Below are 56,166 nucleotides of genomic sequence, written 5' to 3'. Positions count from 1 at the left end.
CGACCCGGGCGGAAATGCGCGAGATCGAGGTCTCGTCCCGCCTCTACGAGGTCGACGGCGCCCGTTTCATGACCGCGACCGTCGTCTCCAAGGCCGACACGCCGCTGGCCGAGGCCGGCGCGATCACCTTCGTCATGGCCAATCACGTCCTCGTTTCGCTGCGCTATTCCGATCCGCTGGCCTTCACCATCTTCGCGGCGCGGGCGCTGAAACTGCCCGGCCAATGCGAAAGCGGCGAAACCGCCCTCGCCGGCCTGATCGAGGCAATCATCGACCGGGCGGCCGACGTTCTCGAGAATGTCGCGACCGAGATGGACACGCTGTCGCGCAATGTCTTCCGCTCCAAGATCAACGATGGTGACAGCGTCGACCTCGAGGAAGCCCTGCGCTCCCTCGGCCGTTTCGACGACCTGACCGGCAAGGTGCGGGAAAGCCTGGCCTCGATCGAGCGGGTGGTGAGTTTCCTCACCCAGGTGCTGGCGCCCGAGGTGAAGAAGGATTATCGCGCCCGGCTGAAGACCATGGCGCGCGACATCCGCTCCATCGCCGAACATGCCTCGGCCCTCGCCCAGAAGGTGAATTTCCTGCTCGACGCCACCCTCGGCATGATCAACATCGAACAGACGCGCGTGATCAAGATTCTCTCGGTCGGCGCCACGGTGTTCCTGCCGCCGACCCTGATGGCCTCGATCTACGGCATGAATTTCGAGGTCATGCCGGAATTGCACTGGGACTTCGGCTATCCCATGGCGATCGTGCTGATGATCGTCTCGGCGGTGCTGCCCTATTTCTATTTCAAGCGCAAAGGCTGGCTGTAACCGCCATGGATCTGTTCCTGCTGCTGTCCGTCGTCCTCATCGGCACGCTCGAGGGATTGACGGAATTCCTGCCCGTGTCCTCGACCGGGCATCTGATCGTGCTGAAGGAAGCCCTCGGGGTCGATCTGCCGCAGGCCTTCCTGATCGCGATCCAGCTGGGCGCCATTCTCGCCGTCTGCACCGTCTATCACCGGCGCATCACCTCGACCCTGCAGGGGCTGGTCGCGCGCGATCCCCGGGCGATCCGCTTCACGATCAATCTGCTGGTCGGCTTCCTGCCGGCCATGGTGGTCGGGCTGCTGGCCTACAAGGTGATCAAGGAGGTGCTGCTGGAAAGCCCGCTGACGGTCGCGATCGCGCTGATCGTCGGCGGCATCGCGATCCTCCTGCTCGAAAAGCGATTCAATCGCCCGCGCATCCATTCGGTCGATGACCTCGCGCCGGCCACCGCCTTCGGCATCGGCGTCGTCCAGTGTCTTGCCATGGTGCCCGGCGTCTCGCGTTCGGGCGCGACCATCATGGGCGGGCTCGGCTTCGGCCTGGGGCGCAAGGCGGCGGCGGAATTCTCGTTCTTCCTGGCGATTCCGACCATGGTCGCGGCGACGGCCTACGATCTTTACAAGACCGCCGGCACCCTGACCCATGAAGGCGCCGGGGCGATCGCCATCGGTTTCGGCATCGCCTTCGTCGTCGCCGCCCTCGTTGTCAAGGCCGCGGTCGGCTTCATCGAGCGCCACGGCTTCGCGCCCTTCGCCTTGTACCGGATCGGGGCCGGGGCGCTCGTCCTCGTCTGGCTCGCCCTGCGCTGACAGGGCTCGGCGCTAACCGGGGTTCAGCGCCGAAAAGGCTCCGGCCTTCGCCGGAGCGACGAATGTAAATTAAGGCGTCATCCCGGCGCAGGCCGGGATCTGGTGACGAGGGGGCGGCAGCCGCCTCAGCTGCGCTTGCCGGGGCTGCCGCCGAGGGCGAGGAAGGCGGCCATTTCGGCCGGGATCGGCCCCGCCTCCTCGAGCCGCGAGCCCATCTCGGTGCCCGAGAGGATGCGGGTCAGCTGGCTGCGGGCGCGCGAGACCCGGCTCTTGATCGTGCCGACGGCGACGCCGCAAATCTCCGCCGCTTCCTCGTAGGAAACGCCGCTGGCACCGACGAGGATCAGCACTTCGCGCTGTTCCTCGGTCAGACGCCAGAAGGCGCGGCGGAAATCGTCGAATTCGAGACCGGATTCCTGGGTCGGGCCCATGGAATGCTGCGCCTCGTTCATGTCGTCGAGACTGTCGGTCTTCATCCGCGCCTTGCGCCCCTCGTTGTAGAAGAGGTTGCGCAGGATGGTGAACATCCAGGCCTTGAAATTGGTGCCGGGCTGGAACTGATGGGCGGCGGTCAGGGCGCGCACCACGGCGTCCTGCACCAGATCGTCCGCGCGTTCGCGGTGTCCGGTCAGGAAGCGGGCGAAGGCGCGCAAATGGGGCAGGACCGCGATCACCTCGGCCCGGACGTCGAATTTCACCGTCTTGTCCGCGGCGGCGGCGGGAGTCTCGCCGCTCAACGCTTGCCCCCGTCAGGGGTATCGTCCGGCGTATCGCCGAGGTCGATGCTGTCGAGGAGGTCGAGCAGGTCCTTGGGCAGGGGTTCGGCGGCGACATCGTCATAGAGCTGGCGGAGCTGATTCTCCACCCAGCCTTCGGGCGATGCCTTGCCGCGGGCGCCCTTGGTCCCGCCTTTACGCCTGGTATTTCCGTCTTTGTCGGCCATGACCCGTCCCGGAAGTGCCGTTCCACGCTAACGGCCTTGGAACCAACGGGGAAGCCCCTGCATTGGTTCCTTGGGGCTTTTGTGGCACAACGAGCGGCGACACGCCCAAGGGGAATCCGTACCGATGACTGACCGGAAGCAGGCCATTGCCCGTCTCCTGCCGTTCCTGCGCCGCTATGCGCGGGCGCTGACCGGGTCGCAACCCGCGGGCGACGGCCTGATTCGCGAGGCCCTGCTGGCGCTGGGCGCCGGCACCGCCAGCCTCGATCCCGCGCGCGATCTGAAACCCCAGCTCTATGGCCTCATCCATGCCGCCGCCGACCGGGCCCCGGCCCCGGCGCCGTCCCCCGGCCCGGGCGAGGCGAAGCTGCAGGCGACCCTGTCGACCCTGCCGTCGGCGGCGCGGCGGGCGCTGCTGCTGACCAGCCTCGAAGGGCTGAACCGGGCCGAAGCCGCCGCCGCCCTCGGCATCGGGATCGACGCCATCGACGGCCTGCTGGCCAGCGCGCAGGAAGACCTGGCGCGTCAGGCGCCGGCCCGCGTCCTCGTCATCGAGGACGAGCCGGTGATCGCGCTCCACATCGCCGAGATCGTGCGCGAGGCGGGTCACGAGGTAATCGGCATCGCGACGCGGAAGAGCGAGGCGGTCGCTCTCGCCGCCGAACATCGTCCCGGCCTCGTCCTCGCCGATATCCAGCTCGACGACGGCTCGACCGGGATCGAGGCGGCGCAGGAGATTCTGCAGTCGCTCGACGTGCCGGTGATCTTCGTCACCGCCTTCCCCGAGCGCCTGCTGACCGGCGAGCGGATGGAGCCGACCTATCTCGTCTCCAAGCCGTTCGAGCCGCAGACCCTGGTCGTCACCATCGCCCAGGCCCTGTTCCACCACCCGGGTAGCTGACACGCGTGCGCTGGCTGGCCCGCCTGCTCGACCCTTTAAGGGTCCGCCTCAGCGTGTTGATGCTGCTCGTGCTGGCGGCGCCGGTGGCGGGCGGCGTCCTCATCGCGGTCCAGTCCTATGACGAACAGACCCAGCGCGCCGAGGCCCAGGTCCACCAGCTCGCCACCCTCGCCGCCTCGCACGAGCGGGATTTCTTCTTCGACACCTGGCGCCTGCTGGTCGGCCTCGCCGCCGACCTGCGCCTGCCCGAGCCGGGCGGCCGCTGTCCGCGCCTGTTCGGCGCCTTTCTCGACATCTATCCCGAATACGGCAGCCTCGCCCTGATCGACCCCGAAGGCTTGCAGGTCTGCTCGACCGACCGCGGCAACAAGGGGCCGGTCAAGTTCGGCGGCGAGGACTGGTATCGTCGCCTGATCGCCAGCCGCGATTTCACCCTGTCGGACCTCGTCCCCCTCGGCGCCGCGGGGGCGAATCCCAGCCTCGTCGCCGCCATGCCGATCATCGGCGAGGGCGATTCGCTGGTCGGCGTGATCGCGGTCTGGATCAAGCTCGACCGCATGGAACAGGTGGCGCGCGATTCGGGCCTGCCCGACGACGGCGTCGTCTATGTCCTCGACCGGCGGGGCGATGTGCTGACCCGGCGCACGGGGGCCGTCGTCGGCGATGCCGGCCTGCCCCAGCCCGACCTGGTCGCCCAGGTGGTGGCGGACGAGGTGCTGGAATTCCGCGCCGCCGGCCTCGACAGCAAGGAAAGGGCCTATTCGACCGTGGTGCTGCAGGGCGGGGCGATCCATGTCCTGTTCGGCCTGCCCGTGGCATCGACCTTTACCTGGATCGAGCGGGATCTCGCTTCGCGCCTCGCCGTCATCGGCATCACCCTCGCCGCCGCCCTTGCCGCCGCGCTGGTGGGCGGCCATCTCCTCGTCATCCGCTGGGTGCGGGCGCTGCGCCGTCTGGTCGCCGATTATACCGCCGGCAAGCTGGACGAGCGGGCCGACCTCGCCGGGGCGCCGGCCGAACTGCGCGAGCTGGGCGACGGTTTCGCCGTCATGGCCCGGCGCATTGCCCTGCGCGAAGCCGACCTGAAGCGGAACATCGGCGAGAAGGATGTGCTGATCCGGGAAATCCATCACCGGGTGAAGAACAATCTGCAGACCGTGCTGTCCATGCTGTCGCTGCGCCTGCGCGGCCAGCGCGACACCGCGGCGCGCGCCGCCCTGGCCGAGGCCGAGGTGCGGGTGCGCGCCCTTGCCCTTGTCCAGCGCCACCTCTATCTCGACGATGCGACCAGCCTCGTCGACATGACGACGCTGCTCTCGGAACTCGCCGCCAGCATCGTCGCCGCCGCCAACGCCGATGGCCATGTCGCGCTCGAGGTCGAGCTGCCGCCCCTCGCGCTCGAACAGGACCGGGCGACGCCGCTTGCCCTCCTGGTGACCGAGCTGATCACCAATGCCATCGTCCATGGTCTGCACGGGCGGCGCGGCACCATCCGCCTCGCCGGCCGGCGCGAGGGCGAGATGGTCACCATCACCCTGATCGACGACGGCGCCGGCTTCGATCCCCGCGCCAGCGGCGGCCTCGGCCTCGCCCTGGTGCCCGGTCTCGTCAAGCAGATGGGGGGCGAAAGCCGGCTGGAAAGCGCGCCCGGCAGCGGCACGCGCTGGACCCTCACCTTGCGGGCCGTCGCTCCCCCGCCGGCATGATCATGTCCAGCCGCCGGTGCTGCAGGCGGAACTGCAGCGGCGGCACCATGTGGGTCAGCTCCCCGTCGATCGCGAGACGCAGGCGCCGCCGCTTGGTCGCGACGGTGAGGGAGCGGCAGGCGGCGAAATGAATGCCGGGCGCCGTCTCCCAATGGCCGGCGGCGACGGCGAAGGCGAGGCGCAGCAGCGACAGCGGCCCCCTGGTCTCGGCGACATAGACCGCGAGTTCGCCGTCGGCGAGGCTGGCCCGGCTCGGCACCGGCCCGGCGCCGTCGATGAAGCGGTTGTTGGCGACGACGAGCAGCGGCGTCGTGATGCGCGCGGTCTCGCCCGTGTCGGTGTCGAGCAGGACTTCGACTTCGAGTTCATGGCGGCGGAACAGGGCGCGCCAGCCGGCCCGGATCATCGCCGGCCATTTGGCGAGCCCCTTGCGTCGGCGCGCGCGTTCCCGGTCCAGCACCATCCAGGGATAGAAACCGAGCACGGCGGCGTGCAGGAAGCGGAGGTCGCCCACGGTGGCGACGTCGATGGCGGCGATGTCGCCCCGGGCCAGCGCCTTGGCCGCGTCCACCGGATCGGGCGGCAGGCCGAGGTCGCGCGCGGTCAGATTCATCGTGCCGAGCGGCAGCACGCCGAGGGCGACCGGCGCGCGGCCCATCAGATTGAGCGCCGCGTTCAGCGTGCCGTCGCCGCCGCCGACCACCACCGCGTCGGGCGGGGTGGTGAAGACGCGGCGCAGGGCGCCCATCATGGTCTGCGGTTTGGTCAATACGATATTGACCGTGTGGCCGGCATGGGCGAAGGCGGTCCGCACGCCGTTGGCGACGGCGCCCGCGTCGGACCCGGCGAGGGTGCCCGCCTTCTCGTTCATGACGACGGTGATACGCATCGGCTATCCTTCGGCACAGGCCACGATGGTCGGCAAGGGAACGCGCCATGGCAAGCTGGGATCCGGGACAATACGCCAAATTCGCCGGCCCGCGCCTGCGACCTGCCGCCGACCTGGTCGCCCGTCTGCCGGACCGGGCCTACCGCGCCGGCATCGACCTCGGTTGCGGCGGCGGACAGGTCACCGCCCTGCTGCGCAGCCGCTTCCCGGGCCTTGCTCTCGCCGGGATCGACAATTCGCCCGACATGCTGGCGGTCGCCGGCAAGGCCCTGCCCGATGTCGATTTCCGCCTCGGCGATATCGGCGACCCGGGTCTCGCCGCCGGACATGACCTGATCGTCTCCAATGCCGCCTTCCACTGGCTGGCCGATCACCGGAAGGTGCTCTCCGCCCTGATGGCGGGTCTGCCGCCGGGCGGCGTTCTCGCCGTGCAGATGCCGCGCAACCATGGCGCCCCCTCGCACCGCCTGCTGGCCGAGGTGGCGGCGCGGCCCCGCTGGGCATCGGCGTTTTCGGGCGTCGCCGGCATCCGCCCGGTCGACGAGCCGGCGGATTACGCCCGCCTGCTGACGGCGGCGGGTGCGTCCGAGGTCGATGCCTGGGCGACCGATTATGTCCATGCCCTGCCCCCCGCCCCGGAAAGCCACCCGGTGCTGGAATGGGTCAAGGGCACCGCCCTTCGCCCCTATCTCGATGTGCTGGACGAGGCGGCCGCGGCGGCATTCCTTGCCGCCTATCGCGCGGCGCTGACCGAAGCCTATCCGGCGGAAGCGGACGGAAGGGTGCTGTTCCCCTTCCGCCGGGTGTTCTTCGTCGCCTGCCGCTAGCTCACTCCGCGGCGGCGCGGCGTATCATGCCGGGCAGGCGGGCGATCACGGCCTCGGCTTCGGCGACCGTGCGGCGCACGATCTCGGCGGCCGGCAGGATGTCGTGGATCGCCCCCGACCCCTGCCCGGCGGCGAGGCAGGCGCGCTTCGCGTCGATGCCTTCGGTCACGCCCATCAGGGTCAGATTGGCGCCCGCCTGGGCGGAAATCATCGCCTGCAGCGGGAAGGGCTGGATCTGCTCCGGCTTGCCGTCCCATTCCGCCGTGTAATCGTTGCGGATCGCGCGCAGGGTCTTGCCGGTGAAGCAGCGGGTGATCACCGTGTCCTCGTCCCGCGCGGCGATGATCGCCTGCTTGTAACCCATGGCGGCATTGGCTTCCTCCGAGGCGATGAAGCGCGTGCCCATCCAAACGCCGACGGCGCCGAAGGACAGCGCGGCGGCAAGGCCCCTGCCGTCGACGATGGAACCCGCCGCGACCACCGGAATATCCAGCGCGTCGACCATCTGGGGGATCAGCGCCATGCCCGCGACCTTGCCGGTATGGCCGCCGCCCTCGGTGCCTTGCGCGATCACCGCGTCGCAGCCGGCATCCTGCGCCTTGCGGCCGTGGTTCACCGTGCCGCAGACCGCCATCACCTTGAGGCCGGCATCCTTCAGCTTCTTCATGATCGGCGCCGGCACGCCGAGGCCGGCGACGAAGGCGCTGGCGCCTTCCTCGATGATGATGTCGACGGCGGCGGTCAGGGTCTCGGGCAGGGCGGTCAGCAGGTCGACGGCGAAGGGCCGCGCGGTCAGCCCGCGCACTTTCCGCATTTCCTCGCGGATGCGGTCGGCGGGCAGCGCCGCCATGCCGAGGCAGCCGTAACCGCCCGCATTCGAGACGGCGGCGCAGACCTCGGCGAAGGCGACGCCGCCCATGCCCGCCAGCATCACCGGATGTTCGATACCGAGAAGATCACACAGGGGCGTGTGCAGGGTCATGCTCTCGTCCTCCCGTCACTCGCCGGTCCATTCGGGCTTGCGCTTCTCGGCGAAGGCGCGGGGGCCTTCGCGGAAGTTCTTCGACATGAACATCTTGCCGACTTCCCGGTAATTGCCCAGCATCGCGGCCTCCAGCCCCGGCTGATCGAGGCCGCACATCGCGCTTTCCTTGGTCGCGCGGATGGACGAGGGGGCGCATTCCATGATGAGGCCGGCCCAGCGCCGCGCCGCCGCCATCAACTCGGCCGCCGGCACCACCTCGTTGACGAAGCCGAGCTCCTTGCCTTCGGTGGCCGGCACCCGGCGCCCGGTCAGCAACATGCCCATGGCGGCTTTCAGGCCGATCTGGCGCGGCAGGCGGTGCAGGCCGCCGGCAAGGGCGGCGAGGCCGACGCGCGGCTCCGGCAGGGCGAAGACGGCATTGTCGGCGGCGATGATCAGATCGCAGGCCAGCGCAATCTCGAAACCGCCGCCCATGGCATAGCCATTGACCGCGGCGATCACCGGCTTCGTCAGGTCGAAACGGCTGGTCAGCCCGCCGAAGCCCGTCGGCGGCACTTCGATGGCGCCGCCCCTGGCCTGAAACACCAGGTCGTTGCCGGTGCAGAAGGCGCGGTCACCGGCGCCGGTGATGATGGCGACCCACAGGTCGGGATCGGCGGCGAAGGCGTCGAAAGCGGCGGCCAGCTCGAAATTGGCCGCCGGATGGACCGCGTTCATCACCTCCGGCCGATTGATGGTGACGATCAGCAGATGACCTTCGCGCGTGACCTGGCTGAATTCGCCCATGGCATTCCCCTCCGTCTTATTGGTTGAGGGCAAGGATGCATGGTTGACGCGCACGTCACAACAGGCCCGCGCGCGGGCCTGTCGGACGCGACGTCAGATATGGATGCGGCCCTCGAGATAGAGCCGGCACTGGCCGGAAATCGCCACCCGGCTGCCCTGCGACTCGACGGACAGGAAGCCGCCCCGGCTCGACAACTGGCGGGCCTCCAGCCGGTCGCGCCCCAGCCGCGCCGCCCAGAAGGGGGCGAGGCTGCAATGGGCGGAGCCGGTCACCGGGTCTTCGTCGATGCCCTGGGCCGGGGCGAACATGCGCGAGACGAAGTCGGCGCCCATGTCCGCCGTGCCCTTGGCGGTGGCGATCACGGCGATGGGGGTCGCGGCCTTCAGCGCCTTGAAGTCGGGCGCGAGGGCGAGGATGTCGGCCGGCGTCTCGAACACCGCCATGAAATAGCCGCCCGAGCGGTGGAATTCGCGCGGCGCCGCGCCCAGCGCCCCGGCGAAGCCGGCGGGCAGGGCGGCGGGTTCGGCGCCATAGGACGGGAAGTCCAGGGTCAGGACATTGCCCGCCTTTGTCACCGCCAGCAGGCCGGACAGCGTGTCGAATGTCACCGCCGGCAGATGGGGCTGCAGGATTGTCATGATGACAAAGGCGGCCGCCAGCGTGGCATGGCCGCACAGCGGCACCTCGACCGTCGGGGTGAACCAGCGCAAGGCATAGTGTCCCTCACGGCCATTGGGCACGATGAAGGCGGTTTCCGCCAGATTATTGGCGGCGGCGATGGCGGCCAGCGTCTCGTCCGGCGGGAACTGGTCGAGGGGCACCACGGCGGCCGGGTTGCCCCTGAAGGGCAAACCGGCACCGAAGGCTTCGACCTCGAAGATATCGAGGCTTTTCATGGTTTTGCTCACGGCCTCCAGAACGGCTTCGCGGCTTCCGACTCGATATCGGCGCGGGACAGGCCGATATCGCGCAGCAGGCGATCATCCATGCGCCGCATGTGATGTCGCTCCATGGCCCGGCGTTGCCAGACAAGGAGGGCGGTCACGGCACGGGCAGCGAGAGTCCACACGGTCACGCGGCCGGTGGTCTCTTTCCGGGTCTCGACGGGCGACAGGGCGGGGCTTTTTGTCTCGATGCAATTGGTCATGACGCCTCTCCTTTCAAGGCATTGTCTCTATATCTTGACAAAACAATCGTGACAAGATAAATATTGTCCTCATGACAATGACCGCCGCCACCATCGCCCGCCTGTCGCCGCCCGCTCGCCGGGGGGCTGACGCCTGGAATCCCAATCTCGACGGTCATGACGGGCCGCTTTATCTGGCGATTGCGGATTCGCTGGCGACGGCGATATCCGACGGCACCCTGCCCGCGGGCACGCGCCTGCCCACGCATCGCGATCTCGCCGTGCGCCTTGGCGTCACCATCGGCACGGTCACCCGCGCCTATGCCGAGGCGGCGCGCCGGGGCCTGACCGACGGCACGGTGGGGCGCGGCACTTTCGTGCGCGGGCGCGATCCGGTGCTGCCGGGGGCGGGCGGTCTCGTCGGCATAGATCACGAGAAACCGACGGGCGGCAGCACGGTCATCAATCTGTCGGTGAACCGCCCGGCCATGGGGCCGCAGCTGGAGGCGATGCAGGCGAGCCTGGCCCATCTGGCCCATTCGTCCGAATTGTCATCGGTCATGGGCTATCAGTTTCCGGCCGGCGCGCCCGCCCATCGGGCGGCGGGCGCGGCCTGGCTGCGCCGTTCGGGGGTCGAGGTGACGCCGGACCGCGTGCTGGTCACCGCCGGCTGCCAGAATGCCCAGACCATCGCCCTGATGACCGTGGCCCGGCCGGGCGACATATTGCTGACCGAAGCCCTCGCCTATCCCGGCCTGACGTCGCTGGCCCGGCGGCTCGGCCTGACGCTGGAGCCGGTGGCGATCGACGGCGACGGGATGCGCGCCGACGCGCTCGATGCCGCCTGCCGGGGTGGTGGCCGGCGCTTCGTCTATCTGACGCCGACGATCCAGAATCCGACCGGCGTCGTCATGTCGGGAGAGCGGCGCCGGGCCATCGCCGCCGTCGCCGAGCGCAACGACGCCTTCCTGATCGAGGATGACGTCCACGGCTTCCTCGCCCCGAAGCAGATCCCCATCGCCATGCTGGCGCCCGAGCGGACGATCTTCGTCACCTCGGTGTCCAAGGCGCTGATGCCGGGCCTGCGCGTCGGCTACATGGCGCTGCCGCGCCGGCTGGTCGATGCCGCGACCGAGACCATGCGGGCGACCACCCTGATGGCGCCGCCCCTGATGGCGGAAATCGTGGCGCGCTGGATCGGCGACGGCACCGCCGAGCGCCTGACCCAGTGGCAGGTGGGCGAGAGCGCGCGGCGCAACGAGATCGCCGAGCGGCTGCTTGGCCTGGCCACCCCGGCGGAAGGCCGGGTGCGTTCCTTCCATCTGTGGCTGCCGGTCGAGAACGGTCGCCGGGCCGCCGACGTGGTCGATGCCGCCCGGGCGCTGGGCGTCCATGTCGCCGCCGCCGCCGCCTTTCAGGTCGGTCGGGGCGCGGCGCCGGAGGCCCTGCGCGTCAGCCTGTCGGCGGCCGGCGACATGGCCGAACTCGGCGACGGCCTCGCCCGCCTCGCCGAGGCCCTGCGCTTCTGCCCGGACGAGCCGGCGCTGATCTGATCCCGGGTTCCGCGCCGGTCAGACGTAGAACAGGAAGGAATCGGCGGTCAGCGCCGCCATGTTCACATTCTCGAGCGTGATCGAATCGCGGGTGCTGTAGGTGATGACGACGTCGTTCCCGACCTGGGCGCTGTGGGCCAGGACATCGGTGAAATCGTCGAACAGGCCTTCGCTGAAGGCGATGATGTCATAGGCGGCATTGCTGTCGGCGACGAAATCGGTGATGCGATCGTGGCCGAAGCCGAAGTCGGCGCCGAAGACAAAAGTATCCGAACTGCCGCCATTGACCCCACCGCCGATCAGCGTGTCGTTGCCGGCTCCGCCGATCAACAGGTCGGCGCCGGTGCCGCCGTCCAGCGTGTCGTCGCCACGGCCGCCGATCAGGAAATCGGAGCCGCCCATGCCGCGCAGCACATTGTCGCCGGCCCCGCCGACCATGATGTTGGACGCGCCGTTGCCCGTGCCGTCGATGTCGGCCGAGACGGTCATGACGAGATCTTCGAGACCGGAGCCGAGGGTGAAGCTCGCGCTGGTGAGAACCGTGTCGCGCCCGCCGCCATGGGCTTCGCTGACGACGTCCTGACTGGAATCGACGACATAGAGGTCGTCGCCCAGGCCGCCGTAGAGGCGGTCGTCGCCGCTGCCGCCGTCGAGCAGGTCGCCGCCGTCGCCACCTTCCAGCTTGTCGTTGCCGGCCTTGCCGAACAGCGCGTCGCTGCCGCCGAGGCCCTGCAGGATGTTGTTGCCGGCATTGCCGGTCAGGATGTTGTCCTGTTCGTTGCCGGTGCCGTTGATCCGGGCACTGCCGCGCAGCAGCAGGTTCTCGATCTCGGCGCCGAGGCTGTAGGACAGGGTGCTCTGCACCGTGTCGATGCCGCCGTCCGCCGCCTCTTCCACGATGTCACCCGCGTCGTCGACGATATAGGTATCGTCGCCGCCGAGGCCGCGCATCAGGTCGGCGCCGCGCCCGCCGTTCAGGACATCGTCGCCCGCGCCGCCGGTGATCGTGTTGGCGAGCGTGTTGCCCACGCCATTGAAGTCGCCCACGCCGATAAAGGTCAGATCCTCGACGCGCGCGCCGAGCCGGTAGGTGCTGGAAAGGGCCAGCACCGTGTCATGGCCGTCATCGCGCCCCTCGACGACGGTGTCGCCCGCGCTGTCGACGACATAGGTGTCGTCGCCGCCGCGACCGCGCAGGATGTCGTCACCGGCGCCGCCATCCAGACGGTTGGCGCCTTCATCGCCCGCGATATCGTCGGCACCGGCGGTGCCGATCACATTCTCGATGTCGATCAGCGTATCGTTGCCAAGGCCCGTGCCGGTCGCCGTGCCGGCGGCGAGATCGACCGCGACCCCGGCCGACGAGCCGGCGAAGCTGGCGGTATCGGTGCCCGCGCCGCCGTCGAGGATGTCGCTGCCCGAGCCGCCGATCAGCACGTCGTCGCCGAGCGCGCCCTTCAGATGATCGTTGCCGCGCGCGCCGTTCAGGATGTCGTCATCGCCGCTGCCGACATGGAAATCGTCGGCGGAGGTGCCGACCCAGTGCTGCGCCGCGCCGGCATGGCCGAGGATGACATGGGTGATGCCAGCGGCATTGCCGAAGCCATAGTCGGCGTAATAGGGCCGCGGATCGTCGGCGAGGGGCGTGCCCACGGCGATGTCGTCGAAGCCGTCGCCGTTGAAATCGCCGGCCTTGTAGATGGCGAGGCTGCGGGCATCGAAGCCGGCGCCGCTGATCAGGAAGCCGTTGGCGCCGTTGACCGCGCCGATGGCGACGCTGGCGCCCGCGTTGCCGGTGCGGCCGAACAGGACTCCGGTGGCGCCGACGATGATGTCGGCGAGGCCGTCGCCGTTCACGTCACCCGCGGCCTTGGCCGAGAAGCCGCCGCCGGTGATGGCGAAACCGTTGCTGCCGTCGATGGCGGAAAGGTCGATATCGGTTTGCGTCGCGCCGGCCCGGCCGAAGACGATGTAAACCTTGTTCTCGCCCGCGGCGCCGACGATGAGATCGTCGATACGGTCGCCGTTCACGTCGCCCGCGCCGCCGACGAAGGCGGCGGTGCCGCTGCCCGCCGCGCCGGTGATGCGATAGCCGTTGCTGCCGTCGACGGCGGTGACATCGACCGTGGCGGCAAAGCCGCCGGCCTTGCCGAACAGGACATAGCCGGCGGTATCGGCATCGCCGAAGATCAGGTCATCATAGCCATCGCTGTTCACATCGCCGGCCGCCGCCATGCGGCTGAAGGCGCCGGTCGGGGTGAAGCCGTTGCTGCCGTCGACGACGGCGGGATCGAGTTCGGCGGGCAGGCCGGCGGCGCTGCCGAAGACGATGGTATTGCCGGCGAAGATATCGTCGAAACCGTCGCCGTTCACATCGCCGGCAGCTGCCAGAAGCGGCTGGTAGGTGCCCACCTGGGCATAGCCGTTCGCCGAGCCGTATATGATGTAGCTAAGGGGGGCGGGGCCGAGGGTGCTGGCGCCGCCGCCATAGTAGAAATCGTCAAAGCCGTCGCCGTTGACGTCGCCGAGGCCGCCGAGGCGGCTTCCCAAATATTGATATTCACCGCCCGTGCCGAAGAAGACCGGGCCGGACAGACTGCCGTCGGCGGCGAAAGGCCCGGCCGAGCCTTCGACCAGGGTGGCCATCCCGTCGTAAGTGAAACCATTCCAGGGGGAGCCGACCACGAGGTCGTCGAAACCGTCGCCGTTGACGTCGCCGACACCGGCGACCGCGCTGGCGCTGAGTTCCGAGTCCCAGCCGATCAGGCGAAAGCCGTTGGTGCCGTCGAGAGTCGCGAGCGCGACCGTTGCCGGAAAGTCAGCCATCTGAGCCCCCATGTGTTCGCGCCGGTCGTTCCCCCCGCCGACGCCTTTGGTTGCCGACTTTACAGCGAACGGGGGCTGGCCATCAACTTTCGGTCTGATCGCTCCGCGCGATCACGCCTTCGCGCGAGCGTTGTCGAAAGGGGCAATACCGGGCGGTGGTGCTGCCTCAGCCGCGCCGCATGTTGGAAACGACGAGTTCCAGACCGTCCCCCTTGCGGCGCAACTGCTTGGTCGCGAGCGCCGGGAGGGGAATGCTGCGGTTGATGCAGTAGAACACCAGCGCCGCCGCGAGAGTGGTGCTGTTCAGCACGAAATTGGCGGGCGTATCCGCGCCGTCGGCGAGAATCTGGAACGTGCCCTCGATATCGGGGGGCGGAGAAAACTCCAGGCCGACGACCTTGCCCTTGGGGATCGGCAGCTTGCGACGGACATGGAAATCGGCCACGGCCGTGACGATTTCTTGCGGCGAGAAGGCGATGCTGCGGGATTCGGTCGGCATCAGCCGCGTCCTCCGTCAAGAGGGCTCATGGGGGTCGGCCCACGACACCAGACAAGCGTTAATTTTCAGCTAAGGCCGCGGCTTCGCCGGCCTCCCCCAAAGGTCGAGGTCCCGCAGAAGGGTGACCCGTTCCCCCAGCGCCGCCTCGAGGTCGGCATGGGCGGCGCGCCAGAGCGGCAGCGCGGCGGCGAGCCGGCCGAGGCCCTCCGCCGTCAGCACCAGACGGCGACGGCGGCGATCCTCCGGCGCGCGTTCGACGACGACAAGGCCAAGGCGCTCCAGCGGTTTCAGCGCGGCGGTCAGGGTGGTGCGGTCCATGGCCAGAAGCTCGGCGACGGGGCCGGGCGGCGGCGGCTCCGGCCGGTTCAGGGCCATCAGCAGCGAGAACTGGCCGTTGGTCAGGCCCGCCGGACGCAGCACCTCGTCGAAATGGCGGGCCATGGTCCGGGCCGCCCGCTGAAGCCGCAGGCACAGGCAGCGGTCCCGGACCTCGATCGTCGTGGCGAAGGGGACGGACTTTGACATGGGTCTATTATGTTGATATCAACATTATAAGACAAGTCTGGCATGGCAGGGGCGGGACATGGCCAATATCGTCGGCGATTTCATCTGGTACGAACTGACCTGTCCCGACCCGGTGGCGGCGGCCGATCTCTATGGCGCCGTGCTCGGCTGGCGCCAGCGCGACGCCGGCAATCCGGCCATGCCCTATCACCTGTTTTCGATGGACGGGGTCGATGTCGGTGGTGCCATGACCCTGACGCCCGAGATGGCGGCCTGCGGCGCCCGGCCCGGCTGGATGGCCTATGTCGCCGTGGCCGACGTCGATGCCGCCGCGGCGGCGATCGTCGGCGACGGCGGGGGCCAGATCGTGCCGCCGACCGACATTCCCGGCGTCGGGCGCTTTGCCCTGCTGACCGATCCGCAGGGCGCGCCCTTCTATGTCATGCGCGGCTTTTCCGACGGCGTCAGCGACGCCTTCGCCCAGAGTCGCGCCGGCCATTGCCACTGGAACGAGCTGTCGAGCAGCGATCCGGTCGCCGGCTTCGATTTCTACGGCCGCCACTTCGGCTGGACGAAGGGCGATGCCATGCCCATGGGGCCTGCCGGCGAATACCGCTTCATCAACCATGCGGGGGGCACCATCGGCGCGATGATGCCGCAGATGGTGACAGGCGCGCCGTCGGCCTGGCTGTTCTATTTCGGCGTCGCCGACATCGACGCGGCGGCGGCCGTGCTGAAGGCCAGGGGCGCGACCATCCTGCACGGGCCGCAGGAAGTGCCGGGCAACATCTTCATCATCGTCGCCCTCGACCTGCAGGGTGCCGCCGTCGGCTTCGTCGGTCCGCGCAAGGCGGCGTTGTAACCTGACGGCTACCAGTTGCCGTTGGCGATATCGACGCCGATGCGCGCCAGCACGGCGACGGTGAACAGGACGATCATGACCAGCCGCAGGCGCCGCAGGTCGAGGCGGCGGGGTGGGGGCTGGTCGGGCTTGCGCTGGGGTCGGGGCATGGCGTTTCCGTCCTGTCGTCCGTTTTTGGTTCGTCGTCTCCGGGGCGGCAACGACTCTGGGGCGGCAATCGCCGCCGCCCCATCCCCTACACCAGCTTTCAGCGCGCGACCACCCGCCTGTAGAGGTGCCAGCTGGCGTGGCCGAGCACGGGCAACACCACGATCAGGCCGGTGAACAGCGGCAATGTGCCGAGAAGCAGGCCGCCCGCCACGATCACGCCCCAGGCCGCCATCACCCCCGGATTGGTGGCGACGACGCGGACCGAGGTGGCGATGGCGATGTCGACCCGGACATGACGGTCCAGCATCATCGGGAAGGACACGACGCTGATCGCCAGCACGGCGACGGCGAAGAGGAAGCCGACGGCAAGCCCCGCCAGCGTCATCGCGAGGCCCGCGCTGGTCATGAAGACATCGTGCAGGAAGGCGGCGAGCGAAGCGGGCGGCTGCGGGCCGAGGGTGGCGTCGTAAATCGTCTGCGCCGCATATTGCCAGCCAAAGAAGAGGGCGACCAGCAACAGGCCGAGGACGAGAATGCCCGGCAACCCGGGGGAGCGCAGGACGCCGAAGGCCTGCAGCCAGCCGACGGACTCGCCACGCTCGCGCCGCCGGCTGATTTCGTAGAGGCCAAGGCCAGCCAGTGGCCCGATCAGGGCAAAGCCCGACGCCAGGGGAAAGACGAGGGGCAGCAATCCGCCGTCCATCGCCGCCCGCCCGAGCACCAGTCCGATCAGCGGATAGACGAGGCACAGAAACACGACGTCGCTGCGACAGGCGGCGAAATCGTCGATGCCCCGGCGCAGCGCGACGCCGAGATCGGCCAGCTCGATCCGCCGGATCGCGGGCAGCCGCCCCCCGGTTTCGAGGTCTTCGCGGTAGATGTCGTGGCCGGCGGCATTGAGGGCGCGGGCCGTGCCGGCCAGCAGGTCGGCACTCCATTCAACGGGATTCCGGATGGTCATGAGGTTTCCTCCCGAAAATCTGCCGGCCGGCCCTGTTGGGGCACGGCCTGATTCGGGGACACCGGGCACCGCGGCATCACGCCTCACCCACCAGCAGCCACGGCGCGGCCGTGACCCGTGGCGCCATTCTACGCCCGGAGGAGGCGTTTTGTCCCGCCCGCCGCGCGCCGCATGATCTGGCGCAAGGCGGGCCATGGCGTTCGGTGAAACGATGTGCAAAGCGGTATCGCCGGTGATCGGCCGGGCTGATCGCCCGATCGCGCGAAGCTGCTCGGCAACCTCTTGAATAATTCTAATCTAGGTGCCAAGTTAGGCGCGCAGTCAGGCGGTTAGGTATAACACTTTCCCGCTGGCGGCAGGCAGGCTCAAGCCTTTCGCCAGACCTCAACCCGAGAAGGAAACGTTCTCATGTCGCTCATCAATACCACTGTGAAGCCGTTCAAGGCCCAGGCCTACCATCAGGGCAAGTTCGTCGAAGTGACCGACGAGTCCCTGAAGGGCAAGTGGTCGGTCTTCGTGTTCTATCCGGCCGACTTCACCTTCGTCTGCCCGACCGAGCTGGGCGACCTCGCCGACAATTACGCCGAATTCCAGAAGCTGGGCGTCGAGATCTATTCCGTCTCGACCGACACCCACTTCACCCACAAGGCCTGGCACGACACCTCGGACACGATCGCCAAGATCAACTATCCGATGGTGGCCGACCCGACCCTGGCGATCTCGCGCGCTTTCGAAGTGCTGATCGAAGAAGAAGGCCTCGCCTATCGCGGCACCTTCGTGATCAACCCCGAAGGCCAGATCAAGATCATCGAAGTGCACGACAATGGCATCGGCCGCGACGCCAAGGAGCTGCTGCGCAAGGTGAAGGCGGCCCAGTATGTCGCCTCGCATCCGGGCGAAGTCTGTCCCGCCAAGTGGACCCCGGGCGAAGCGACCCTGAAGCCGTCGCTCGACCTCGTCGGCAAGATCTGACCTGCCGACCCTCTGTCGGCAAGATCTGACCTGCCGCCCCTCTGTCGGCAGGGATTGACCCGCCGACCCTCTGTCGGCAGGGATTGACCCGCCGGCTTTGACTCAGGTGCCCGGGGAATTCGCCCCGGGCGCCACCCTCCCGAGGGTGATGCGCGCCGCTCGCGCTCCCCGCAGAAAGAAAGTGTGTTGTCATGTTGGACGCCAATCTCAAGGCCCAGTTGAAGGGCTACATGGAACGGGCCACGTCGCCGATCGAGATCGTGGCCTCCCTTGACGACAGCGAAGCCGCCGGCCAGATGCGCTCGCTGCTCGCCGATATCAAGGACGTCTCGTCCCTGGTCACGGTGCGCGAGGATAACGCCGCCGACGTGCGCAAACCCTCGTTCAGCCTGAACCGGCCGGACGGCTCGGTCGGCATCCGCTTCTCCGGCCTGCCGATGGGCCATGAATTCACCTCGCTCGTCCTCGCGCTGCTGCAGGTCGGCGGCTATCCGCCCAAGGTGGATGCCGACACCATCGCGCAGATCAAGGCGCTGGACGGCGATTTCACCTTCCGCACCTATATCTCCCTGACCTGTCAGAACTGCCCGGAAGTCGTGCAGGCGCTGAACCTGATGGCCGTGCTCAATCCCCGCATCAGGCACGAGATGATCGACGGCGCCCTGTTCCAGGACGAGGTGACGGCGCTTCAGATCATGGCCGTGCCGACCGTCTATCTGAATGACGCGGTCTTCGGTCAGGGCCGCATGGAAGTGGGCGAGATTCTGGCCAAGATCGACACCGGCGCGGTGAAGCGCGCGGCGGCCAAGCTCGACGCCAAGGCGCCCTTCGACGTGCTCGTCGTCGGCGGCGGCCCGGCCGGTGCCGCGGCGGCGATCTATGCCGCGCGCAAGGGCATCCGCACCGGCGTGGTCGCCGAGCGTTTCGGCGGCCAGGTGCTCGATACCCTCGGCATCGAGAATTTCATCTCGGTCAAGGAAACCGAGGGGCCGCGCCTCGCCGCCGGGCTCGAGGAACATGTGAAGTCCTATGACGTGGACATCATGAACCTCCAGCGCGCGAGCAAGCTCAACCTTGGCGATCTGATCGAGATCGAACTGGAATCCGGCGCCACCCTGCGCTCCAAGGCCGTCATCCTGGCGACCGGCGCGCGCTGGCGCGACATGGGTGTGCCCGGCGAGAAGGAATATCGGACCAAGGGCGTGGCCTATTGCCCGCATTGCGACGGCCCCCTGTTCAAGGGCAAGCGCGTCGCGGTGATCGGCGGCGGCAACTCCGGTGTCGAGGCGGCGATCGACCTCGCCGGCATCGTCGCCCATGTCACCCTGTTCGAATTCATGGACGTGCTGCGCGCCGATGCCGTGCTGGTCAACAAGCTGAAGAGCCTGCCCAATGTCACCATCGTGATGGAGGCGCAGACGACCGAGGTGATCGGCGACGGCAAAAAGGTCACGGGCCTTGCCTACAAGGACCGCAAGAGCGGCGAGGCGCATACGCTCGAGCTCGAAGGCATCTTCGTCCAGATCGGCCTGGTGCCCAATACCGAATGGCTGAAGGGCGGCCCGGTGGACCTGACCCCGCGCGGCGAGATCATCGTCGACGCCAAGGGCCAGACCTCGGTCCCCGGTGTCTTCGGCGCGGGCGACGTGACCACGGTGCCCTACAAGCAGATCATCATCGCCATGGGCGAAGGGGCCAAGGCCTCGCTCGGTGCCTTCGACCATCTGATCCGCACCTCGGTGCCGGTGGCCAAGGCCGCCGAGTAACCGGACAAGCCCCCCCGACGCCTCCCTCCCCCCATCGGGAGGTGTCCCCGAACGGCCGCCGGGCAACCGGTGGCCGTTCCTGTTTCGCCCATAAATAACACTAAAAATAAGTATTCTGTCGGTTTGACTCATTTGGAAATGTATATCTTCATATATTCACGTGATTTGAAGTTTATTACGCATCGGAGCTGGAAAATGTCGTCTCGTCTGACCCGCCGCGGCCTTCTGGGCGCGGCATCCGCCCTGTCCCTTGGCCTGGTCGCCGGTCTTCGGCCGCGTGACGCCCGGGCCGAGGGCAAGGTGCTGCGCATCGGCGTGCAGAAATACGGCTCGCTGGTTCTCCTCAAGGGCAAGGGCTCCCTCGACGCCGCGCTGGCGCCCCTCGGCTTTACCGTGACCTGGACCGAATTCCCCGCCGGGCCGCAGCTGCTCGAGGCGCTGAATGTCGGCGCGGTCGACTTCGGCACGACCGGCGAGGCACCACCGATTTTCGCCCAGGCGGCGGGCGCGCCCCTGCTTTATGTCGGGCATGAGCCGCCGGCGCCGCAGGGTGAGGCGATCATCGTGCCGAAGGACAGCGCCATCGCCACGGTCGCCGACCTGAAGGGCAAGCGCGTCGCCCTCAACAAGGGCTCCAACGTCCATTATCTCCTGGTGAAGGCGCTGGCCGCCGCCGGGGTCGACTACAAGGAGATCACCCCGGTGTTCCTGCCGCCGGCCGACGCCCGCGCCGCCTTCGAGAAGGGCGCGGTCGATGCCTGGGCGATCTGGGATCCGTTCCTCGCCGCCGCGCAGGCCGCGACCGGCGCCCGCACGCTGGTCGATGGCACCGGCCTCGTTGCCAATCACCAGTTCTATCTGGCCGAACAGAAGTTCGCCGAGGCCAATCCGCAGGTGGTCGACATCGTGCTGAAGGGCCTCTACGACATCGGCGAAGAGGTGAAGGCCGATCCCGCCGCCGCCGCCAGGCAGCTGACCGCCAGCGTCGGCATTCCGGCGCCGATCCTGACCACCGCGATTTCGCGCCAGGCCTTCGGCGTCAAGGCGCTGTCGCCGGAAGTGATCGCCGAACAGCAGAGCATCGCCGACACTTTCTTCGGCCTCGGCCTCATTCCCAAGGCGATCTCCATCGCCGAGGTCGTGCGCAAGGCCGCATCGTGAGCGGCGGGCGGCGATCGCGCGGGGGCGAAGCCCTGCGCCGGCTGGGCGGCGTGGCCGCCGCCTGGACCCTGCCCGTCGTCCTCCTGATCCTGTGGGAGGCGGCGGCCCGCACCGGTCTCATCGAGGCCCGCACCCTGCCGGCGCCGAGCGCGGTCGCCGTCGCCTTTCTCGCCAGCATCGAGGACGGCAGCCTGCTGACCCACGCCCTGATCAGCACCCAGCGCGCGCTGAAGGGGCTCGCCATCGGCGGCGGCATCGGGCTCTTTCTCGGCGTGCTGACCGGGGCCTTCCCGATCGCCGAGAAGTTCCTCGATTCCTCGGTGCAGATGCTGCGGAACGTGCCGCATCTCGCGATCATCCCGATGGTCATCCTGTGGTTCGGCATCGACGAGGAGGCGAAAATCTTCCTCGTCGCCATCGGCGTGATGTTTCCGATCTATCTCAACACCTTCCATGGCATCCGCACCGTCGACCGCGGCCTGGTCGAGATGGGGCGGGTCTATGGTCTCTCGCCGGTCGAGCTTTACCTGCGCATCGTCCTGCCCGGGGCGCTGCCCTCGATCCTGGTCGGCCTGCGTTACGCCCTCGGTATCATGTGGCTGACCCTGATCGTGGCCGAGACCATCTCCGCCTCGTCCGGTATCGGTTACATGACGATGAATGCCCGCGAGTTCCTGCAGACCGATGTCGTGATCCTTGGCGTCATCGTCTATGCCCTGCTGGGCAAGCTCGCCGATGTCGCCACCCGGCTGGTCGAACATTGGGCCCTGGCCTGGCATCCGGCCTATGCGCTGAAGGAGAACCCGCGATGACCACGTTCCTGAACCGTCTCGAGCGCAGCGTGATCGACGATATTCCACCGCGCCCGGTAACCCGGCCAGTTCCGGCTCCGGCCCCGGCGACCGCGCCCGCGCGCGGTCTCGACATATCCCTGTCCGGGGTCGCCAAGTCGTTCGGCGAACAGCGGGTGCTGGCCGGCCTCGATCTTCATATCCCCGCCGGCCAGTTCGTCGCCGTCGTCGGCCGCTCGGGCGGGGGCAAGACCACGCTGATGCGCCTGATCGCGGGGCTGGAGGCGCCGAGCGCCGGCCATCTTCGCCTCGCCGAGCGCGAGGTGGCGGGGTTGCAGCCCGATGTCCGCCTGATGTTCCAGGATGCCCGCCTGCTGCCGTGGAAACGGGTGGTCGACAATGTCGGGATCTCGCGCGGTCTTGGCTGGCGCGGCAAGGCGGAGGCGGCCCTGGCCGACGTTGGCCTCGCCACCCGGTCGCGGGACTGGCCGGCCGTGCTGTCGGGCGGGCAGCGCCAGCGCGTCGCCCTCGCCCGGGCCCTGGTCTCCCACCCCGGCGTTCTGCTGCTGGACGAGCCCTTCGGCGCCCTCGACGCCCTGACCCGGGCCGAGATGCACACGCTGCTGCTGCGCATCTGGCAGGCCCGGGGCTTCACCGCCGTGCTCATCACCCATGACGTGGGCGAGGCCATCGCCCTCGCCGACCGGGTGCTGGTACTGCGCGAAGGGGCGCTGGCGCTCGATGTCGACGTGCCCCGCCAGCGGCCGCGCGGCCATGGCGATGCCCAGCTGGCGCAGCTCGAAGCGCGGATTCTCGCGGCGGTCTGAAGCCGCCGTCCCCCGTTTTCCTCCCCCGTTTCCTCCCTGACTTTCGCCGGTCCGCCTTCGGGTGCGGCCGGCCTTTTTTTGTCCGCAGCACGGGTGCTTGACATTCTAATCCGAGTAAATACTCTGTTTAGAGTAATTACTCGAAACAACGGCGGCGCCCGCGACCGCCCGGGAGAGGGGACAAGACCCATGTTGCGCTACAGCCAGTTCTTCCTGTGCTATCCGGTGCTGGCGGCCGCCACCGCCGGCCTGTTTCTCGGCGGGCCCTATGTCTGGGCCGGCCTTGCCCTGACGCTGCTGCTGGGCGGCGCGGCCGACTATCTGTTCGGCGCCGACACCAGCGAGCCGGAATACCGCCAGACCTGGGTGCTCGACATCCTGCTCTATGGCGTGCTGCCCATGATCGGGTTGATGCTGGTCGGTCTCGCCTGGTTCGTGGCCGGGCCTGAGACCGATCTCCTCGGTCTCGGCGCGCTGTTCGGCGGGCTGACGGGTTACGATGTCCTCGCGGCGCGGGCCGACGCCGGCCCGGTGACCTATGCCGGCGCGGTGATTTCCGTTGGCACCATGCTGGGCGTCGCCGGCATCAACGTCGGCCACGAACTGACCCACCGCACCTGGGATCCGGTGTCGATGGTCTTCGGCCGCTGGATGCTGGCCGCGGCCTATGACGCCAGCTTCGGCATCGAGCATGTCTACGGCCACCACAAGAATATCGCGACCTATGACGATCCCGCGACCTCGCGCCGGGGCGAGACGCTCTATACCTTCGTCTTCCGCTCCGCCTGGGGCCAGTATCGCAACGAATTCCTGCTGGAGCGCGAGCGCCTGTCGCGCCGGGGCCTGCCCTGGCTGCACCCGGCCAACCGCTTCCTGCGTGGCATCGCCATGCAGGCGGGCATCACGGCCGCCTTCCTGCTGGCGACGGGCCCCATCGGTGCCGGCGCCTATGCGGTGGCTGCCTTCATCGGCAAGAGCTGGCTCGAATATGTGAATTATATCGAGCATTACGGCATCGTCCGCGTGCCCGGCACCCTGGTCCGGCCGGACCATTCGTGGAATTCCAACCACGCGGTCTCGTCCAAGATCCTGTTCAACCTGACCCGCCATTCCGACCATCACGCCCATGGCGACAAGCCGTTCTGGGAACTGAAGCCCTATCTGGATGCCCCGACCATGCCCTTCGGCTATGTCGTGATGATCCTGATCGCCTTTGTGCCGCCCCTGTGGTTCCGGGTGATGGAGCCGAAGCTGCGCGACTGGGAAAGCCGCCACGCGACCCCGGCCGAGCGCGCGCTGCTGGCCGGCCCGCGTCGCCGCGAAACCCTGGCCGCGGCCGAGTAAGCGGATAGAGGAGGCGCCGCCATGCTGTCCCGCCTGTTCGGTCGCAAGGCGGCCGCCACCGTCACCATCCCCGTCGCCGGCCGTTGCCTCGAGGCGGAAAGCGGTGCCACCATTCTCGCCACGGCGCTGAAGGCCGGCATCGCCTATCCGTCAAACTGCCGGGTCGGCAGTTGCGGCGAGTGCCGCAGCACGCTGGTCGAGGGCAAGGTGAAGGCGCTGACCGACTTCTCCTACACGCTCTCGGCCGAAGACCTCGCCGCGGGCTGCATTCTCGCCTGTCAGGCGGTGCCGAAGGGGCCGGTGACGGTCGAGCCGGTACTGCCGCTGCGCGATCTTCCCGGCGACGGGCGGGCCGCCGCCGGCCTGCCCGCCCGTATCCTCGAAGTCGTGCCCCTGACCGCCGACATCCGCCGCGTGGTGCTGGAGCTGGACGCGCCGCTGCCCTTCGCCCCCGGGCAATATGCGTCCTGGACCGTGCCCGGCATCGCCGCCGGACGGGCCTATTCCTTCGCCGCCGCGCCCCACCCGGGCGAGACCCGCATCCCCTTCACCATCCGCCATGTCCCGGGCGGCGCCCTGACCGACTGGCTGTTCGCCGCCGACCGCCGGGGCGAGACCGTGCTGCTCGACGGGCCCTTCGGCCAGTTCGGGCTGAAGCCCGGGGCGGGGCCCGCGCTGCTGATCGCTGGTGGCTCGGGCCTCGGTCCGGTGCTGTCCCTGCTCGAAGCCCTGGCGGCGGCGGGGGAGCGGCGGCGCCTGACGGTGCTGTTCGGCGCGCGAACGGCGGCCGATCTCTACGACCTCGACCGGCTGGCGGCGCTGGGCGACCGGCTCGATCTCGCCGTCCGCCCGATCCTCTCGGCCGAGCCGGCGGACAGCGGCTGGCGCGGCGAGCGCGGCCTCGTCACCGAGCCGCTGGCCGCGATCGACCTGCCCGAGACCGCGGCCCTGTGCGGCCCGCCCGCGATGATCGACGCCGCCGTCGCCGTGCTGACAGCGCGCGGCCTGCCCCCGTCGGCGATCAGCTTCGACAAATTCGCCGATGCCCGCGATGGGCTCGAGCGCAGCGCCGCCTGACGAGCCCGCGCGGTTTTCGGCAAAATTGAAGACCGGGCGCCGATTGCCGATTCAAGGAATCGGCAATCGGCTCTAGGGTCGGGGGAAACGCCCTTGAGGATTCGCAGCATGACCTCGGTTCGCGGACCGTCGCGACCCCGCCAGCGCCGTTCGGACGTCACCCGCGACCGGGTGGCCAATGTCGCCCTCGACCTGTTCAACGACCTCGGCTACACGCCGGTCACCACCAATGCCATCGCGGAAGCCTGCGGGATTTCCACGGGCAGTCTCTACTACCACTTTCGCCATCGCGAAGACGTGCTGTGGTATCTGTTCCAGCGGGTCGAGGCGCGGGTGCGGGCGCTGTTCATCGAACCGCCCTTCGCTGAAACGGGCCTTGCCCTGATGCGTCGGCAGCTGGCCGCCATCGCCGAGCTGCTGGGCGAATATCGCTTCTTCTTTCCCGATCAGACCGCGATCCTGCGCCGGGACGAGCGGGTGGCCGAAGCCTTCACCGGGCTGCAGGCCGATGTCGTCGCCGCCATCGCCCGCCAGCTGGACGATTTCCTGCGGCCGGCGCTGCAGGGCGGCCGGCGGGTGGCGCCGGACAGCGCGGAATTGTCCCGCGCGATCTGGCTGATGGTCACGAGCTGGATCACCTATCTCCTGTCCCGGGGCGAGACAGTCGATGCCGCGGCCATCGCCGGGGTGGTGCCGCTGGTGGTCGCCGTGCTCGATCCCTTCATCCCGGCATGACGGCCATGTCCTCTTGACGGAGGCTGGGACGATTCAGCGTTGAGCCGGGACGAATGAGTCTTTAAAGAAGGGCGCAAGCTTGGCGGCGGGCGGTATCGCGACGTGCCCGCCCCTCCACCGGAGTGCACTTTCGATGTTTTCGAAGATGCTCGGCGTTCTGTCCGCCGACATGGCTATTGATCTTGGTACCGCCAACACGCTTGTCTATGTGAAGGGCCGGGGCATCGTCCTCAACGAGCCGTCCGTGGTCGCCATGGTCAACAATCGCGGCAAGAAGCAGGTCCTCGCCGTCGGCGACGAAGCCAAGATGATGCTGGGCCGCACCCCGGGCAACATCGAGGCGATCCGGCCCTTGCGCGATGGCGTCATCGCCGACTTCGAAGTCGCGGAAGAAATGATCAAGCATTTCATCCGCAAGGTTCACAACCGCCGCTCCTTCGCTTCGCCCCAGATCGTCGTCTGCGTGCCCTCGGGCTCGACCGCGGTCGAGCGCCGGGCGATCCAGGAATCGGCGGAAAGCGCAGGCGCCCGCCGCGTCTTCCTGATCGAGGAGCCGATGGCGGCGGCGATCGGCGCCAATCTGCCGGTGACCGAGCCGACGGGCAGCATGGTCGTCGACATCGGCGGCGGCACCACGGAAGTCGCCGTCCTGTCGCTGGGCGGCATCGTCTATTCCCGCTCGGTCCGCGTCGGCGGCGACAAGATGGACGAGGCGATCATCGCCTATATCCGCCGCAACCATAACCTCCTGGTCGGCGAGGCTTCGGCCGAGCGGATCAAGAAGGAAATCGGTTCCGCCTGCCCGCCGGAAGACGGCCACGGCATGACCATGGAAATCAAGGGCCGCGACCTGATGAACGGCGTGCCCAAGGAACTGATCATCAGCCAGCGCCAGATCGCCGAAAGCCTGGCCGAGCCGGTCTCGGCCATCGTCGAGGCGGTGAAGGTCGCGCTTGAGCACACGGCGCCCGAACTCGCCGCGGATATCGTCGACAAGGGCATCGTGCTGACCGGCGGCGGCGCTCTGCTCGGCAATCTCGATCTCGTGCTGCGTCATGCGACCGGCCTGCCGGTCTCGATCGCCGACGATCCGCTGACCTGTGTCGCCAAGGGCACGGGCCGGGCGCTGGAAGAGATGAAGACCTTGCGCCATGTGCTGACGCAGGCTTACTAATTCAGAACGATCCACAGGCTTCTGGGGGGCGACTCGACGCCCCCGGGAAGGGATTTGAGCCGTGCGCCAGCCGCAACTCCGGGTGAACAGCTTCACGGCACCTGCCAAGGTGCTGATGCAGCGATTCGCCTTTCTGGCGCTGCTGCTGCTGTCGGTCGGGCTGGTCATCCTCGGCAAGGTCGATTCCGTGTTGATCGAACGCGGCCGCGCGGTCGTCATCGACGCCATGGCGCCCGTGCTCGAACTCGCGGCGCGGCCGCTGCTGACCGCCAAGGACGGTATCGCCGCCGTCGACAGCTGGTTCAATCTCTATGAAGAGAACCGCGCCCTGCACGAGGAGAACGAGCGCCTGCGCGCCTGGGCCTCGACCGCGCGGCGCCTCGCCATCGAGAACGCGACCTACCGTGAATTGCTGCATGTCCGGCCCGAGCCGCAGGTGCGCTTCGTCACCGCGCGCATCATCGCCGAAGGGGGCGGGCCATTCGTGCGCACCGTCGTCGTCGATGCCGGCACCAATGCCGGGGTCGAGGCCGGACAGGTCGGCATCTCGGGCACCGGCGTCGTCGGCCGGGTGCTGGCGGCGGGCGAGGAATCGTCGCGCCTTTTGCTGCTCACCGACCTGAACAGCCGGGTTCCCGTCGCCCTCGAGGGGGCGCAGGCGCGCGGCGTGCTCGAAGGCGACAATTCGGCCCTGCCGCGGCTGTCCTATCTCGCGGCCGGCATCAAGGTTCATCCGGGCGACCGGGTGGTGACCTCGGGCATCGGCGGCATGTTCCCGCCGGGTCTGCCCGTCGGCGCGGTCGAGACGGTTGCCAATGGCGTCGTCCGGGTGCGGCCGTGGGTGCGTTTCGACAAGCTCGATTTCATCAAGATCGTCGAATACAAGGGCGAGCCGGGGCCGATCCCCGATCCGGCGCCGCCCAGCGGCGCGCCCCTGCCCGCGCTGAACACCCCCGGCGCCGCGGAAGCCCGGCCGGCCGAACTGGCCCCGCCGCCTGCACCACCACCCATCGTCACCTCCACCCCGAAGCCGACCCTGCTGGCGCCGGCCGACGATCGCTAGGCCGCTGCCATGACCGAACCCTGGTCGCGCCGCGCCTTCGCCAGTCTCGTCATGCTGGTGCCGCCCCTCGTCGGCCTCGTCTGCGTGCTGATCGGCGTCGCGCCGTCGGGCATTTCCGGTCTCGACGCCGCCGGGCCGGCGCTCACCCTGATGCTGGTCTATTTCTGGACCATCTTTCAGCCTGCCCTGCTGCCGCCGGCCGCGGTCTTCCTGGTCGGCTTGTTGCAGGATACGTTGTCGGGCGCGCCGATCGGCCTCGGCACGCTGATCCTGCTCGGCGTGCAGCAGTTCGTCGGTCACGAGCGACGGGTGTTCACCGCGCGCACCTTCGGCATCGCCTGGTTCGGCTTCGGCATGGTTGCCTTCCTCGCGACGGCGGCCGGCTGGCTGCTCGGCTCGCTTCACGCCGGGCGCGGCATCGAGTTGCAGCCCTTCGTCATGCAGATGCTGTTTTCCATCACCCTCTATCCGCTGGTCAGCTGGCTGTTCGGGCAGATCGTCCGCGTCCTGAAATCCCTGGAGGAGGCGCGGTGAGCAACGAGAAGAACGACAACCTTCGGGCCAAGATGCTGACCCGGCGTGCCCTGTTCCTGGCCGGCGGGCAGCTCGCCATGCTGGGCGTGCTGGCCGGCCGCATGTACCAGCTGCAGGTGGTCGACGGCGACCGCTACCAGATGCTGGCGGAAGACAACCGCATCAACCTGCGCCTGATCGCGCCGCTGCGCGGCCGCATTCTGGACCGCTTCGGCAACGAACTGGCGACGGGGCGGCAGAATTTCCGCGTCGTGCTGATCCGCGAGCAGTCGGACGATGTCGACGAGACCCTGACCGGGCTGAACGCCATCGTGCCGATCCCCGAGCACCAGCTGCGCCGTGTCCGGCGCGAGATGGGCCGGGTGCGCGCCTTCATGCCGGTCACCGTGCTCGAAAACCTGAGCTGGGAAGAATTCGCCGCGATCAACGTGCACAGCCCGGAATTGCCGGGTATCCAGCCCGACGTGGGTGAAACCCGCTACTACCCCTATGGGCCTGAACTTGCCCATGTCATCGGCTATGTCTCGTCGGTCAGCGACAAGGATCTGGCGGAAGACGCCAACCCGGTGCTGCAGCTGCCCGGCTTCAAGATCGGCAAGAATGGCGTCGAGAAGATTTTCGACGAGAATCTGCGCGGCAAGGCCGGCGCCTCGCAGGTCGAGGTCAATGCCTATGGCCGCATGATCCGCGAGCTGTCGCGCGATGAGGGGCAGGCGGGTGAGGATGTCACCCTCGCGCTCGATCTCGCCCTGCAGCGCTTCGCCTATCAGGCCCTGGGCGAGGAAAGCGGCGCCGCCGTGGTCATGGACGTGCACACGGGCGAAGTGCTCGTGCTGGCCTCGACCCCCGGCTACGACCCGACACCCTTCAACGTCGGCCTGTCCAAGACGGAATGGAACGCGCTGCGCAACAATGTGCGCAATCCGCTGATCAACAAGCCGATCGCCGGCCAGTATCCGCCCGGCTCGACCTTCAAGATGGTGGTCGGCCTCGCCGCGCTCGAGGCCGGGGTGGTCGGCCCCGGTTATACCGTGTTCTGCCCGGGCTCGATGCAGCTCGGCACCCATACTTTCTATTGCTGGAAGAAGGGCGGTCACGGCACGGTCGACGTCCAGGCCGCGCTCGAACAGTCCTGCGACTGTTTCTTCTACGATGTCGCGCGCAAGGTCGGCATCGACCGCCTGTCCGACTTCACCCGCAAGTTCGGCCTTGGCGAGAAGCTGGGCATCGAGCTGCCGGGCGAGAAGCCGGGCCTCATCCCCAACACGGCCTGGAAGGAAAGGGCGCTGAAGAAGCCCTGGCTGCAGGGCGAGACGGTGATCGCCGGCATCGGGCAGGGCTATGTCCTGGCGACACCGCTGCAGCTCGCGACCATGACCGCGCGGCTCGTCAATGGCGGCCGGGCGGTCTCGCCCCGCCTCGCCAAGGCACCGCCCGGCGCGGCCGAGGCAGCCCCGGCGATCGACGTCGACCGGCGCTGGCTGGATCTCATGCTGAAGGGCATGAACCGGGTGATGAACAGTCCGTCCGGCACCGCCTTCCGCTCGCGCATCACCGAACCCGGGATGCAGATCGGCGGCAAGACCGGCACCAGCCAGGTCGTTCGCATCAGCCGGGCCGAACGCCTGTCGGGCGTGCGTCGGCGCGAGCAGGACAAGCCGTGGAACGAGCGTCACCATGCGCTCTTCGTCGGCTATGGTCCGGTCGACAATCCCCGCTATGCCTGCGCCGTGATCATCGAGCATGGCGGCGGCGGCTCGTCGGCCGCGGCGCCCGTCGCCTCCTCGATCCTGCGCGAGGCCATGCGTCTCGATCCGCTGGCGCGCACGGCGCAAGCGCCCGCGGAGCCGGTGTCCGGCACCGCCGCGCCGGGCCGCAAGGAGCCGGGCTGAATTTTTTTTTGCAATGAACCCTCGACAAGGGCGCGGATGCTTAGTATAAGGCCGGCCTCGCGTCGATGACGTCGGGGCCGTTAGCTCAGTTGGTAGAGCGGGTGACTCTTAATCACTAGGTCAAAGGTTCGAATCCTTTACGGCCCACCAGGTTTACCCAGCCCTGCGAGTTCTTGGATTTCGGGAGATTCCATGAACTCGCGGGGCTTTCTCTTTTTTCCGGGCATGAAGCGGGACATTGATCCCGCACGGGAATTCGTATTCCATGGCGGGCGGAGTGGGCTCGATGACTGTCGGTGCACTCGGGTGCGGTCATGTCCCCGGGCGCGGGGCATCGTGTGAGTCGGACGTTCGATGAATTCTTCCTGGAGCCGCGCGCAGGTGGAAGACCTGCTGCAAACGGAACCCTTCGGTTATCAGCGCATCGAACTGCCTTTCGGTCTTGCCACGCCGGGCGACGACCGGCGCCCGACGGCGGATCGCATCTTTCCAGCCGACATGACGGGCAAGAGCGTGCTCGATCTCGGCTGCAACTCCGGTTACTTCTGCTTCGAGGCGCTGCGGCGGGGCGCGGTCCGCGTCGTCGGCGTCGACCACAGCGCGACGGCGATCAGGGGCGCGCGCAAGCTGGCGGAATGCCTGGGGGTCGAGGCGGATTTTCAGGTCCGTGACTGGAACAGCGATCCGCTGACCGAGCGGTTCGATTATGTGCTCTGCCTCAATGTGCTGCACCATCTCGACAATCCGCTGCTCGTCCTCGACCAGCTGATCGCGGCGACTCGGGAAAAGCTGGTGATGGAGATGGCCGGCCTCGGCTTTCATACCGTGCGCCGGCGCCTGTCCATGCTGCCGCTGTTCACCGTGCTGTTCTCGCGCAGTCCCGTCATTTACGTCGGGCGGGAGAAGAAGCCGGTGGCGGGCCGCGACCGGCCGAAGGTGAAATATTACATCACCGAAGCGGCCATGAAGAATCTGCTGCTGCGCCGGCAGGACGATTTCGCCCGGATCGAGCACGGCAAATCCCAGTTCAAGGGCCGCTATCTGGTGATCGGCCACCGCGGCTGAGGCCGACTTCGACCTTCAGCCGCGACGCGAATCGTCGTTTCAGCTCGGCTCGCCGATCTGGGTCTGCAGGAAATTCTGCAGGCCGACCTTCTCGATCAGCTCGATCTGGGTTTCGAGATAGTCGATGTGTTCCTCGGTATCGTCGAGGATTTCGCGCAAGAGGGTGCGCGAGACATAGTCCTGCGCCGCTTCGCAGGCTTCGATGCCCTTCAGCAGCACCGCGTGGCCCCGCTTCTCCACGACGAGGTCGGCGGCGAGACCCTCGGGCACGGTCTCGCCGATGCCCAGCTTGTGCAGGTCTTGCAGGTTGGGCAGGCCCTCGAGCAGCAGGACGCGCTTGATCAGCTTGTCCGCGTGCTTCATCTCTTCGATGGATTCCTTGTATTCGTGCTTGGCCAGCCGCTCGAAGCCCCAGTTTTCGTAAATGCGGGCGTGCAGGAAATACTGGTTCACCGCCGTCAGTTCGTTGGTCAGAACTTCATTCAGGAATTTTATGACGTTCCGGTCGCCCTTCATGATCTCTCTCCTTGGTTTATTGCGACCGCTTCGCACAATCTCATGCAAATGCGCCGCTCCATGGCGAAAGTATTACATCGCCAGTGAGCCGCTTCAATAAAGTCTGAAGCAGAGAGAGGGCGCGGGCCTATTCCGCGGCGAGCAGGTAGTGCGCCGGGGCGGCGTGAACGTGATCGTGGCAGGGCGCGGGGCCCTTGGCGTCCAGGTGGCGGCAGGCGGTGATCAGGCCGCGCATTTCCCCGACGCATTTGCCGCACTGGGCCTTGCAGTCCAACTCCCGGAAGATGGCGCCAGGCGAACGGGCGCCGTCGGCGATGGCCTGATCCACAGCGCGGCGGTTGAGTCCGTTGCAGTTGCAGACATACATGATCGGGCGCCCGTTCGAATCCTGTCCAAAAGACGATTGCCAAGCCGAGAGATCAGTGCCGCGCCGCAGTTGAGAAGCGCTTGCACTTGCATATAGCGTGAGTTCGGCGCATTGTCGAGGAATATGCGATTGGTTCTCAATCGCGACGGTCGAATATCTCGCCGCCGAGCGGGGCGGGGAAGGCGACCGGCGACTCGGGGATGTGGTGACATGTTCATTTGGCAATCCGGTTCGACTCTTGGTTCTCTCTCTGCCTTGTTGCGGCAGGTCGAACGCCTGATGGGGGGCGAGGGCGCGGGTGATTCGGCGCCCGGTCGCAAGCGGGAAGCCGAACGGCGGTCGCGGCTGGGGGGACTTGAGGTCGTTATAAAACAGGACAAATAGTGTAATTAAATTCTATTCTCGACATTTGGCCCGAGAAATGAAAATATCCCTGTAGATATTTGGTTATCTACAGGTTGAATTGTGCAAAATAGTCAGGCCATCGCGGCCGCCCGTCTGGAAAATCTGGCCGGCCTTCTTGCCTTCACCGGGGCCAGTGCCTTCGTGCTGATGCTGGTCTTCGGTCTCTATTGACCGCAGGCGCGCCGCTGCCTTAGGTGGCGGTCATGATTTCGCAAAAGGCCAAATACGCCTTCAAGGCCCTGCTGATCCTCGCTGCCCGGAGCGGCGAGACCGTGGCGATCGAAGATGTCGCCGCAGACAGTGGTGTGCCCCGCAAATTCCTGGAACATATCCTGCTGGACCTGAAGGGCGCCGGCTTCATCGCCAGCCGGCGCGGCCGCGCCGGCGGCTACATCATGGCCCGGGCCGCCGACAGTGTGACCATCGGCGCCGTGCTGCGGGTCATCGACGGGCCGGTGGCGCCCCTGCCCTGTCTGTCCCAGCATCACTACCGTCCTTGCGACGATTGCGGCGACGAAGCCGCCTGCGGCGTCCGGCGCCTGTTCGCCCGCGCCTATGGCGCCATGGTTCAGGTGCTCGACGAAACCACGCTGGCGGATGCCGGGGAGGGGGAGGCGCTGCGCGCCCTCATTTAATCATTATTGTAGTGTAGTATAAATAATTCTCCACAAACTGTGTTTGACAAACACGATGAAATCAGTCGTGATTTGTGCATTGATATGGCACAACAGTCCCCGCGAGGGGTGGAGGGCATCATGGTCGATACGCATCAGGGGAACCGGCACCCGCAAGGCCGGTCGCTGGCCGGGGCGATCCGCCGCCTCGCATCGGTGCTCACGCTCGGGGCCGCCGTGGCGACGGCGCCCCTGCTGGCGGCACGGGCGGATACGACGCTGCTCAACGTCTCCTATGACCCGACGCGCGAACTCTACAAGGAATTCAACGAAGCCTTCGTCGCCCATTACAAGGCGGAAACCGGCGAGACCCTGACCATTCAGGCCTCGCATGGCGGCTCGGGCAAGCAGGCCCGCTCGGTCATCGACGGTCTCGAGGCCGATGTGGTGACCCTCGCCCTCGCCAGCGACATCGACGCCATCGCCGACAAGGGCCTGATCGCGCCCGACTGGCAGAAGCGCCTCGCCGACAACAGCTCGCCCTATACCTCGACCATCGTCTTCCTGGTGCGGAAGGGCAATCCGAAGGGCATCAAGGACTGGAGTGACCTGGTCGCCGACGGCGTCGAGGTGATCACGCCCAACCCGAAGACCTCGGGCGGCGCGCGCTGGAACTATCTGGCGGCCTGGGCCTATGCCCTGAAGCACAATGGCGGTGACGAGGCCAAGGCGAAGGAGTTCGTCGGCCAGCTCTATACCCATGTCCCGGTGCTCGACACCGGCGCGCGCGGCTCGACCACGACCTTCGTCCAGCGCGGTATCGGCGATGTCCTGCTGGCCTGGGAAAACGAGGCCTTCCTCGCCCTGAAGGAACTCGGCCCCGGCGAATTCGAGATCGTCGTGCCCTCGCTCTCGATCCTGGCCGAGCCGCCGGTGACCGTGGTCGACAAGGTGGTCGACAAGCGCGGCACCCGCAAGCAGGCGGAAGCCTATCTGAACTACCTCTATTCCAAGGAAGGTCAGGAGCTGGCGGCCAAGTGGTTCTATCGCCCGCGTGACCCCGAGGTCGCGGCCAAGTATAAGGATGTCTTCCCGAAGGTCGAACTGGTGACCATCGACGATGCGGCCTTCGGCGGCTGGCGCAAGGCGCAGGCCACGCATTTCGGCGACGGCGGCATCTTCGACCAGATCTACAAGCCGAAGTAAGGACAGGGCGTGCCGATGATCCGCAACCGCGAGCCTACTGCATGAGCTGGTCCACGGCCCGGTTGCGGCAGCCGAGCGTCATTCCGGGTTTCCGGCTGACGCTCGGCTTCTCGCTTGCCTATCTGTTCCTGATCGTCCTCATTCCGCTTGGCGCCCTCCTGCTGAAGGCGGGCGAACTCGGCATCGGCGGCATTCTCGACATCGCCGTCGACCGCCGGGTGCTGGCGGCGTTGAAACTGTCCTTCGGCGCTTCCCTGGTCGCGGCGCTGATCAACGGCGTCTTCGGCCTGATGCTGGCGTGGGTGCTGGTGCGTTACCGCTTTCCCGGCAAGAAGATCGTCGATGCCATCGTCGACCTGCCCTTCGCCCTGCCGACGGCGGTCGCCGGCATCACGCTCGCCACGCTCTATGCCAAGAACGGCTGGGTCGGGTCGCTGTTCGGGCCGCAGACCTGGGTCGGCTCGCTGTTCGGCCCCAAGGGCCTGATGATCGCCTATACGCCGCTCGGCGTCATCATGGCGCTGACCTTCGTCGGCCTGCCCTTCGTCGTCCGCACCGTGCAGCCGGTGCTGGCCGATTTCGATGCCGAGACCGAGGAGGCGGCGGCCAGCCTCGGCGCCTCGCGCCTCTCGACCTTCATCCGGGTGATCTTTCCCGCCCTGCTGCCGGCGCTGACCACCGGCTTCGCCCTCGCCTTCGCGCGGGCGGTCGGGGAATATGGCTCGGTGATCTTCATCGCCGGCAATATCCCGATGGTTTCGGAAATCGCGCCGCTGCTCATCGTCACCAAGCTCGAGGAATATAATTACGCCGGCGCGGCGGCCATCGCGGTCGTGATGCTGGCGATTTCCTTCGTGCTGCTGCTCGTCATCAACCTGCTCCAGCGCTGGAACCAGGCGCGGATGCGGGCCTGACCCGGAAAGACCCCATGGACGGCGCCCCCCGCAGCAATGACGCGACCACCGAAGGCCCTTTCCTGCGCTTCGGCCTGTCGGGCATCGCCCTGCTCTATCTCGCCCTGTTCCTCGTCCTGCCGCTGGTCGCGGTCTTCGTCGAGGCCTTCGCCAAGGGCTTCGGCCCCTTCCTCGCCGCGATTACCGAGCCCGACGCCCTCTCTGCCGTGAAGCTCACCCTGATCGTCGCGGCGATCTCGGTGCCGATGAATCTCGTCTTCGGCGTCGCCGCCGCCTGGGCCATCGCGAAATATGAATTCTGGGGCAAGAGCTTCCTGATCACCCTGATCGACCTGCCGTTCTCGGTCTCGCCGGTGATCTCGGGCCTTGTCTATGTCCTGCTGTTCGGGGCGCAGGGGCTGCTCGGACCCTGGCTGCAGGAGCACGACATCAAGATCATCTTCGCCGTGCCGGGCATCGTGCTCGCCACCATCTTCGTCACCTTCCCCTTCATCGCGCGCGAGCTGATCCCGCTGATGCAGGAACAGGGCACGTCGGAGGAGGAGGCGGCGCTGTCGCTCGGCGCGTCGGGCTGGCAGACCTTCTGGCGCGTCACCCTGCCCAACATCCGCTGGGGCCTGCTTTACGGCGTCCTCCTGTGCAATGCCCGGGCGATGGGGGAATTCGGCGCGGTCTCGGTCGTCTCCGGCCATGTGCGCGGCCTGACCAACACCATGCCGCTGCATGTCGAGATCCTCTACAACGAGTATAATTTCACCGCGTCCTTCGCGGTCGCGTCCCTGCTCGCGCTGCTCGCGCTCGTCACGCTCGTCCTCAAGAGCGTGCTCGAATGGCGTTACGGCGACGAGATCGCGGCTTCGGCGCGCCACTGATCGGCAGGCTTCATGGGTATCGACATCAAATCGGTGAACAAGCGCTTCGGCGGGTTCGAGGCGCTGCGCGACGTCAATCTCTCGGTCGCGCCCGGGGAATTCCTCGCCCTGCTCGGCCCCTCGGGTTCGGGCAAGACGACCTTGCTGCGCATCATCGCCGGCCTCGAATTCGCCGACGAGGGGCAGGTGCTGTTCGATGGCCATGACGTCTCGGAGCGCTCGGTGCGCGACCGTCACGTCGGCTTCGTGTTCCAGCACTATGCCCTGTTCAAGCATATCACCGTCGCCAAGAACATCGCCTTCGGCCTCGAGGTCCGGCCCCGGGCGAGCCGCCCGTCGCGCCAGGACATCGACGAGCGGGTGCAGCGCCTGCTGCAGCTGGTGCAGCTGCCTGGCCTTGGCGGGCGCTATCCGTCGCAGCTTTCGGGCGGGCAGCGCCAGCGCGTCGCGCTCGCCCGGGCGCTTGCCATCGAGCCCAAGGTGCTGCTGCTCGACGAGCCCTTCGGCGCGCTCGACGCCAAGGTGCGCAAGGAATTGCGCCGCTGGCTGCGCAAGCTGCACGACGAGATGGGCATCACCACCGTCTTCGTCACCCACGATCAGGAAGAGGCGCTGGAAATCGCCGACCGCGTCGTCGTCATGAGCAAGGGCGTGATCGAACAGGTCGGCCCGGCGCAGGAAGTCTACGACCAGCCGGCGACGCCCTTTGTCTACGACTTCCTCGGCAATACCAACCGGTTGCCCGCCTCGGTGCGGGGCGGCGTCGCCAATGTCGCCGGGCTGCTGGTGCCGGCGGCGGAAGTGCCCGACGGCCCGGGCATCGCCTTCGTCCGGCCCCATGAATTCGATCTTCGGCCTTCCGGCACCTATGGCGGGATCGAGGGGACGATCGCCCATGTCTTCGCCAATGGTCCCATCCTGCGCATCGAGGTGAATGTGCCGGCGGTCCATGTCGCCGTCGACCTGCAGGTCGAGGTCGAGGCCATGCGCCAGGGGGTGGACGGATTGTCGCTGACCCGGGGGGCGAGGGTTGCGCTGGCGCCCCGAAATATACGAGTGTTTCCCGATCGTTGAGCGCGGCGCGCCGGAGGTTGCGGCGGCCGCCTGCGGGAGTGCTGCGTCGTGATCCCCTATGTGCCCTTTTCTGCCGGCCCCTATCGCATCCAGATGGGGCTCTCCAATCTCGACCTCGCCGAATGGATCCAGATCGACGATCGCCATGACGTCGAGATGGCGGAAAAATACCGTTTGCTGTCCGGCAATCACGCCGCCGTCTTCGGCGCCCAGCCGGGGACGGAGCGCATGGGGGCCGAGGTTCTCGCCCTGCTCGTCGAACATCTGCCCCGCCGTTATCCCGAGCGTTTCGCGGTCGAGGGGGACGACGAGGTGCTGGTCGACCGTATCGCCGGCCTCCGCCACGACCTGCGCGACGCCGCGCTGCATCCGCTCGACCGGGCGGGGCGCCTCGTGCAGGAAGACCTCGCGCTGATGGCCTCGGCCGGCGAGGGCGAGCCTTATCGCCTCGTCGGGGCCTCGCTGTGCTTTCCCTCGCGCTGGGCGCTCGCCGACAAGCTGGGCCAGCCGCTCGAGGGCATCCACGGCCCGGTGCCTTTCTACAAGGACAAGCTGGCGGCGCCGATGGATCGCTTCTTTCCCCTGCTGAAGGAAGACCGGCCGGTGGTGCGCACCAACTGGTCGCTGCATGACGATCCCGCCCTGTTCCAGCCCGCGGGCCATGGCGACCGGCCGGCGGTGCCGCCGATCACCGCCGCCGATGTCGGCCAGCGCCTGCACCTGCGCTCGGAACGGCAGACCCTGCGCCGGCTGCCGGTGACGCAGGCCATCCTGTTCACCATAAGGACCTATCAGTGCCCGGTGGCCGAGGTCGCGGCCGAGCCGGCGAATGCCGCCCTGCTGGCCGACGCCCTCGCCGCCATGCCGCCGGAAACCCTGGCCTACAAGGGCATGACCCATCACGCCGCGACCCTGATCGCCTATCTGAAAGCGGCCGCGGCGGCGGCCTGAGCCTGTGGTTCGCCGGCCACATCGGCGGGTGCATGGGCGGTCTGTGACCGCCGTTACTTGCATTGTTCGATGGATGTTCCAGAATGGGCCCGCGCCAGGGGGATGGCGCGGGAACAGGTGTAGTCCATGCGATCCGTCGGTGAATTTTCCACTCTTGCCCTCTGCCTCGGCCTCGCGGTCGCCGCGCCGCTGGCCGCCGCACGGGCGCAGGAAGGCACGACCGGCCCGCTGATCCTGACGCCGTCGCCGGCGGTCACCGCCGCCATCACGCCCCCTGTCCCCGCCGCCCCGGCCGCCGATCCGGCCACCACGGTGGCGCCGCCGGCCGCCGACACGGACGAACCGCGCACCACCGGCATCGACGACGATCCGGTGCCGCCCGCGCCCGTCGCGGCGCCGGTCGTGGCTGCCCCGGTGCTGCCCGCCGGCACCTCGCTCGAGACCGCTTTCGGTTTCGATGCCGCCCGCCTTGGCCCGACCGCCATCGCCCGCGTCGATGTGGAGCGGTTCTATGCCGCTGCCGGCCTGTCGCCGCTGTGGACCGCCAACGGCCGTCTGGCCGCCCAGGTGCCCGCGCTGACCGCGATCATCGCCGATGCCGGGGCCGAGGGGCTGGACGTCGCCGCCTTCCCGCTGGCGACGCTCGCCGCGCTGCAGGCCGAAGGCGCGGCCGGCACCTTCGAGGTGCTGTTCACCGATACGCTGATCCGCTATGCCGCCGAGAGGGCGGGTGCCCGCCTCGCTTCCGTGCGCCTGCCGGTCGACATGCGCGAATTGGGGGCGCCGGTCGATGGTCCCGCGCTCGCCGCCGCCATCGTCGCCTCGGCCGATCCGGTCGCCGCCCTGCAGGCCGTGGGGCCGCAGGACGCGGGCTATCTCGCGCTCAAGAAACTCCTCGCCGATTACCGCGCCATCGCCGCCGCCGGGGGCTGGGCCGCCGTGCCCGCCGACGGGGCGAAGATCGAGCCCGGCGCCTATGACAGCCGCATCCCGGCGATCCGCGCCCGCCTGTCGGCGACCGATGGCGCCGCGACGGAGAGCGCGCATCCCAACCATTACGACGCCGCCCTCGAAGCCGCGGTGAAGCGGTTCCAGACCCGCCACGGCCTGAAGAGCGACGGCGTCATCGGCAAGCTCACCCTCGAGCACATGGGCAAGCCGGTCGAATACCGCATCCGCCAGATCCTGGTGAACATGGAGCGCAAGCGCCAGCGGCTGGACGATCTCGGCCCCAACCGGATCATCGTCAACATTCCCGAATTCACCCTGCGCTACTGGGAAGACGGTGTCATCGCCTTCGAGACCCCGGTCGTCATCGGCCGGCAGGAGCGCAAGACGCCGCTGCTGCAGAGCAAGGTCACCAATGTCGTCCTCAATCCGCCGTGGAGCGTGCCGGCCCGCAACGCCGGCGAGGACATCGTGCGCAAGCAGATCAACGACCCGAACTATCTGACCGATCACGGCTATACCGTCTATTTCAACGGCGAGGCGGTCGATCCGACGACCATCGACTGGACCCAGGTGCCGCGCAGCCGCTCCATCCCCTACCGCCTGCGTCAGGCGCCGGGCGATGGCAATTCGCTGGGCCGGCTGAAGATCAACTTCAAGAACGATTACGCCGTCTATCTGCACGACACGCCGGACAAGCATCTGTTCGCCCGCGATTATCGCGCCCTGTCGTCGGGCTGCGTGCGGGTGCGCGATCCGCTGGCGCTGGGCGCCCGGCTGCTGCGCGACGTCCCCGGCTGGAGCCGGGAGCGCATGGACACCACCCTCGCCAGCTCGACCACCACCCTCTATGTCACGGTGAAGCACGACATCGGTGTGCGTCTGACCTATGTCACCGCTTGGGTCGACGCCGACGGTACGGTAGAGTTCCGCCAGGACCTCTATGGCATCGATTCCCGAATCGACAAGGGCCTCGGCCGGCCGGTGATGCTGGCCAGCGGCCTCTAGGCCCGGCAGGTCCGGCGGCGCGGCTCGCGACGGTCTCGCCGCCGAGATGGCCTCCCCTGAATGGGTGTGGCGGAAATGCCCCGCATGGGGAGAAAATTCGCATCCAAAACGAAGACGAGTTGACCGTATCGGGGTTGCAACATGACCCGGCGTGAGTAATCTCATGCCGTCAGCGCATGGCTGCGTTGATTCGAGCAGGGTATACCAAGGCGTCGGGCAAGACGCTGGAACCTAAGGGCAATCCGGCTGCGGGCAGGAGCAAACGTGCTTCGCGGTGGCGTAACGAAGGGTGCGAGAGATGGCGTTCGAGCGACTGTTCCGCCGCGTGGGTGCGACTGCGTTTAACTCCCCGGCCTCCTCGATCGTCCCTAGCCCCGACCATAATCCCGACATCACGACCAGCCGCCGTTCCTTCCTCGGCGCCGGTCTCGGTCTTGCCGCCGCCGTGGTCGCCACGGGCGCGGCGATGAAGCCGGCCGAAGTCCTCGCCGCCGTCGGCGGTCCCCGCCGCCTGTCGCTGCGCAACATGAACACGGGCGAGAATTTCAGCAGCGTCTACTGGCGCGACGGCTATTACGTCCAGGACTCGCTGCAGAAGCTGAACATCCTGCTGCGCGATCACCGGGCCAACGAAGTGCATCGCATCGACCCGCAGCTGTTCGACCTGCTGACCGCCATGGGCCAGCGCATGAGCCTCGGCGGCTCGGAAATCCAGATCGTCTCCGCCTATCGCGCGCCCCGCACCAATGCGATGCGCGCCGCCGAAAGCCGGGGCGTCGCGCAGAATTCCTTCCACATCCAGGGCATGGCCCTCGACATCCGCCTGCCGGGCCGCGACCTGAAGGGCATCTACAACACCGCCGTCTCCATGGGTGAAGGCGGTGTCGGCTTCTACCGCCGCTCGGGCTTCGTCCATGTCGACACCGGCCCGGTGCGCACCTGGGGCGCCAAGAAGACCCGCGCCTGACGATCCCGCCAGCCTGCGCTGGAGTGTAACGGGGCCTTCGCGGCCCCGTTTCGATTCCTGCATCCGGCGGGGGCCGGAAGAGGGCTGGATGAAGACCGCCTCATCGCGCCGGATGCGGTGCGCATTCAGGTCGATCCTGTTCCTCGCCAGCGATCCGCCGTGAGGCCGGCGACCGCTCCCGATCCCAGCACGAAATCGGCCGCCTGCATGAACAGGGGCGGCGGGGCGCGCACATGTTCGCCCGGCATTTCGTCGAACAGGTTGGCGATGCCGGTCGTATCGAGCAGGCGGCGCGCCGCCTCCATGCCGCCGGCCCGCGCGTCCGATTCGTCGGCGCCGCGCAGCAGGGCGAAGCGATAGCCGCGAAACGCCAGCACCGACAGGCCATCGCCATCGCGCCAGCCGCAGCGGCTGCCCATCACGATGGCGCCGCAATAGGCGGCAGGACTGGCCAGCGACAGCGCCCAGGCGAGATCGCCGCCCAGCGAGAAGCCGGCAAGGCCGACCCGCTCGGGGTCGAGGCCGAAGCGCCCGCTCTGCGCCGCGACCATGGCCGCCACCCGGTCGCGCCATTCGTCGACCGTGGCGGCGAAACGCTCCCCGCTGGCGTAATCGGCGGATGAGGAGGAGCCGGGCGGCAGCAGGGCGACGAAGCCCCCGCGCGTGGCATGGGCCTCGGCGTAATAGCGGTAGAGATCGGGGGCGGTGCCGTCGGTCGCCGGCAGGAACACGACGGTCGGCCAGGGGCCGCCGGTCTCGTGCCCGGGGGGCAGTACCACGCGGCTGCCGTCGTCCTGCAGCAGGCCGAAATCGCGCCGCCGCGTGACCATGGCCGGCGGCGGCGCGGTGGCGCAGGCGGCAAGGCCGAGGGCGCAGCCGCCCGCCAGCAGGGCGCGCCGCGACAGGGCGGGGGAAAATCCGACACGACCGGGCATTTCGGCCTCTGGTGAATCGCAGGGCTTCATCATGCCCGACACCGCGCCGTCTGGCCAGATGCGGTGCCGGCCCCTGTCCTGAACGGCAGGGTTGTGGCACGGCCTTCGGCTTCGGGCGCTGTCTCTAATATTTCCAAAAAGCGCGGTCGTTCTGAAATCCCCCTGCAATCAAGGGCGACCACCATCCGCCGCGCCAGGACGGGCCCCGCGACGGGGTTTCCGCGGCGCAAACGCAATCGGCGCTCGATTTCGGCGCAAACAACGACGACGGCCGGGGGGCAATTCCGGCCGCGAGGCCGGCCTGCGTCCAGTTGCGTAACGAGAAGGGATACGAAATCGTGACCGACAGTAACAGGCGAGATTTCATGAAGGGGGTCGGCGCCATCGCCGGCATGGCGTCCGCGATGTCCGCCTTCCCGGCCGTCATCCGCGAGGCGCTGGCGATTCCCGCCAACAACGCGACCAAGTCCATCATGGACGTCGAGCATGTGGTCATCCTGATGCAGGAAAACCGCTCGTTCGACAATTACTTCGGCACCATGCCGGGCGTGCGCGGCTTCGGCGATCGCTTCGGCATTCCGCTGCCGGGTGGCCGCAACGTGTTCCAGCAGTCGAACGGAACCCGTATCGTTACGCCGTATCACCTCGACCAGAGCATCGGCAACGCCCAGCGCGTCAGTGGCACGCCGCACAGCTGGCCCAACGCCCAGGATGCCTGGGACAATGGCCGCATGGACCAGTGGCCGCGCTACAAGCGCGACTGGTCGATGGGCCACTACGAGGAAGCCGAACTGGACTTCCAGTATGCCCTCGCCAATGCCTTCACGGTCTGCGATTCCTACCACTGCGCCATTCACGCCGGCACCAACCCGAACCGCCTGTTCCTGTGGACCGGCACCAATGGCCCGACCGGCGCCGGTGTCGCCGAAGTCCTGAACGAATGGGACGATCTCGGTCCGTCCACCGAAGGCTTCACCTGGAAGACCTATCCCGAACGCCTGCAGGAAGCGGGTGTGACCTGGAAGGTCTACCAGAACATGCCGGACAACTACACCGACAACTCGCTGCACGGCTTCCGTACCTTCCGCAAGGCGAACGAGGACGTCGGCAACAATTCGGACGGCTCGCCCTATATCCCCTATCGGGTGAACCACGAGAGCCGCAATCCGCTCTACAAGGGCTGCGGCAACACCATGCCGAAGGGCGGCCTGCTCGAGGAATTCGCCGCCGATGTCAAGGCCGGCCGCCTGCCGCAGGTAACCTGGATCGTCGCGCCCCAGACCTATAGCGAGCACCCCGGTCCGTCCAGCCCGGTGCAGGGGGCCTGGTACATCCAGGAGGCGCTGAACGCCCTCGTCGCCTATCCGGATGTCTGGAGCAAGACCGTCTTCATCGTCAACTTCGACGAAAACGACGGCTTCTTCGACCACGCGCCGCCGCCCTGCCTGTTCTCGATGAACGCTGACGGCACCCCGGCCGGCGCGACCACGATCAAGGCGAGCGAACTCGGCGTCGAGCGTTTCATCCATCCGAAACCCGAAGGCACCAGCGGCCAGCCGGCGCCGGACGGCCGCGTCTATGGCCCCGGCCCGCGCGTGCCCTGCTACATCGTCTCGCCGTGGAGCAAGGGCGGCTGGGTGAATTCGGAAATGTTCGACCACACCTCGGTCCTGCGTTTCCTCGAAGCCCGCTTCGGTGTCGCCGAAACCAATATCAGCTCCTATCGCCGGGCCTTCGTCGGCGATCTGACCTCGACCTTCAACTTCCTGACGCCGAACGCGGAAATCCCGGCCCTGCCGCAACGTTCCAAGATCGCCGCGGACGCCATCCGCGCCGAGCAGGAACAGCGCGCCCAGGTGCCAATCCCGGCCGAGGGCGAGCAGACGATCCCGGTCCAGCCGGCCGGCATCCGCCTGTCGCGCGCGCTGCCCTATGAACTCGATGTCGACGCCAAGACCGACGCGACCACGGTTCGCCTGCGCTTCCGCAACACGGGCGCGGTCGGTGCCGTGTTCCACGTCTACGACAAGCTGCATCTCGATCGCGTGCCGCGCCGTTATTCGGTCGAGGCGGGCAAGCATCTGGCCGGCGAATGGAATATCGCCGCCGACGCCGGCAAATACGATCTCTGGGTTCTCGGTCCCAACGGGTTCCATCGCCACTATGTCGGTGACGTGAACGAGGCGGGGAAACCGGGCCGGGCGATCCCGGAGGTCGATCTCAGCTACGATGTCGCGCGTCAGCGCCTGACCATCGCCCTGTCGAACACGGGCACGCGCAGCTGCCTGCTCAAGGTCCGCGCCAACGCTTATGAGACCTTCTCGGTCAACCAGCGGCTGGAGCCGGGTCAGAAGGTGGTGCTGCGGCGCGAGCTGAAGGACCAGGATAACTGGTACGATTACACCGTGATCGACCACGACGAAGTCGGCTTCACCCGCCGCTTCGCCGGCCGCATGGAAACGGGCGCCGACGGCGTGTCCGACCCTGCCTTCGGGATGCTGCCGGTCTGATCCGGCGGTAACGACAAGCGTGCCCCCGGCTTCGGCCGGGGGCATTTTCGTTTCAGGGTGCGGCGAGGACCGCGGCGCAGGCGGCCGGTACTTGCGGCACCTTGGGCGGCGGCGGCTTCGGCGCGTTGGGATCGGGCGGCGGGGGCGGCTTGAACCAGGCCTCCAGCGTCTCGTCGCAGCCATCGCCCGGCGGCACCGGATCCTGATTCTCGCAGGCTGGACTGTCGGCCGGGCAGCGCAGGCGGACGTGGAAATGCTCGTCATGGCCGGCCCAGGGCCGGACCTTGTTCAGCCAGGCCCGGTCGGCGGCGGGCAGGGTTTCGCACAGGCGTTTCTTCAGACGGAAATTGACGAAGATGCGGGCGACATCGGCGTCCTGCGCGGCGAGGCGCAGCAGGCCGACCTGGGCCGCGCCGAAGCGGGTGGTGTCGACCGCAAGACCGCCCGGGCGCAGCATCGACGGCGGGTCCGTCAAGGCTTCCCGCGCGCTCGCCGCCATCGGCCCCAGGGTGAACAGGATGTCGACGTCGACACCCATCTGATGGCTGCGGTGGCCGGTCGCCATCGGGCCGCCGCGCGGCTGCGACATGTCGCCGATCAGCACGGGGCGCTTTTGCGCCGCGGCCACGGCGGCGCCGAAGCGGGTGATGAAACGGGTCAGTTCCGGGTTGCCCCAGAAGCGGTTGCGCCAGCGCCGCAGAACCTGAAACCCCTCGCCCTCGGCCGGCAGGGCGACGGCCCCGGCGATGCAGCCGCGCGCCGGCCCGCCGATGGAGTGGGAGGGCCCTTGCGACGGCGTCTCGACATGGGCCCAGGGCGTGTCGTAGCGGGTCTGCGCCGCGGCCGGGGCGGCGGCAAGCGCGATCAGCAGGGCCGCCGCCAGCCGCCGCACAGGTTCAGGCCGCCTGTCGGCGCTGGTCGATGCGACGCTGGAAGGAGCGCAGCACGCGGCGGTACAGCTCGTCCTTCAGGATCGCATCCTCGATGCCGAAGTCGATGTTGGGATTGTCGTTGATCTCGATGACGTGGACGCCGTCGGCATTCTGCTTCAGGTCGACGCCGTAAAGCCCGTCGCCGATCAGATTGGCCGCCTTCAGCGCCGTCTCGATCACCTCTTTCGGCGCGTCCTCGACCGCCCAGCTGCGCGCCGCGCCTTCCGAGAAGCCGCCGCCCGCCTCGTGCTTCACGATCTGCCAATGGGCCTTGGACATGAAATACTGGCACACGAACAGGGGTTCGCGGTCGATGATGCCGACCCGCCAGTCGTATTCCGTGAACATATATTCCTGCGCCAGCACCATCTGGCTCTCGCGGAACATGTCTTTCAGGATGGCCGCGAGTTCGTCGGCATTGGTTGCCTTCTTCACGCCCCGGCTGAACGAGCCGTCGGGAATCTTGAGGACGACGGGGTAGTTGAATTCCTTCTCGATCTCGTCGACCCGGTTCCTGGCGAAGATCATCGTGTGCGGCGCCTTGATGCCATTGGCGCGCAGCAATTCCGCCAGATAGACCTTGTTGCCGCAGCGCAGGATCGAGGTCGGATCGTCGATCACCGGCATCCCTTCTGCTTCCGCCCGCTTGGCGAAGCGGAAGGTGTGATGCGGGATCGAGGTCGTCTCGCGCAGGAACAGGGCATCGAACTGGGGCAGGCGGGCGAAATCCTTGCGGGTGATCAGCTCGACATCCATGCCCATCTCGGCGCCGACGCGGACGAATTTCGCCAGCGCCTTGGCATCGCTCGGCGGCAATTTCTCGTCCGGATCGTGCAGGATGGCGAGGTCGTAGCGCGGCACCGCCTTCATGCGCGGCTTCACCCAGCGCTTCTGGGTATAGGCCTCGAGGGCGGCAAGGAACAGTCCGTCCAGTTCGACCGGCACCTCCTTGGGCGAAAGGGCGTGGATCTTCGCGATATGGCGCTTGCCCTTCTCGTCGGTCGCGATCTCGAGACGCAGCAGGGGGGTGCGGAAACGGTCGAACAGGGCCTCGGCCAGATCCTCGAAATCGGCCTGTTCGGTCTTGCCGAAAAAGACGTGGAGGATATCGGGCGCCATCGGTACCGCCTGATGCTTCAGGCAGCGGCGCAGGTGCTGGTCAAGTTCGGCCAGCGCCCCCTTGTAGATCGCCCGCTGGTCGAGTTCGAGGATGGTCGAGACCGTGGGAATGACCCGGTCGCGCCGCGCCTCGGCCAGCAGCGAGCAGTAATAGCCGACCGAGAGATAGTCGAAATCGCGGCACAGATTGACGATCTTGGCCCCGCGCAGCTTCAGCTCTTCCGCGTGGTCGAGATAGTCGATGACCGTGATCACCCTCTGGCCCGGATCGTCCCAGCGGAAATCGCTGCGCTTCTCGACGACGATGGCATGGGCGGGCATCCAATAATCTCCGGGTTCAGGTCGGGCCGTGTCGGCCCTTGACGATGACGGCGGCCTTCTGCTGGCCACGGCCGAAACGGGCCATGCGCTCGAAGGCGGGGCGGGCGATGGGCATTCGGATGGAATCGCTGCGCGAGCGGCCGTCGTAGACTTCGGGGTCGTTCACATAGACGAAATGCTCGTCGATATCCGAGATGGCGACCCAATGGGGTTGCTTCTGCCCCGCGAGGGCCCAGGTCGAAATCAGCACGATCGGCACCTCGCCCTTCGCCACACGCTCGACCAGGGCGGAAAGGCCGAGGGCGCCGTGCGTTACAGGAATGCCGGCGGCCTCGACCTGTTCCGCCATGTCGTCGTGGACGAGGCGGACGACAGCCTTCTTTTCTTCGCCGCGCACGGTATCGACCAGCAGGGCGCCTTCGTCGTTGACGAACAGCTCGACCTCGAAACCCCGGCGCCAGGCGGCGAGGGCGAGGCCATGGGGACCGCAGCCGCCGTGGCCCGCGGTCATGAAGATGGTCGTCGCCTCGCGCCACAGGCGCAGTTCTTCCCGCCGGTCGAAGGCGGCGGTCTCGTCCAGCGCCTTCATCGCCATCATCAGGGCCGAGGGGCCGCAGGTGAAATCCAGCGTCTGGGCGTAATAGGGCAGGCGGCGCGCCTTGGGCGCCGGGGCGGCGGCCAGCGAGCGTTCCATGCGGATCGCGGTCGCGCCATCCTCGTAATAATCGGCGTGGCTGCCGAAGCGGCGAAAACCCGCGCTCTCGTAAAGATGGCGGGCGGCGGCATTGTCTTCCCGCACCTCGAGGCGGAGGACGGCGCAATCCTGCGCCCGCGCCGCCTCGACCGCGGCTTCCAGCAGGGGGCGGGACAGGCCCTTGCCCCGGGCTTCCGGCGCGAGGGCAAGGGAATAGAGCCGGGCGATCCAGGTGCCCTCGTGGAACAGCAGGCTGGCATAGCCGAGCGGGACGCCGCCCTCTTCCGCGACCAGGGTCACGGCATGGGCCTTGGTCAGCAGGTGGCGGAAGCTGCGCTGGGACAGACGGTCGCCGGAAAAGGCCCTGGCCTCGATGTCGAGGAGGGCGGGCAGATCGGCTTTGGTGGCCTGACGGATCATGCCCCTGTTGGATCACGGAACGCGGGGGGCTTCAAGATGGGCCGCGCGGAAGCGCCGCATTCCAGCCGTGCGGCGAAGGCGACTTGCGGCCCCGGCGGTCAAACCCCAGTATCGGGCCGCAAAATCATGGGGTCCTCATGCTGCGCTCGCTGGCTGCCGTCGCCGCCGTCCTGTTCGGTATTTCCTTCGTCTCCGCCAGCACCGGGCTGGTCGCGACCACGGTCGGCATCCGCATGGGGCTCGAATCGGTGCCGACGACCCTGGTCTCGATCGTGCTCACCGGCTATCCGCTCGGCTTCCTCATCGGTTGTCTTTATGGTCGGCAGCTGATCGGCGCGATCGGTCCCGTGCGCGCCTTCGCCGCCTTCGGCGGCCTCGCGACGACGACCGCGCTCGGCCTTGCCCTGACCGACGACCCTTACGTCTGGACCCTGCTGCGGGCAGCGGGCGGCTTTTGCGCCGCCGGGCTCTATACCGTCACCGAAAGCTGGCTGAACGCCCGTGCCACCATGGCGACACGGGGCGCCGTGCTCGCCGCCTATATGATCACCGACAAGGTCGCCTATGCCGGCGGGCAGGCGCTGGTCGCCGCCGCCGATCCGATGTCGCCGGTGCTGTTCATGATCGCCGGCATTCTCTTCGCGCTCTGTCTCGTGCCGGTCGCCATGACCCGCTCGGCCGCGCCGGTGGTCTCCTCCACCACGCGCTATGGCCTCATGCGGCTGATCAAGGTCTCGCCGGTCGGCATCGTCGCCACCATCGCCTGCGGCGCGGCCAACAGCGCGGTTTCCATGGCCGGGCCGACCTATGCCTCGGCCATCGGCCTCGACCCCGCGCAGATCGCCCTGTTCATGACCCTGCTCTTCGTCGGCGGCCTGACCCTGCAATGGCCCATCGGCTGGGCCTCGGATCACTTCGACCGGCGCACGGTGCTGTTGTTCGCCATGATCGCGACCATGGCCGCCGCCATCGCCATGGCCCTCGTGGGCCGCTCGGCCGAGGCGCTCTATGTCCTCGGCTTCATCTTCGGCGGCGCCGCTTTCGTCATCTATCCGCTCGCGGTCGGCCATGCCAACGACTATATCGAGCCCGATCAGGTGGTCGGCGTTTCGGCCGGACTTCTGATGTGCTGGGCCATCGGCGCCGTGGTCGGGCCGCCGGTCGGCAGCCAGATCATGGGCTGGGTCGGGCCCTTCGGCCTCTATGTCTTCGTCGCGGCGATCTATGCCGCCGCCGCCCTCTTCACGCTCTATCGGATGCGGGTCCGCCCGGCGCTGCCGACGAGCCGGCAGGGCCCCTTCGTGCCGCTGCCGACGACACCCGCGGCAGAGCCGCTCAATCCCCGCTCCTCAATCACCGATTGATCGCCGCGCCGAAGCCCGCTACCCCTTGAGCAAAGCCCGAGGGGCGCGGGGGGAGAGAGCATGGAGCGGTTGAGCGGCCTTGATGCGTCCTTTCTGTATCTCGAGACGCCGACCAACCACATGCATGTGGGCGGTCTGCTGATCCTCGAGCTGCCTGAGGGCTACAGGGGTCACATCTTCGACGAGGTGAAGGCGCTGGTGGGTGGGCGGCTGCATCTGGCGCGGGCCTATCGCCGCCGGCTGCAGTTCGTGCCGCTCGACATCGACCATCCCCTGTGGATCGAGGATGCGGATTTCGACCTCGATTTCCACATGCGCCATATCGCCGTGCCGCCGCCGGGCAACAACGCCGATCTGATGGAACTGGTCGCCCGGCTGCATTCCCGTCCGCTCGACCGCTCCCGCCCCTTGTGGGAATTCTATGTCATCGAGGGCCTCGCCGGGGGCAAGGTCGCGATCTACACCAAGATCCACCATTGCTGCATCGACGGGGTCTCGGGCGCGGAACTCATGGTCTCGCTGCTCGATTTCGGGCCGGAGCCGCGCAATGTTCCGCCGCCGGAACAGCCCTGGGTGCCCGACCGCTCGCCCAACGACATCGAGGTGCTGGCGCGGGCCGCGGTCCATGGCATCGTTCAGCCCGTCTCCATGCTGCGCCGCCTGCCGAAACTGGCGGGCACGTTGCTGAATGTCGGCCGTCGGGCCCTGGAGCCCGGCGCCCATCTGCCGCCCGCGCCATTCCAGGCGCCGCGCACCCCCTTCAACCGGGCCCTGACCCCGCACCGCCGTTTCGCCGTGCGCAGCCTGCCGCTGGCCGACGTGAAGGCGGTGAAGAACCTGCTGGGCTGCACGGTCAACGACGTGGTGCTGGCCATCTGTTCCGGCACCCTGCGCCGCTATCTCGACGAACAGGGCGAATTGCCGGAGCGGCCGCTGGTCGCCATGTGCCCCATCTCGGTGCGCAGCGAAGCCGACAAGGGCGAGATGAGCAACCGCGTCTCCGCCATGCTGGTCTCCCTCGCGACCGATATCGACGATGAGATCGAGCGCATCGCCGCGATCCGCGAATCGACCCAGGGCGCCAAGGAATCCTACAAGGCGATGCCGGCCGACATGCTGCGCGACTGGTCCCTGTTCGCGGCGCCCCTCGTCGCCGCGCGGGCGGCCCGGCTCTATTCCCGCTACAAGATCGCCGATTATCACCGGCCGGTGTTCAACGTGGTCATTTCCAACGTGCCGGGGCCGGGCTTTCCGCTCTATCTCGCCGGCGCGAAACTGCTGCACACCTATCCGGTGTCGATCCCGGCCGATGGTGTCGGCGTCAACATCACGGTCCAGTCCTATACCGACAATATCGACGTCGGCTTCATCGCCGACCGCGAGGCGGTGCCCGATGTCGAGCATATGGCCGATCTCATGGAGGCATCCCTCGCCGCGCTGAAACGGGCGGCGGAGGCGCGCGAGGCCGTGGCCGAGGAAAAGGCCGCCGCCGTCGCGGCCCGGCCGGCCCCCGCCCTCGGCGCCGGCAGAATCAAGGGCACGGTCGAGGAGATCGCGGGCGGCCCGCGCAAGAAGGCGTCGTAAGACCAGCGGGACGCGGCGTTTCCGAAGGCAGGCTTGAGCGGACCCGTCGCCTCGGCCAGAATATCCCCAACGACAAACGCGCGGCCCCGGCCGACGCGACGGGGAGAGAGACGATGGATCTGCGCTTCAGCGAAGCGGACGAGGCTTTTCGCGCCGACGTCCGCGCTTTCCTGCGCGACAATCTGACCGAGGAGTTGCGCGCCGCCGGCCGCGCCGCCGCCAGCGCCTTTTCCGAGAAGGAATGGAACATCGGCTGGCTGAAGGTGCTGAACGCCAGGGGCTGGGCGGCGCCGCACTGGCCGGTCGAATACGGCGGCACCGGCTGGAGCGTGACCCAGCGTTATATTTTCGACACGGAATGCGCCCTGGCGCAGACGCCGAACCTGTCGCCCATGGGGCTGAAGATGGTCTCGCCCGTGATCATGGCCTTCGGCCGGCCGGACCAGAAGGCCTTCTACCTGCCCCGCATCCTCGCGGGCGAGGATTACTGGTGCCAGGGCTATTCCGAGCCGGGTTCGGGCTCCGACCTTGCCTCGCTGAAATGCCGGGCGGTCAGCGATGGTGACGATTACATCATCGACGGTACCAAGATCTGGACCACCCAGGCCCATTTCGCCAACCGCATGTTCGCGCTGGTCCGCACCGACACTTCGGGCAAGCCGCAGGAAGGCATCACCTTCATCCTGATCGACATGGATACGCCCGGGATCACCATCCAGCCGATCATCACGCTGGCCGGCGATCACGAGGTGAACCAGGTCTTCTTCGACGGCGTCCGGGTGCCCAAGGCCAATCGCATCGGCGCCGAGGGCGAGGGCTGGACCATCGCCAAATATCTGCTGGTGCACGAGCGCAGCAGCAGCTATGGCGCCGGCATCCGCGTTTCCCTGAAGCGGGTGCGCGAGGTCGCGGGGGCGACCGGCGCCCTCGACGACCACGCCTTCCGGATGCGCCTCGCCGAGGCGGGCGTCGCCCTCGAGGCGCTGACCGTGACCGAGCACCGGGTGATGGCGGCGATCAGCCAGGGCGCCATGATGGCGGCCGAGTCCTCGATGCTGAAGACGCAAGGCACGGAGCTGATGCAGAGGGTGAACGAGCTGGGCCTCGAAGCCCTGCAATATGCCGTCATGCCCTACGAGCACCGCTGGATCAGCCCGGGCGCCAACGATGCCCCCCTCGGCCCGCAGGAAGCGCCGGTGATGATCGCGCAATATCTGAACAATCGGGCGATGTCGATCTATGCCGGGGCGAACGAGGTTCAGCGCAACATCATGTCGAAACTCGTCCTCGGCCTTTAGTACCATTGGCCGGTGGCAACCGGTCCTGTCACATGGACGCATCATGACCGAAGCTCCGAAAAGCCTGCCGCGGGCCTATACGCCGGCCAAGACGACCGAACTCGGCATCGCCGGGCGCCTCGCCCTGCGCCGGCTGGGCAAGAGCCTGAAGGGAAGGCTCGACCCCGAGCCGGACCTGGAAGGGTTCCGCCGCCATTTCTCGGCCGCCCTGAAGAAACTGCCGCCGGGCACGCTGGTCGATGCCCGCCTCGTCGAACTGCCGGCGACCCGCGCCCCCTGGACCGCGACCGGCATCCGGCTCGACGCCGGGGACAAGGTGACGACCTTCGCCGTCGGCCGCACTCATCTGGCGAAACCGCTCGACATCTGGGTGGCGCCGCCATTCCAGATGTGGCTGAAGATCGGCGCGGGGCCGGTGTTCCGCGGCACGCGCGCCAGCCATTCCCATGTCGTGACCGGGGCCGGGGGCGAATTGTCGCTGGCCAGCTATTTCCCCGGTGAATGGTCGACGACGGACGGCCGCCTCGGCACCGATCCGGCCGACTATGCCAAGGTCTCGGGCACCATGCTGGTCGCGGTGCTGGTCTGGGCGGTGCCGATCGAGGAGGGGCTGAAGCAACTGCTCGCCCTTGGCGACCATGGGGGTCTCGTCGCGGGGGAACTCGACCGTCTCGGCCATGGCCGGCAGGTGCCGGACGGCTGGAAACATCTGTGGTTCCTCGGCGACAGCGAGACCTTCTTCCGTTGCGAGGTCGCCGGGCGGGAGCGGGCGATCGCCTGCCACACGCGGCGCGATGTGGCCATCCTGCAGCATGACGTGGACCGGCCGCTGACGCCGGGCCTGCGCCTCGAATGGAGCTGGAAGGTCGACCGCCTGCCGACCAGCTTCCGCGAGGATTCGCTGCCCAGCCACGACTACATGTCGATCGCGGTCGAATACGACAATGGCCAGGATCTGACCTACTACTGGTCGGCGGCCCTCCCCGTGGGAACGGTCTATCGCTGTCCGCTGCCGACCTGGAAAACGCGCGAGACCCATGTCGTGCTGCGCAGCGGCGGCGCGGGCCTTGGCCAGTGGCAGCGGGAATCCCGCGATATCGACGCCGACTATGCCGCCGCCATCGGCGGGGCGCAGCCCGCGCGCGTCACGCGCATCTGGCTGATCGCCAACAGCCTGTTCGGCCGGGGCGAGGGGCAGGCGATCTTCGCCGACATGACCCTGGTTTCGGGAGACACGCGCATCCCGCTCGGCTGAATCGGCTGCCGGCCTCAGGGGGCGGCGACCGCCCGGTTGATGGCGGCGATCAGATCGCCGGTCGAGGCCGGCTTGCGGCAGAATTCGACGCGGGAATTCGCGCCCAGCAGGCCGGCGGCGCCGAGCAGCGTGGGGTCGGCATTGGCGGACCACAGGACGATGGGCAGGCGGCTGCCGGCCGAGCGGAGCTGGCGGATCATCTCCGAGCCCCGCATCCCGGGCATCGCCTCGTCGGTCAGCAGGACGTCGATCTGCCCGGAATGCCGGGCAAGGTAGGCCAGCGCCGAGCGGGCGTCGTGGACGACGTGGACAGTGAAGCCCTGCCGCTCCAGCGCCTCCCCCAGGGCTTCGCTGAGCAACTCGTCGTCCTCGGCGATGAGGACCCGCAATTTCTGGCGGGGTACCGCGGGGTCCGTGTCCGCTTCGGCCGGCGGCAGGTCGGGGGTGCTCAGCGGCAGATAGAGATCGAAGCGCGTGCCCTGGCCGATCTTGCTGGCAAGGACGATTTCGCCGCCGCAGCCGGTGACGATCGAATGCACGGCGGCAAGCCCCAGTCCGGTGCCGGAGCCTTCGGCCTTGGTGGTGAAGAAGGGCTCGAAAATGCGCACCAGCTGGTCTTCGGCGACACCTTCGCCACTGTCCTCGACCCGAAGGCAGGCGCAGTCCGTGCCGGTCCGGCGCCGGCCGATGAGGACATGGGGCCAGCCCGGCGGCAGGGGGGCCTCGCCGATCGCGATCCGGATCGTGCCCTGATGTTCGCCCAGCGCATCCTTCGCGTTCACGCCCAGATTCATGAGAACCTGCATCGCCTGGTCCGACGACAGGGCAACGACGACCCCGGGGACAGCGCCCTCGGACGTCAGCGCGATCGAGGGCGGCAGGGCGCCCGACAGCAGGCCGATGGCCTCTTCCACAGCGGCGCCGAGATCGCAGGATTCGACATGGTCCCGGGCCGGCCGACCGAAGCCCAGGATACGCTCGACCAGGCCGCGGCCCCGTTTGGTCGCGGTCAATATCTGTTCCGAGAACCGGCGGGGGGGCGAGGCTTCGGGCGCATCGTCGCGCAGGATTTCGGCGTAACCCTGGATCGAGGCGAGGACATTGTTGAAATCATGGGCAAAGCCGGAGGTCAGCCGGCCGACCGCCTCCATCTTCTGCGCCACCAGCAACTGCTCTTCGAGCAGGCGCCGGGCGCGCTGCTCGACGCGGCTGGTGGTCACGTCCCGCGTGATGCACAGGATGCCACCATCGTCCAGCAGGGTCAGGCTGATTTCCTGTTCGACCGGGGTGCCGGCGGCTGTCAGGCCGATGGCGAGGCCATGCCAGCGGTGGTCCCGCCGCAGCGCCGGGATCATGTCATTCTGCAGTCGCTCGGCCTCGGCCGGACCGTAAAGCGCGCTCCAGTGCCGGCCGACGATGGCACCGGGTGAAGCGATGCCAAACATTTTCAGGTGGGCGTCGTTCATCTGGGTGAAGCAGCCATCGCCATCGGTCAGCGCGATACCGTCGCTCGAATTGCCGATGGCGAGCTTCAGGCGCTGGGTCTGGGCCTGGGCCGCCTGGGCCTCCCGCTTCAGGACGCGCGTGCGCCAGGCCTGTCCGATGGCCAGGCCGACGATGGCCAGCCCGAGCGCGAACATGCCGCCGAGCAGCAGGCCGAGGTGGGCCGCGGCCTGGCCCAATTCGCGGTGTTCAGCGGCGCCTTCGTCGCTGAGCAGGATCTTGCGCTGCAGATCCCGCAAGCTGTCCTCGAAGGGGGCGAGGGTCCGGCGGATCAGGGTGGGGGTCTCCGCCGGGGTCGCCAGTTCACCGATCGCCGTCGTGCCGAGGCGTCGATGCAGGGCGGCAAGCGCGGTCCCGAGGGCATTCAACGTCGGCACGACGCCGTCGACCGCCCTCAGGCCGGCGGCAGTCTCGTCGGCGCCGAGCCGGTCGATCCGATTCCGCAGGACACCGAGGTGCCGCTGCATGTCGTCATAGGCCGCGGGGCTTCGCTCGCTGTCGGCGCGATAACTGGCGATGGTCAGGCCGTCGTAGTCCCGGATCAGTTCGGACAGGGCCCAGCCGCCAGCGCGCACGCCGTGTTCGATGTGGTCCCCAGCCCGGTTCACCTGCTCGACGACATACAGCGCGGCGCAGACATAAAGTGCGGCCAGCAGCGCCGTCGCCGCCCAGATGATGCGCCCACGCCGCGGCCGGAACATGCGCGCCCGGTCTTCCGTCTAGGTTCTGGACTCATAAGACCTGAGCCATAGGCGGGTTGCGGCGAGCGACACAGCTGCGAGGAAGTTGGCAGCGAGCTTGTCGAAGCGCGTGGCGACTCGCCTGAAGTGCTTGATCTTGCT

Annotated in this window: 52 protein-coding genes, 1 tRNA gene and 1 pseudogene (1 of these 54 only partly in view); 34 read left to right on the top strand and 20 right to left on the bottom strand. The window is 67.8% G+C overall.

What is annotated here, in order from left to right; all coding sequences use genetic code 11:
- On the top strand, nt 1–818 hold the 3' portion of the coding sequence (locus DKG74_RS15965) for a magnesium transporter CorA family protein (protein ID WP_243404151.1). It extends 184 nt beyond the left edge of the window; the window shows 818 of its 1,002 coding nt (coding positions 185–1,002); its start codon lies beyond the left edge, outside the window; the stop codon is at nt 816–818.
- 5 nt (nt 819–823) lie between these two features.
- On the top strand, nt 824–1,627 hold the full coding sequence (locus tag DKG74_RS15960; protein WP_109907176.1) for an undecaprenyl-diphosphate phosphatase: 804 nt from the start codon (nt 824–826) through the stop codon (nt 1,625–1,627).
- A 125-nt stretch (nt 1,628–1,752) separates the two neighbouring features.
- Here the strand turns inward: DKG74_RS15960 and DKG74_RS15955 are convergent, their stop codons facing one another.
- Both DKG74_RS15955 and DKG74_RS15950 read right to left on the bottom strand, forming a co-directional pair.
- Nucleotides 1,753–2,364, bottom strand: coding sequence for a sigma-70 family RNA polymerase sigma factor (locus DKG74_RS15955; protein ID WP_243404150.1), 612 nt, complete (start codon nt 2,362–2,364; stop codon nt 1,753–1,755).
- Nucleotides 2,361–2,570, bottom strand: coding sequence for a NepR family anti-sigma factor (locus DKG74_RS15950; protein ID WP_109907175.1), 210 nt, complete (start codon nt 2,568–2,570; stop codon nt 2,361–2,363). Before DKG74_RS15950 ends, DKG74_RS15955 begins: the two co-directional genes overlap by 4 nt.
- 124 nt (nt 2,571–2,694) lie before the next feature.
- On the opposite strand from DKG74_RS15950, the gene DKG74_RS15945 reads away from it, so the two are divergent.
- Together DKG74_RS15945 and DKG74_RS15940 are read left to right on the top strand one after the other, a co-directional pair.
- Entirely contained in the window at nt 2,695–3,471 is a 777-nt protein-coding gene (locus DKG74_RS15945; protein WP_109907174.1) for a response regulator, read from the top strand.
- A 5-nt stretch (nt 3,472–3,476) separates the two neighbouring features.
- Complete coding sequence (locus DKG74_RS15940; protein ID WP_133251612.1) at nt 3,477–5,177, top strand: sensor histidine kinase; 1,701 nt, start codon at nt 3,477–3,479, stop codon at nt 5,175–5,177.
- Here DKG74_RS15940 and DKG74_RS15935 read toward each other — a convergent pair.
- A complete protein-coding gene (locus DKG74_RS15935; RefSeq protein WP_109907172.1) occupies nt 5,143–6,066 on the bottom strand; it encodes a diacylglycerol kinase family protein in 924 nt (307 codons plus the stop codon). The two genes, DKG74_RS15940 and DKG74_RS15935, sit on opposite strands and share 35 nt — an antisense overlap.
- A 47-nt stretch (nt 6,067–6,113) precedes the next feature.
- On the opposite strand from DKG74_RS15935, the gene DKG74_RS15930 reads away from it, so the two are divergent.
- A complete protein-coding gene (locus DKG74_RS15930; RefSeq protein WP_109907171.1) occupies nt 6,114–6,893 on the top strand; it encodes a methyltransferase domain-containing protein in 780 nt (259 codons plus the stop codon).
- Between the two features lies 1 nt (nt 6,894).
- Here the strand turns inward: DKG74_RS15930 and DKG74_RS15925 are convergent, their stop codons facing one another.
- The 4 genes from DKG74_RS15925 to DKG74_RS15910 form a co-directional block, all read right to left on the bottom strand.
- Entirely contained in the window at nt 6,895–7,875 is a 981-nt protein-coding gene (locus tag DKG74_RS15925; protein ID WP_109907170.1) for an NAD(P)H-dependent flavin oxidoreductase, read from the bottom strand.
- A gap of 15 nt (nt 7,876–7,890) precedes the next feature.
- A complete protein-coding gene (locus DKG74_RS15920) occupies nt 7,891–8,664 on the bottom strand; it encodes an enoyl-CoA hydratase-related protein (protein WP_109907169.1) in 774 nt (257 codons plus the stop codon).
- A gap of 93 nt (nt 8,665–8,757) precedes the next feature.
- Nucleotides 8,758–9,561, bottom strand: coding sequence for a PhzF family phenazine biosynthesis protein (locus DKG74_RS15915; RefSeq protein WP_109907272.1), 804 nt, complete (start codon nt 9,559–9,561; stop codon nt 8,758–8,760).
- 8 nt (nt 9,562–9,569) lie between these two features.
- Nucleotides 9,570–9,812, bottom strand: coding sequence for a DUF1127 domain-containing protein (locus DKG74_RS15910; RefSeq protein WP_109907168.1), 243 nt, complete (start codon nt 9,810–9,812; stop codon nt 9,570–9,572).
- A gap of 71 nt (nt 9,813–9,883) precedes the next feature.
- Between DKG74_RS15910 and DKG74_RS15905 the strand changes: the two genes are divergently transcribed.
- A complete protein-coding gene (locus tag DKG74_RS15905; RefSeq protein WP_109907167.1) occupies nt 9,884–11,344 on the top strand; it encodes an aminotransferase-like domain-containing protein in 1,461 nt (486 codons plus the stop codon).
- A gap of 18 nt (nt 11,345–11,362) precedes the next feature.
- Here DKG74_RS15905 and DKG74_RS15900 read toward each other — a convergent pair whose 3' ends face one another.
- From DKG74_RS15900 to DKG74_RS15890, 3 genes are all read right to left on the bottom strand, one after another.
- Nucleotides 11,363–14,170 carry a beta strand repeat-containing protein gene (locus DKG74_RS15900; RefSeq protein WP_165837722.1) on the bottom strand — a complete coding sequence of 936 codons (2,808 nt, stop codon included), beginning with the start codon at nt 14,168–14,170 and terminating at the stop codon, nt 11,363–11,365.
- 166 nt (nt 14,171–14,336) lie between these two features.
- Nucleotides 14,337–14,669 (bottom strand): hypothetical protein, encoded by a 333-nt coding sequence (locus tag DKG74_RS15895; protein WP_109907165.1) that lies wholly within the window; start codon nt 14,667–14,669, stop codon nt 14,337–14,339.
- 69 nt (nt 14,670–14,738) lie between these two features.
- Nucleotides 14,739–15,194: a MarR family winged helix-turn-helix transcriptional regulator gene (locus tag DKG74_RS15890; RefSeq protein WP_109907164.1), complete on the bottom strand. Its 456-nt coding sequence runs from the start codon at nt 15,192–15,194 to the stop codon at nt 14,739–14,741.
- Between the two features lie 58 nt (nt 15,195–15,252).
- Here DKG74_RS15890 and DKG74_RS15885 point away from each other — a divergent pair, with 58 nt between their 5' ends.
- Nucleotides 15,253–16,035 carry a VOC family protein gene (locus DKG74_RS15885; RefSeq protein WP_109907163.1) on the top strand — a complete coding sequence of 261 codons (783 nt, stop codon included), beginning with the start codon at nt 15,253–15,255 and terminating at the stop codon, nt 16,033–16,035.
- An 8-nt stretch (nt 16,036–16,043) separates the two neighbouring features.
- On the opposite strand, the gene DKG74_RS21830 is transcribed toward DKG74_RS15885, so the two are convergent.
- On the bottom strand, nt 16,044–16,184 hold the full coding sequence (locus DKG74_RS21830) for a hypothetical protein (protein ID WP_165837721.1): 141 nt from the start codon (nt 16,182–16,184) through the stop codon (nt 16,044–16,046).
- A gap of 98 nt (nt 16,185–16,282) precedes the next feature.
- Nucleotides 16,283–17,146, bottom strand: a complete 864-nt coding sequence (locus DKG74_RS15880) for a DUF2189 domain-containing protein (protein WP_109907162.1) — start codon at nt 17,144–17,146, stop codon at nt 16,283–16,285.
- A gap of 408 nt (nt 17,147–17,554) precedes the next feature.
- On the opposite strand from DKG74_RS15880, the gene ahpC reads away from it, so the two are divergent.
- The 14 genes from ahpC to DKG74_RS15810 all read left to right on the top strand — a co-directional run bounded on the left by ahpC (nt 17,555) and on the right by DKG74_RS15810 (nt 31,547).
- Nucleotides 17,555–18,118 (top strand): alkyl hydroperoxide reductase subunit C, encoded by a 564-nt coding sequence (gene ahpC, locus DKG74_RS15875; RefSeq protein ID WP_109907161.1) that lies wholly within the window; start codon nt 17,555–17,557, stop codon nt 18,116–18,118.
- A gap of 191 nt (nt 18,119–18,309) precedes the next feature.
- Nucleotides 18,310–19,884: an alkyl hydroperoxide reductase subunit F gene (gene ahpF / locus DKG74_RS15870; RefSeq protein WP_109907160.1), complete on the top strand. Its 1,575-nt coding sequence runs from the start codon at nt 18,310–18,312 to the stop codon at nt 19,882–19,884.
- Between the two features lie 195 nt (nt 19,885–20,079).
- Nucleotides 20,080–21,045 carry a sulfonate ABC transporter substrate-binding protein gene (locus tag DKG74_RS15865; RefSeq protein WP_109907159.1) on the top strand — a complete coding sequence of 322 codons (966 nt, stop codon included), beginning with the start codon at nt 20,080–20,082 and terminating at the stop codon, nt 21,043–21,045.
- Nucleotides 21,042–21,857: an aliphatic sulfonate ABC transporter permease SsuC gene (gene ssuC / locus DKG74_RS15860; protein WP_207779382.1), complete on the top strand. Its 816-nt coding sequence runs from the start codon at nt 21,042–21,044 to the stop codon at nt 21,855–21,857. Before DKG74_RS15865 ends, ssuC begins: the two co-directional genes overlap by 4 nt.
- On the top strand, nt 21,854–22,663 hold the full coding sequence (locus DKG74_RS15855; RefSeq protein ID WP_109907158.1) for an ATP-binding cassette domain-containing protein: 810 nt from the start codon (nt 21,854–21,856) through the stop codon (nt 22,661–22,663). The genes ssuC and DKG74_RS15855 overlap by 4 nt, the downstream gene beginning before the upstream one ends.
- 189 nt (nt 22,664–22,852) lie before the next feature.
- The gene (locus tag DKG74_RS15850) at nt 22,853–24,007 is read left to right on the top strand and encodes an alkane 1-monooxygenase (protein ID WP_109907157.1); all 1,155 of its coding nucleotides are present in this window, start codon (nt 22,853–22,855) and stop codon (nt 24,005–24,007) included.
- A 21-nt stretch (nt 24,008–24,028) separates the two neighbouring features.
- Nucleotides 24,029–25,084 (top strand): 2Fe-2S iron-sulfur cluster-binding protein, encoded by a 1,056-nt coding sequence (locus DKG74_RS15845; protein ID WP_109907156.1) that lies wholly within the window; start codon nt 24,029–24,031, stop codon nt 25,082–25,084.
- Nucleotides 25,085–25,192: 108 nt separating this feature from the next.
- Nucleotides 25,193–25,819 (top strand): TetR/AcrR family transcriptional regulator, encoded by a 627-nt coding sequence (locus DKG74_RS15840; RefSeq protein ID WP_109907155.1) that lies wholly within the window; start codon nt 25,193–25,195, stop codon nt 25,817–25,819.
- A 133-nt stretch (nt 25,820–25,952) separates the two neighbouring features.
- Nucleotides 25,953–26,993: a rod shape-determining protein gene (locus DKG74_RS15835; RefSeq protein WP_109907154.1), complete on the top strand. Its 1,041-nt coding sequence runs from the start codon at nt 25,953–25,955 to the stop codon at nt 26,991–26,993.
- Nucleotides 26,994–27,054: 61 nt separating this feature from the next.
- Nucleotides 27,055–28,056: a rod shape-determining protein MreC gene (mreC, locus tag DKG74_RS15830; RefSeq protein ID WP_133251611.1), complete on the top strand. Its 1,002-nt coding sequence runs from the start codon at nt 27,055–27,057 to the stop codon at nt 28,054–28,056.
- Between the two features lie 9 nt (nt 28,057–28,065).
- Nucleotides 28,066–28,590 carry a rod shape-determining protein MreD gene (mreD, locus tag DKG74_RS15825; RefSeq protein WP_109907152.1) on the top strand — a complete coding sequence of 175 codons (525 nt, stop codon included), beginning with the start codon at nt 28,066–28,068 and terminating at the stop codon, nt 28,588–28,590.
- Nucleotides 28,587–30,482: a penicillin-binding protein 2 gene (mrdA, locus tag DKG74_RS15820; protein ID WP_341475863.1), complete on the top strand. Its 1,896-nt coding sequence runs from the start codon at nt 28,587–28,589 to the stop codon at nt 30,480–30,482. Before mreD ends, mrdA begins: the two co-directional genes overlap by 4 nt.
- 74 nt (nt 30,483–30,556) lie before the next feature.
- Nucleotides 30,557–30,632, top strand: a tRNA-Lys gene (locus DKG74_RS15815).
- A 204-nt stretch (nt 30,633–30,836) separates the two neighbouring features.
- Complete coding sequence (locus DKG74_RS15810) at nt 30,837–31,547, top strand: class I SAM-dependent methyltransferase (RefSeq protein WP_109907151.1); 711 nt, start codon at nt 30,837–30,839, stop codon at nt 31,545–31,547.
- Nucleotides 31,548–31,586: 39 nt separating this feature from the next.
- Here DKG74_RS15810 and bfr read toward each other — a convergent pair whose 3' ends face one another.
- Together bfr and DKG74_RS15800 are read right to left on the bottom strand one after the other, a co-directional pair.
- Nucleotides 31,587–32,063, bottom strand: coding sequence for a bacterioferritin (bfr, locus tag DKG74_RS15805; RefSeq protein WP_109907150.1), 477 nt, complete (start codon nt 32,061–32,063; stop codon nt 31,587–31,589).
- Nucleotides 32,064–32,190: 127 nt separating this feature from the next.
- Entirely contained in the window at nt 32,191–32,430 is a 240-nt protein-coding gene (locus tag DKG74_RS15800) for a (2Fe-2S)-binding protein (RefSeq protein WP_109907149.1), read from the bottom strand.
- A gap of 608 nt (nt 32,431–33,038) precedes the next feature.
- On the opposite strand from DKG74_RS15800, the gene DKG74_RS15795 reads away from it, so the two are divergent.
- The 8 genes from DKG74_RS15795 (at nt 33,039) to mepK (ending at nt 41,389) form a co-directional block, all read left to right on the top strand.
- On the top strand, nt 33,039–33,470 hold the full coding sequence (locus DKG74_RS15795; protein WP_109907148.1) for an RrF2 family transcriptional regulator: 432 nt from the start codon (nt 33,039–33,041) through the stop codon (nt 33,468–33,470).
- Between the two features lie 120 nt (nt 33,471–33,590).
- Nucleotides 33,591–34,655 (top strand): sulfate ABC transporter substrate-binding protein, encoded by a 1,065-nt coding sequence (locus DKG74_RS15790; protein WP_109907147.1) that lies wholly within the window; start codon nt 33,591–33,593, stop codon nt 34,653–34,655.
- Between the two features lie 41 nt (nt 34,656–34,696).
- The gene (gene cysT, locus DKG74_RS15785; protein WP_109907146.1) at nt 34,697–35,569 is read left to right on the top strand and encodes a sulfate ABC transporter permease subunit CysT; all 873 of its coding nucleotides are present in this window, start codon (nt 34,697–34,699) and stop codon (nt 35,567–35,569) included.
- 14 nt (nt 35,570–35,583) lie between these two features.
- A complete protein-coding gene (gene cysW / locus DKG74_RS15780; protein WP_109907145.1) occupies nt 35,584–36,441 on the top strand; it encodes a sulfate ABC transporter permease subunit CysW in 858 nt (285 codons plus the stop codon).
- Nucleotides 36,442–36,453: 12 nt separating this feature from the next.
- A complete protein-coding gene (locus DKG74_RS15775) occupies nt 36,454–37,515 on the top strand; it encodes a sulfate/molybdate ABC transporter ATP-binding protein (protein WP_109907144.1) in 1,062 nt (353 codons plus the stop codon).
- A 48-nt stretch (nt 37,516–37,563) separates the two neighbouring features.
- On the top strand, nt 37,564–38,466 hold the full coding sequence (locus DKG74_RS15770; RefSeq protein WP_109907143.1) for a heme-dependent oxidative N-demethylase family protein: 903 nt from the start codon (nt 37,564–37,566) through the stop codon (nt 38,464–38,466).
- A 126-nt stretch (nt 38,467–38,592) separates the two neighbouring features.
- Entirely contained in the window at nt 38,593–40,422 is a 1,830-nt protein-coding gene (locus tag DKG74_RS15765; protein ID WP_109907142.1) for a L,D-transpeptidase family protein, read from the top strand.
- 298 nt (nt 40,423–40,720) lie between these two features.
- The gene (mepK, locus tag DKG74_RS15760) at nt 40,721–41,389 is read left to right on the top strand and encodes a peptidoglycan L,D-endopeptidase MepK (protein ID WP_109907141.1); all 669 of its coding nucleotides are present in this window, start codon (nt 40,721–40,723) and stop codon (nt 41,387–41,389) included.
- A gap of 125 nt (nt 41,390–41,514) precedes the next feature.
- On the opposite strand, the gene DKG74_RS15755 is transcribed toward mepK, so the two are convergent.
- Nucleotides 41,515–42,324: an alpha/beta hydrolase family protein gene (locus DKG74_RS15755; RefSeq protein ID WP_133251610.1), complete on the bottom strand. Its 810-nt coding sequence runs from the start codon at nt 42,322–42,324 to the stop codon at nt 41,515–41,517.
- A gap of 338 nt (nt 42,325–42,662) precedes the next feature.
- Between DKG74_RS15755 and DKG74_RS15750 the strand changes: the two genes are divergently transcribed.
- Entirely contained in the window at nt 42,663–44,834 is a 2,172-nt protein-coding gene (locus DKG74_RS15750; RefSeq protein ID WP_207779381.1) for a phosphocholine-specific phospholipase C, read from the top strand.
- Nucleotides 44,835–44,886: 52 nt separating this feature from the next.
- Here DKG74_RS15750 and mepA read toward each other — a convergent pair whose 3' ends face one another.
- From mepA to DKG74_RS15735, 3 genes are read right to left on the bottom strand one after another with little or no spacing between them, the layout of a single operon-like run.
- Nucleotides 44,887–45,726, bottom strand: a complete 840-nt coding sequence (gene mepA, locus DKG74_RS15745) for a penicillin-insensitive murein endopeptidase (protein WP_109907138.1) — start codon at nt 45,724–45,726, stop codon at nt 44,887–44,889.
- 4 nt (nt 45,727–45,730) lie between these two features.
- Nucleotides 45,731–47,206: a RimK family protein gene (locus DKG74_RS15740; protein WP_109907137.1), complete on the bottom strand. Its 1,476-nt coding sequence runs from the start codon at nt 47,204–47,206 to the stop codon at nt 45,731–45,733.
- A gap of 16 nt (nt 47,207–47,222) precedes the next feature.
- Nucleotides 47,223–48,320, bottom strand: a complete 1,098-nt coding sequence (locus DKG74_RS15735; protein ID WP_109907136.1) for a peptidase C39 family protein — start codon at nt 48,318–48,320, stop codon at nt 47,223–47,225.
- Nucleotides 48,321–48,457: 137 nt separating this feature from the next.
- Here DKG74_RS15735 and DKG74_RS15730 point away from each other — a divergent pair, with 137 nt between their 5' ends.
- The 4 genes from DKG74_RS15730 to DKG74_RS15715 all read left to right on the top strand — a co-directional run bounded on the left by DKG74_RS15730 (nt 48,458) and on the right by DKG74_RS15715 (nt 53,821).
- Complete coding sequence (locus DKG74_RS15730; protein ID WP_109907135.1) at nt 48,458–49,684, top strand: MFS transporter; 1,227 nt, start codon at nt 48,458–48,460, stop codon at nt 49,682–49,684.
- A 60-nt stretch (nt 49,685–49,744) separates the two neighbouring features.
- The gene (locus DKG74_RS15725; RefSeq protein WP_109907134.1) at nt 49,745–51,268 is read left to right on the top strand and encodes a WS/DGAT/MGAT family O-acyltransferase; all 1,524 of its coding nucleotides are present in this window, start codon (nt 49,745–49,747) and stop codon (nt 51,266–51,268) included.
- Between the two features lie 113 nt (nt 51,269–51,381).
- Nucleotides 51,382–52,566 carry an acyl-CoA dehydrogenase family protein gene (locus DKG74_RS15720; RefSeq protein ID WP_109907133.1) on the top strand — a complete coding sequence of 395 codons (1,185 nt, stop codon included), beginning with the start codon at nt 51,382–51,384 and terminating at the stop codon, nt 52,564–52,566.
- A gap of 43 nt (nt 52,567–52,609) precedes the next feature.
- Nucleotides 52,610–53,821 carry a DUF3047 domain-containing protein gene (locus DKG74_RS15715; RefSeq protein ID WP_165837720.1) on the top strand — a complete coding sequence of 404 codons (1,212 nt, stop codon included), beginning with the start codon at nt 52,610–52,612 and terminating at the stop codon, nt 53,819–53,821.
- A gap of 14 nt (nt 53,822–53,835) precedes the next feature.
- On the opposite strand, the gene DKG74_RS15710 is transcribed toward DKG74_RS15715, so the two are convergent.
- Nucleotides 53,836–56,025, bottom strand: a complete 2,190-nt coding sequence (locus DKG74_RS15710; RefSeq protein ID WP_109907131.1) for a hybrid sensor histidine kinase/response regulator — start codon at nt 56,023–56,025, stop codon at nt 53,836–53,838.
- An 18-nt stretch (nt 56,026–56,043) separates the two neighbouring features.
- A pseudogene (locus DKG74_RS15705) lies at nt 56,044–56,166 on the bottom strand (IS5/IS1182 family transposase); the annotation flags it as partial.

The sequence above is a fragment of the Zavarzinia aquatilis genome (assembly GCF_003173035.1).
Lineage (GTDB): Bacteria > Pseudomonadota > Alphaproteobacteria > Zavarziniales > Zavarziniaceae > Zavarzinia > Zavarzinia aquatilis.
This window is presented reverse-complemented; position numbering and strand designations above follow the sequence as displayed.

Bases quoted from the DNA above. Each gene is read 5' to 3' on its own strand.
- DKG74_RS15960 (WP_109907176.1), top strand. From the start codon at position 824: ATGGATCTGTTCCTGCTGCTGTCCGTCGTCCTCATCGGCACGCTCGAG.
- DKG74_RS15950 (WP_109907175.1), bottom strand. From the start codon at position 2,570: ATGGCCGACAAAGACGGAAATACCAGGCGTAAAGGCGGGACCAAGGGC.
- DKG74_RS15945 (WP_109907174.1), top strand. From the start codon at position 2,695: ATGACTGACCGGAAGCAGGCCATTGCCCGTCTCCTGCCGTTCCTGCGC.
- DKG74_RS15935 (WP_109907172.1), bottom strand. From the start codon at position 6,066: ATGCGTATCACCGTCGTCATGAACGAGAAGGCGGGCACCCTCGCCGGG.
- DKG74_RS15930 (WP_109907171.1), top strand. From the start codon at position 6,114: ATGGCAAGCTGGGATCCGGGACAATACGCCAAATTCGCCGGCCCGCGC.
- DKG74_RS15925 (WP_109907170.1), bottom strand. From the start codon at position 7,875: ATGACCCTGCACACGCCCCTGTGTGATCTTCTCGGTATCGAACATCCG.
- DKG74_RS15920 (WP_109907169.1), bottom strand. From the start codon at position 8,664: ATGGGCGAATTCAGCCAGGTCACGCGCGAAGGTCATCTGCTGATCGTC.
- DKG74_RS15915 (WP_109907272.1), bottom strand. From the start codon at position 9,561: ATGAAAAGCCTCGATATCTTCGAGGTCGAAGCCTTCGGTGCCGGTTTG.
- DKG74_RS15910 (WP_109907168.1), bottom strand. From the start codon at position 9,812: ATGACCAATTGCATCGAGACAAAAAGCCCCGCCCTGTCGCCCGTCGAG.
- DKG74_RS15905 (WP_109907167.1), top strand. From the start codon at position 9,884: ATGACAATGACCGCCGCCACCATCGCCCGCCTGTCGCCGCCCGCTCGC.
- DKG74_RS15900 (WP_165837722.1), bottom strand. From the start codon at position 14,170: ATGGCTGACTTTCCGGCAACGGTCGCGCTCGCGACTCTCGACGGCACC.
- DKG74_RS15895 (WP_109907165.1), bottom strand. From the start codon at position 14,669: ATGCCGACCGAATCCCGCAGCATCGCCTTCTCGCCGCAAGAAATCGTC.
- DKG74_RS15890 (WP_109907164.1), bottom strand. From the start codon at position 15,194: ATGTCAAAGTCCGTCCCCTTCGCCACGACGATCGAGGTCCGGGACCGC.
- DKG74_RS15885 (WP_109907163.1), top strand. From the start codon at position 15,253: ATGGCCAATATCGTCGGCGATTTCATCTGGTACGAACTGACCTGTCCC.
- DKG74_RS21830 (WP_165837721.1), bottom strand. From the start codon at position 16,184: ATGCCCCGACCCCAGCGCAAGCCCGACCAGCCCCCACCCCGCCGCCTC.
- DKG74_RS15880 (WP_109907162.1), bottom strand. From the start codon at position 17,146: ATGACCATCCGGAATCCCGTTGAATGGAGTGCCGACCTGCTGGCCGGC.
- ahpC (WP_109907161.1), top strand. From the start codon at position 17,555: ATGTCGCTCATCAATACCACTGTGAAGCCGTTCAAGGCCCAGGCCTAC.
- ahpF (WP_109907160.1), top strand. From the start codon at position 18,310: ATGTTGGACGCCAATCTCAAGGCCCAGTTGAAGGGCTACATGGAACGG.
- DKG74_RS15865 (WP_109907159.1), top strand. From the start codon at position 20,080: ATGTCGTCTCGTCTGACCCGCCGCGGCCTTCTGGGCGCGGCATCCGCC.
- DKG74_RS15855 (WP_109907158.1), top strand. From the start codon at position 21,854: ATGACCACGTTCCTGAACCGTCTCGAGCGCAGCGTGATCGACGATATT.
- DKG74_RS15850 (WP_109907157.1), top strand. From the start codon at position 22,853: ATGTTGCGCTACAGCCAGTTCTTCCTGTGCTATCCGGTGCTGGCGGCC.
- DKG74_RS15845 (WP_109907156.1), top strand. From the start codon at position 24,029: ATGCTGTCCCGCCTGTTCGGTCGCAAGGCGGCCGCCACCGTCACCATC.
- DKG74_RS15840 (WP_109907155.1), top strand. From the start codon at position 25,193: ATGACCTCGGTTCGCGGACCGTCGCGACCCCGCCAGCGCCGTTCGGAC.
- DKG74_RS15835 (WP_109907154.1), top strand. From the start codon at position 25,953: ATGTTTTCGAAGATGCTCGGCGTTCTGTCCGCCGACATGGCTATTGAT.
- mreD (WP_109907152.1), top strand. From the start codon at position 28,066: ATGACCGAACCCTGGTCGCGCCGCGCCTTCGCCAGTCTCGTCATGCTG.
- DKG74_RS15810 (WP_109907151.1), top strand. From the start codon at position 30,837: ATGAATTCTTCCTGGAGCCGCGCGCAGGTGGAAGACCTGCTGCAAACG.
- bfr (WP_109907150.1), bottom strand. From the start codon at position 32,063: ATGAAGGGCGACCGGAACGTCATAAAATTCCTGAATGAAGTTCTGACC.
- DKG74_RS15800 (WP_109907149.1), bottom strand. From the start codon at position 32,430: ATGTATGTCTGCAACTGCAACGGACTCAACCGCCGCGCTGTGGATCAG.
- DKG74_RS15795 (WP_109907148.1), top strand. From the start codon at position 33,039: ATGATTTCGCAAAAGGCCAAATACGCCTTCAAGGCCCTGCTGATCCTC.
- DKG74_RS15790 (WP_109907147.1), top strand. From the start codon at position 33,591: ATGGTCGATACGCATCAGGGGAACCGGCACCCGCAAGGCCGGTCGCTG.
- cysT (WP_109907146.1), top strand. From the start codon at position 34,697: ATGAGCTGGTCCACGGCCCGGTTGCGGCAGCCGAGCGTCATTCCGGGT.
- cysW (WP_109907145.1), top strand. From the start codon at position 35,584: ATGGACGGCGCCCCCCGCAGCAATGACGCGACCACCGAAGGCCCTTTC.
- DKG74_RS15775 (WP_109907144.1), top strand. From the start codon at position 36,454: ATGGGTATCGACATCAAATCGGTGAACAAGCGCTTCGGCGGGTTCGAG.
- DKG74_RS15765 (WP_109907142.1), top strand. From the start codon at position 38,593: ATGCGATCCGTCGGTGAATTTTCCACTCTTGCCCTCTGCCTCGGCCTC.
- mepK (WP_109907141.1), top strand. From the start codon at position 40,721: ATGGCGTTCGAGCGACTGTTCCGCCGCGTGGGTGCGACTGCGTTTAAC.
- DKG74_RS15755 (WP_133251610.1), bottom strand. From the start codon at position 42,324: ATGCCCGGTCGTGTCGGATTTTCCCCCGCCCTGTCGCGGCGCGCCCTG.
- DKG74_RS15740 (WP_109907137.1), bottom strand. From the start codon at position 47,206: ATGCCCGCCCATGCCATCGTCGTCGAGAAGCGCAGCGATTTCCGCTGG.
- DKG74_RS15735 (WP_109907136.1), bottom strand. From the start codon at position 48,320: ATGATCCGTCAGGCCACCAAAGCCGATCTGCCCGCCCTCCTCGACATC.
- DKG74_RS15730 (WP_109907135.1), top strand. From the start codon at position 48,458: ATGCTGCGCTCGCTGGCTGCCGTCGCCGCCGTCCTGTTCGGTATTTCC.
- DKG74_RS15725 (WP_109907134.1), top strand. From the start codon at position 49,745: ATGGAGCGGTTGAGCGGCCTTGATGCGTCCTTTCTGTATCTCGAGACG.
- DKG74_RS15720 (WP_109907133.1), top strand. From the start codon at position 51,382: ATGGATCTGCGCTTCAGCGAAGCGGACGAGGCTTTTCGCGCCGACGTC.
- DKG74_RS15715 (WP_165837720.1), top strand. From the start codon at position 52,610: ATGACCGAAGCTCCGAAAAGCCTGCCGCGGGCCTATACGCCGGCCAAG.
- DKG74_RS15710 (WP_109907131.1), bottom strand. From the start codon at position 56,025: ATGTTCCGGCCGCGGCGTGGGCGCATCATCTGGGCGGCGACGGCGCTG.